At 38.0% G+C, this 44,650-nt stretch carries 38 protein-coding genes and 1 pseudogene; 21 read left to right on the plus strand and 18 right to left on the minus strand.

From position 1 onward, the window contains the following. Positions 1-229: hypothetical protein (locus MW688_RS22615; RefSeq protein ID WP_486738279.1), on the plus strand; the 229-nt coding region annotated here is incomplete at its 5' end. Positions 230-414: 185 nt separating this feature from the next. On the opposite strand, the gene accC is transcribed toward MW688_RS22615, so the two are convergent. The 3 genes from accC to MW688_RS22630 all read right to left on the minus strand — a co-directional run bounded on the left by accC (position 415) and on the right by MW688_RS22630 (position 4,040). Beyond that, positions 415-1,761: an acetyl-CoA carboxylase biotin carboxylase subunit gene (accC, locus tag MW688_RS22620; protein WP_486738280.1), complete on the minus strand. Its 1,347-nt coding sequence runs from the start codon at positions 1,759-1,761 to the stop codon at positions 415-417. Positions 1,762-2,118: 357 nt separating this feature from the next. Further along, complete coding sequence (gene psbV / locus MW688_RS22625; RefSeq protein ID WP_486738281.1) at positions 2,119-2,604, minus strand: photosystem II cytochrome c-550; 486 nt, start codon at positions 2,602-2,604, stop codon at positions 2,119-2,121. Positions 2,605-2,861: 257 nt separating this feature from the next. Beyond that, complete coding sequence (locus tag MW688_RS22630; protein ID WP_486738282.1) at positions 2,862-4,040, minus strand: hypothetical protein; 1,179 nt, start codon at positions 4,038-4,040, stop codon at positions 2,862-2,864. A 366-nt stretch (positions 4,041-4,406) separates the two neighbouring features. Between MW688_RS22630 and MW688_RS22635 the strand changes: the two genes are divergently transcribed. Continuing rightward, complete coding sequence (locus MW688_RS22635) at positions 4,407-4,532, plus strand: phosphatase PAP2 family protein (protein ID WP_486738314.1); 126 nt, start codon at positions 4,407-4,409, stop codon at positions 4,530-4,532. Positions 4,533-4,558: 26 nt separating this feature from the next. Here the strand turns inward: MW688_RS22635 and lepA are convergent, their stop codons facing one another. The 3 genes from lepA to MW688_RS22650 all read right to left on the minus strand — a co-directional run bounded on the left by lepA (position 4,559) and on the right by MW688_RS22650 (position 8,131). Next, the gene (lepA, locus tag MW688_RS22640) at positions 4,559-6,367 is read right to left on the minus strand and encodes a translation elongation factor 4 (RefSeq protein WP_486738283.1); all 1,809 of its coding nucleotides are present in this window, start codon (positions 6,365-6,367) and stop codon (positions 4,559-4,561) included. Between the two features lie 224 nt (positions 6,368-6,591). Next, a complete protein-coding gene (locus tag MW688_RS22645; protein WP_486738284.1) occupies positions 6,592-7,176 on the minus strand; it encodes a D-glycero-alpha-D-manno-heptose-1,7-bisphosphate 7-phosphatase in 585 nt (194 codons plus the stop codon). Further along, complete coding sequence (locus MW688_RS22650; protein ID WP_486738285.1) at positions 7,169-8,131, minus strand: glycosyltransferase family 9 protein; 963 nt, start codon at positions 8,129-8,131, stop codon at positions 7,169-7,171. Before MW688_RS22650 ends, MW688_RS22645 begins: the two co-directional genes overlap by 8 nt. A 327-nt stretch (positions 8,132-8,458) precedes the next feature. Between MW688_RS22650 and ispD the strand changes: the two genes are divergently transcribed. Beyond that, positions 8,459-9,139, plus strand: coding sequence for a 2-C-methyl-D-erythritol 4-phosphate cytidylyltransferase (gene ispD, locus MW688_RS22655; RefSeq protein ID WP_486738286.1), 681 nt, complete (start codon positions 8,459-8,461; stop codon positions 9,137-9,139). A gap of 12 nt (positions 9,140-9,151) precedes the next feature. Here ispD and MW688_RS22660 read toward each other — a convergent pair whose 3' ends face one another. Continuing rightward, the gene (locus tag MW688_RS22660; RefSeq protein ID WP_486738287.1) at positions 9,152-9,769 is read right to left on the minus strand and encodes a serine O-acetyltransferase; all 618 of its coding nucleotides are present in this window, start codon (positions 9,767-9,769) and stop codon (positions 9,152-9,154) included. A gap of 447 nt (positions 9,770-10,216) precedes the next feature. Further along, positions 10,217-11,893 (minus strand): calcium-binding protein, encoded by a 1,677-nt coding sequence (locus tag MW688_RS22665; protein ID WP_486738288.1) that lies wholly within the window; start codon positions 11,891-11,893, stop codon positions 10,217-10,219. An 808-nt stretch (positions 11,894-12,701) separates the two neighbouring features. Here MW688_RS22665 and MW688_RS22670 point away from each other — a divergent pair. The 3 genes and pseudogenes from MW688_RS22670 to MW688_RS22680 form a co-directional block, all read left to right on the plus strand. Beyond that, positions 12,702-13,274 (plus strand): annotated as a pseudogene (locus MW688_RS22670) (PstC family ABC transporter permease); the annotation flags it as partial. A 24-nt stretch (positions 13,275-13,298) separates the two neighbouring features. Beyond that, positions 13,299-13,445 carry a hypothetical protein gene (locus MW688_RS22675; RefSeq protein ID WP_486738289.1) on the plus strand — a complete coding sequence of 49 codons (147 nt, stop codon included), beginning with the start codon at positions 13,299-13,301 and terminating at the stop codon, positions 13,443-13,445. Positions 13,446-13,519: 74 nt separating this feature from the next. Further along, a complete protein-coding gene (locus tag MW688_RS22680; protein WP_486738290.1) occupies positions 13,520-14,473 on the plus strand; it encodes a glycosyltransferase family 2 protein in 954 nt (317 codons plus the stop codon). A 14-nt stretch (positions 14,474-14,487) separates the two neighbouring features. Here the strand turns inward: MW688_RS22680 and sds are convergent, their stop codons facing one another. The 3 genes from sds to MW688_RS22695 all read right to left on the minus strand — a co-directional run bounded on the left by sds (position 14,488) and on the right by MW688_RS22695 (position 17,428). Continuing rightward, positions 14,488-15,459, minus strand: a complete 972-nt coding sequence (sds, locus tag MW688_RS22685) for a solanesyl diphosphate synthase (RefSeq protein WP_486738291.1) — start codon at positions 15,457-15,459, stop codon at positions 14,488-14,490. 969 nt (positions 15,460-16,428) lie between these two features. Then, on the minus strand, positions 16,429-17,070 hold the full coding sequence (locus MW688_RS22690) for a phosphoribosyltransferase (RefSeq protein WP_486738292.1): 642 nt from the start codon (positions 17,068-17,070) through the stop codon (positions 16,429-16,431). After that, positions 17,051-17,428 (minus strand): YkgJ family cysteine cluster protein, encoded by a 378-nt coding sequence (locus MW688_RS22695; protein WP_486738293.1) that lies wholly within the window; start codon positions 17,426-17,428, stop codon positions 17,051-17,053. The genes MW688_RS22690 and MW688_RS22695 overlap by 20 nt, the downstream gene beginning before the upstream one ends. 51 nt (positions 17,429-17,479) lie before the next feature. On the opposite strand from MW688_RS22695, the gene MW688_RS22700 reads away from it, so the two are divergent. From MW688_RS22700 to MW688_RS22730, 7 genes are all read left to right on the plus strand, one after another. Continuing rightward, a complete protein-coding gene (locus tag MW688_RS22700; RefSeq protein ID WP_486738294.1) occupies positions 17,480-18,367 on the plus strand; it encodes an alpha/beta fold hydrolase in 888 nt (295 codons plus the stop codon). Between the two features lie 44 nt (positions 18,368-18,411). Then, entirely contained in the window at positions 18,412-19,935 is a 1,524-nt protein-coding gene (locus MW688_RS22705) for an NAD(P)H-hydrate dehydratase (protein ID WP_486738315.1), read from the plus strand. Positions 19,936-19,955: 20 nt separating this feature from the next. Continuing rightward, positions 19,956-20,570, plus strand: a complete 615-nt coding sequence (locus tag MW688_RS22710) for a 7-carboxy-7-deazaguanine synthase QueE (protein WP_486738316.1) — start codon at positions 19,956-19,958, stop codon at positions 20,568-20,570. Positions 20,571-20,583: 13 nt separating this feature from the next. Further along, positions 20,584-21,246, plus strand: coding sequence for a 7-cyano-7-deazaguanine synthase QueC (gene queC, locus MW688_RS22715; RefSeq protein WP_486738295.1), 663 nt, complete (start codon positions 20,584-20,586; stop codon positions 21,244-21,246). A gap of 863 nt (positions 21,247-22,109) precedes the next feature. Then, a complete protein-coding gene (locus tag MW688_RS22720; protein WP_486738296.1) occupies positions 22,110-22,259 on the plus strand; it encodes a hypothetical protein in 150 nt (49 codons plus the stop codon). 195 nt (positions 22,260-22,454) lie between these two features. Further along, positions 22,455-26,009 carry a pyruvate:ferredoxin (flavodoxin) oxidoreductase gene (gene nifJ / locus MW688_RS22725; RefSeq protein ID WP_486738297.1) on the plus strand — a complete coding sequence of 1,185 codons (3,555 nt, stop codon included), beginning with the start codon at positions 22,455-22,457 and terminating at the stop codon, positions 26,007-26,009. A gap of 1 nt (position 26,010) precedes the next feature. Next, a complete protein-coding gene (locus MW688_RS22730) occupies positions 26,011-27,018 on the plus strand; it encodes a dihydroorotate dehydrogenase-like protein (RefSeq protein WP_486738298.1) in 1,008 nt (335 codons plus the stop codon). 580 nt (positions 27,019-27,598) lie between these two features. Here MW688_RS22730 and MW688_RS22735 read toward each other — a convergent pair. Both MW688_RS22735 and MW688_RS22740 read right to left on the minus strand, forming a co-directional pair. Beyond that, entirely contained in the window at positions 27,599-28,567 is a 969-nt protein-coding gene (locus MW688_RS22735) for a cysteine synthase A (RefSeq protein WP_486738299.1), read from the minus strand. Between the two features lie 36 nt (positions 28,568-28,603). Next, positions 28,604-30,607 carry an ABC transporter ATP-binding protein/permease gene (locus tag MW688_RS22740; RefSeq protein WP_486738300.1) on the minus strand — a complete coding sequence of 668 codons (2,004 nt, stop codon included), beginning with the start codon at positions 30,605-30,607 and terminating at the stop codon, positions 28,604-28,606. 81 nt (positions 30,608-30,688) lie between these two features. Here MW688_RS22740 and ygfZ point away from each other — a divergent pair, with 81 nt between their 5' ends. After that, complete coding sequence (gene ygfZ, locus MW688_RS22745; RefSeq protein WP_486738301.1) at positions 30,689-31,645, plus strand: CAF17-like 4Fe-4S cluster assembly/insertion protein YgfZ; 957 nt, start codon at positions 30,689-30,691, stop codon at positions 31,643-31,645. On the opposite strand, the gene MW688_RS22750 is transcribed toward ygfZ, so the two are convergent. The 4 genes from MW688_RS22750 to MW688_RS22765 form a co-directional block, all read right to left on the minus strand. Beyond that, complete coding sequence (locus tag MW688_RS22750) at positions 31,636-32,373, minus strand: ATP synthase subunit B family protein (RefSeq protein ID WP_486738302.1); 738 nt, start codon at positions 32,371-32,373, stop codon at positions 31,636-31,638. The genes ygfZ and MW688_RS22750 overlap by 10 nt on opposite strands. A gap of 100 nt (positions 32,374-32,473) precedes the next feature. Next, positions 32,474-32,950, minus strand: coding sequence for a pantetheine-phosphate adenylyltransferase (gene coaD, locus MW688_RS22755; RefSeq protein ID WP_486738303.1), 477 nt, complete (start codon positions 32,948-32,950; stop codon positions 32,474-32,476). Positions 32,951-33,056: 106 nt separating this feature from the next. Beyond that, positions 33,057-33,971: an ROK family protein gene (locus MW688_RS22760; protein ID WP_486738304.1), complete on the minus strand. Its 915-nt coding sequence runs from the start codon at positions 33,969-33,971 to the stop codon at positions 33,057-33,059. Continuing rightward, on the minus strand, positions 33,943-34,293 hold the full coding sequence (locus tag MW688_RS22765; protein ID WP_486738305.1) for an ATP-binding cassette domain-containing protein: 351 nt from the start codon (positions 34,291-34,293) through the stop codon (positions 33,943-33,945). Before MW688_RS22765 ends, MW688_RS22760 begins: the two co-directional genes overlap by 29 nt. Positions 34,294-34,466: 173 nt before the next feature. Between MW688_RS22765 and MW688_RS22770 the strand changes: the two genes are divergently transcribed. The 6 genes from MW688_RS22770 (at position 34,467) to MW688_RS22795 (ending at position 43,242) form a co-directional block, all read left to right on the plus strand. Then, the gene (locus MW688_RS22770; protein WP_486738306.1) at positions 34,467-35,882 is read left to right on the plus strand and encodes an MFS transporter; all 1,416 of its coding nucleotides are present in this window, start codon (positions 34,467-34,469) and stop codon (positions 35,880-35,882) included. 921 nt (positions 35,883-36,803) lie between these two features. Then, complete coding sequence (locus tag MW688_RS22775) at positions 36,804-37,949, plus strand: type I restriction-modification system subunit M (RefSeq protein ID WP_486738307.1); 1,146 nt, start codon at positions 36,804-36,806, stop codon at positions 37,947-37,949. A 51-nt stretch (positions 37,950-38,000) separates the two neighbouring features. Next, positions 38,001-38,456 (plus strand): hypothetical protein, encoded by a 456-nt coding sequence (locus tag MW688_RS22780; protein ID WP_486738308.1) that lies wholly within the window; start codon positions 38,001-38,003, stop codon positions 38,454-38,456. Between the two features lie 9 nt (positions 38,457-38,465). Beyond that, a complete protein-coding gene (locus MW688_RS22785; RefSeq protein ID WP_486738309.1) occupies positions 38,466-39,149 on the plus strand; it encodes a restriction endonuclease subunit S in 684 nt (227 codons plus the stop codon). Continuing rightward, positions 39,146-42,094, plus strand: coding sequence for a type I restriction endonuclease subunit R (locus MW688_RS22790; RefSeq protein ID WP_486738310.1), 2,949 nt, complete (start codon positions 39,146-39,148; stop codon positions 42,092-42,094). The genes MW688_RS22785 and MW688_RS22790 overlap by 4 nt, the downstream gene beginning before the upstream one ends. A 284-nt stretch (positions 42,095-42,378) precedes the next feature. Continuing rightward, positions 42,379-43,242: a lipase family protein gene (locus MW688_RS22795; protein ID WP_486738311.1), complete on the plus strand. Its 864-nt coding sequence runs from the start codon at positions 42,379-42,381 to the stop codon at positions 43,240-43,242. A 72-nt stretch (positions 43,243-43,314) separates the two neighbouring features. Here MW688_RS22795 and MW688_RS22800 read toward each other — a convergent pair whose 3' ends face one another. After that, the gene (locus MW688_RS22800) at positions 43,315-43,791 is read right to left on the minus strand and encodes a tyrosine-type recombinase/integrase (protein WP_486738312.1); all 477 of its coding nucleotides are present in this window, start codon (positions 43,789-43,791) and stop codon (positions 43,315-43,317) included. Between the two features lie 64 nt (positions 43,792-43,855). On the opposite strand from MW688_RS22800, the gene MW688_RS22805 reads away from it, so the two are divergent. Beyond that, a complete protein-coding gene (locus tag MW688_RS22805; RefSeq protein WP_486738313.1) occupies positions 43,856-44,374 on the plus strand; it encodes a calcium-binding protein in 519 nt (172 codons plus the stop codon). Positions 44,375-44,650 lie beyond the last annotated feature (276 nt).

Here is a 44,650-nt window from a genome sequence, read left to right on the forward strand (position 1 = left end):
GAGGGGGAGAAGGGAGAGGGGGAGAAGGGAGAGGGGGAGAAGGGAGAGGGGGAGAAGGGAGAGGGGGAGAAGGGAGAGGGGGAGAAGGGAGAGGGGGAGAGGGGGAGAGGGGGAGAAGGGAGAGGGGGAGAAGGGAGAGGGGGAGAAGGGGAGAAGGGAGAGGGGGAGAAGGGAGAGGGGGAGAGGGGGAGAAGGGAGAGGGGGAGAGGGGGAGAAATATGGTTTTTAAGTATTTGCATCAATATCTCATAATATAACTGATTAAACGGACTTTATATTACTCATTACTCCTTACTTCAAAACTCATTACTTATTACTCATTACTCATTACTTATTACTCATTACTCATTACTCAACCACAACCAGTAACTTTGGGTAAAGATGCAAGATCTGAGGTAAGGCCATTAAAAAAACTCAGCTAGATAAATGTTCAGCAATAAAATTAGTATAAACATTTCCTGAGATAAAAGCGGGGGTTTGTAGTATTTTTTGATGGAAGCCGATGGTAGTAGGCACTCCAGTAATAGCACATTCTCTCAAAGCTCTTTGCATCCTGTTAATAGCAGCTTGGCGATTGGGTGCCCAAACTATCAATTTACCAATCAAAGAATCATAATAGGGGGAAATTTCGTAATCTGTATAGACGTGAGAATCCATCCGCACCCCTGGGCCTCCTGGAGGCAGATAAGCGCTAATTCTGCCAGGATTAGGACGAAAATCATGATCAGGGTCTTCGGCATTAATGCGGCATTCAATGGCGTGTCCACGAAGATTTACTTCCTTTTGAGTGAGGCTTAATTTTTCTCCTTGGGCAATACGAATTTGTTCAGCGATTAAGTCTATACCCGTAATCATTTCTGTTACAGGGTGTTCTACTTGGATACGAGTATTCATTTCCATAAAGTAGAAATTTCCTGACTTATCTACTAAAAATTCTACTGTCCCCGCGCCCACATAATTAATTGACTTAGCGGCCATTACTGCGGCATCTCCCATTTTCTGTCTTAATTGAGGGTTTAAAAAGGCACTAGGGGCCTCTTCTAGTAGTTTCTGGTGGCGTCTTTGGATTGAACAGTCTCTTTCTCCTAGATGAATTACATTACCATAGCTATCGGCTAATATTTGAAATTCTATATGTCGGGGACATTCAATAAATTTTTCTATATAAACACCAGAGTTACCAAAGGCTGCTTCAGCTTCCCCTTGGGCGGCTTGAAACATACGTACTAGGTCATTTTCGCTACGTACTAGACGCATACCTCTACCTCCACCCCCTGCTGTAGCTTTAATAATTACTGGATAGCCAATTTTCCGAGCAGTTTTTAGGGCTTGTTGTTCGTCTGCTAGTAATCCTTGGCTACCAGGAACTGTGGGTACTCCTGCTTTTGCCATGGTTTTTTTGGCAGTGGATTTGTCTCCCATTGCCCTAATCGCTTCTGGAGTAGGACCAATAAAAATTAGTTGATGATCTGCGCAAATTTCAGCAAAACGAGGGTTTTCTGCTAAAAATCCGTATCCTGGATGAATAGCCGTGGCATTTCTGGTTAAAGCTGCGGCAATAATATTGGGAATATTTAAATAACTTTTGCTAGAAATAGGTGGTCCAATACAAACACTTTCGGCGGCTAGTTGTACGTGAAGAGCATGGCAATCTATGGTGGAATGCACTGCTACAGTGGGAATTCCCATTTCTTCACAACTATGGATAATTCGCAGGGCGATTTCGCCGCGATTAGCAATTAAAATTTTATCAAACTGCATTTATTGTTTTAATCATCTAGATAACTGATTGTTGGGGCCGATTTTTTCAGTTTTAGCGATCGCCCACTTTTACTCCTGATTCATTAGCACAAAAGTACTAAAGCAAAATTTAAGTTTGGGAGTGCGAATGAAGTAGCTGATGAGATATCAGAAGAATCTTGAGAAAAAAACTTTAATTACACGAGTCGTTAAAATTATCACTCCTGTGAGCTCTTTTCTTCCCTGATCCACATCTAGCCTCTTCATTCGCATTATATTATGTTTACCTAACCACAATAACTTTATTTTAGCTATTGTCCTAGGCTAACTCACTTCCTTGATAACCATGTTCTTGGTTTGTCTAGCTCATGTCTAGGCTTAGTCGTATACTTTACCACGTCCCCAGCTTTCACGAACTCTAGGTTGAACCAAAATATATCCCGATACTGCCGCTAGATCATCTTCGTTGTAATTTCTCATCTCACTGTAGATATCACTTCTTTCAGTATTGGGGTGGAAAAGGGTAATTTCTTCTTCTCCATCATAGGTCATTGGGTACTTTAAGTAATCCACTAGAGCAACTATATTATCTCTAGGAGGATAAGCACCTTCTAAATCACTTGCCTTCAAGGTTACGTTTGGGTTAGTTTTGGTTCTTCCTCCCAAGTGGCATTGAGAACAAGAATCGTAAAATATTCTTTTTCCCTGTTCTAATTCTTGAAGACTGAGAACTACTTGTTCTCCTTCTGGATTTAGTTTCACTGTACGAATTTCTTCACTTAATTCTATTGCCTGGGCTGAGTTAGGCAATTGACATACGAAAAATACTACAGCAGCAATCACCCAAATAAGTCGCTTTTTCATATTCCTCCTCAAATAGCAGTTTTTTGATCTTCACAGATCTTCAGATTAATAGACCTGAATTATCAATAGCATAATTTGGGCTAAATTAGTTGAAAATAGTTTAATAACTTCATAAATGCCTGATTTTTACATTTATGCTTATTCTCATTCTCTTAACATTTATTTACATTTTTTGGCGTTCCCTAACAACTAGTTATCTCAATTGTGATTTTGATTAAAAATATCTGAACTCATATCAAAGCACCAGTACTTATGTACTAAATTAACCTCAGAAAAAGTTCATTTCTCTTTCGCCGAAGATTTTGCTTTGGTCTGAGTGAAGAAAGAAAACGTGTAGGCCGAAAAACTATAGTAATGATAGATAAGCTGTATAAAGTAATAAATATTTGTCCCCAAAAACACAGACGTATAATGAGGTTAATGATATCGATTTGTAGAGAAATGATAGTTTGTTTTTTCAAATCAGATAAAGAAGATGAAATTAATTTTTCTAGATAAAAATTATTTATCCCTTCAGCTATTTTTTCGATAAAACTACTAGATTTATGATTATTTGGGGATTTATTGTGACTGTCGGCTGTGTTTTCTGCTTCTAAAGACTCCTGAGGTTGATTTTGAGGAGAATAAGATTCTTGCTGTGATTGTTGAGCTACTAATAATTCAATTAGTTTTTTTTGCAATGTTTTAAGTTTTCTTCTTCCGGCTTTGAGAAAATTACTAAGTAATTGAATTAAGCCAATTAAGAATAAAGCGAAAATCATGATAATTATCACTATAACAATACGTATGCCGGGATAATCAGCATTAAAACTATGACCCCACAAAGCATTACTAAAACTAATCTCAATAGTTTTTTGCCAACTACTTGCTAATTCTTCTACAGATTTAACATTAGCTTTAGCATCTATTTCCGTGACAGTAACTATATCTTCTTGGGAAATACCTAACTTAGGTTGAGCTGGTAAAAAGACAACAGTTTGCTGATTTTTAGTCCCTACTTCTACTTGAGGAGTTAGAAGATGTAGTGGTTTATTAACGTTAAATATTGACCAAAATCTCCAATCCTTATATATTTTTAAAGCAGATAAAGATTGAGAGTCAATTATGGCTTTTAATTGTTCTTGAAAGTTTTTTTGTATTAATTTAGCTCTAGATTCTACTTCTATTCTACTTATATTTTGAGAATTTATCTCTGTTTCTCTAGCCACGATTAATTCTCCTGATGAGTTGCCATAACCAAATAAGTGGACTTCACTACACCAATGTCTGCCGCAAGGGAAACTTCGGTTTAAATCCCACCAGGGAGAGTTTTTCGTTTCTAAGTTAGAAGAAGTAGATGGTAGAGGAAATTGGGCCAGAGTGGTTTGATTAAACCCAATAATTAGGCTAAAAGTAATTAAACTTAGTAATATCCAACGAGGTAGTTTATTGTTCATCTTTTGTACACCGCAATTAATAATTCTTGTTGCTACAAAGGAGAAACGATTTTTTCTTGTTTGAGTTCTCCGTATTTTGTGTGGACAATGGGTTGAGCAATATCTATAATTCGATTATTCTGGGTAAGATCATTTCCCTTCATATTACTAGTAAAATAATATTACTTTACTAATCTTAACTAATATTAACGTGATTGACGAAGAGTTACAAACCTGACGGGGTGACTCAGACCAAAGCATCTTTACCTAATGTTACACGTGGATGAATAATGAGTAATGAGTAATGAGTTTTTTTAAGTATTTATACTTACTTTTTTGGCGATCGCCTGAGGGGCACAAATCCTTTTAACCACTAGAGAAAGTTTAATTGTAAGTTCTCGATTGGTATTAGGTGCTCACTGGCCCACTGATGTGATACTTGGAGTAGTGATAGGATTAATCTGGCTAACCACTGTCATTATCGCCTTAAAACAGGCAGAAGCAATTAAATAACTGCTTCTGCTTAACCTAATTAGAACTTAATTAGTTAGACGCAATACCGCCATGAAGGCTTCTTGAGGTACATCTACAGTACCAATTGATTTCATACGTTTTTTACCCTTAGCTTGTTTTTGGAGTAATTTTTTCTTACGACTAATATCACCACCGTAACACTTGGCTAAAACATCTTTACGGAGTGCCGGTATATGTTCACTAGCGATAATCCTTGAACCAATTGCCGCTTGAATAGGAATTTTAAATTGATGACGAGGAATTAACTCTTTGAGTTTTTCCGTCAAGGCGCGACCAACATTGTAAGCCTTATCTTGATGGACAATCATAGCTAAAGAGTCTACACTATCACCGTTAACCATGATATCTAGCTTAACTAAGGCGTTGGGGCGATAACCAATTAGTTGATACTCCATACTAGCATAACCACGAGAGCGGGATTTTAACTGGTCAAAAAAGTCAGTAATTACTTCTGCTAGGGGTAACTCGTAAATCAGATTAGTACGTGTAGGCGTAAAGTATCTCATATCTTTAAAGATACCCCGTCTAGTTTGACACAACTCCATCAGAGAACCCACATAGGTTTCTGCGGTAATAATCTCTAACTGAATATAGGGTTCTTCAATTTTTTCTCTTTTTTGAGGAGGAGGTAGTTGACTTGGGTTATCTATTTCTAATACCTCACCCTCTGAGGTGGTAACGCGATAAACAACTGATGGCGCTGTGGTAATTAAATCCAGGTCATACTCTCTCTCAAGCCTTTCTTGGACTATCTCCATGTGTAACAATCCCAGAAAGCCGCAACGGAAGCCAAAACCCATCGCTGAAGATGTTTCTGGTTCGTAATTTAAGGCCGCGTCATTGAGTTTTAGTTTTTCTAAAGCATCTCGAAAGTCTTCGTATTGGTCAGAATCTGTGGGGAAGAGACCACAAAAGACCATAGGTTTAGCTTCCGTATAACCTGGTAAAGGTTTTGCTGCTGGTTCTTTAACTAAGGTTATTGTATCTCCTACCCGGGCATCTTCTACCATTTTAATTGAAGCTGAGAAATAACCCACTTCCCCCGCGTGTAACTCTTCTACTGGGATTTGATGGGGTGATAGTACTCCAAGCTCATCAATTTGGTATTCTTTTTTAGAAGCCATTAGGCGTACAGTATCGCCTTTTTTCACCCTACCATCCATAACTCTAAAATAGACAATTACACCGCGATAGGGGTCATAGTAACTATCAAAAATTAGTGCCCTCAGGGGTTCTTCGATTGTATCTTTTGGAGGTGGTACTAGATGTACAATTGACTCTAGTATTTCTTTAACCCCAATACCTGCTTTAGCAGATGCTTTAATTATGTTACTACAATCGAGTCCTAATATTTCTTCTATTTCCTGAGTAACTCTTTCTGGTTCGGCGCTGGGTAAATCTATTTTATTTAAAACTGGAATTATTTCTAAATCATTTTCTAAGGCTAAATACACATTAGCCATAGTTTGGGCTTCTACTCCTTGGGAAGCATCTACTACTAGTAAAGCACCTTCACAGGCGGCCAGGGAGCGAGAAACCTCATAGGAGAAGTCTACGTGACCTGGTGTGTCGATAAGATTAAGTACATAGTCTTCTCCATTCGTATCTTTATAATTCATGCGTGCTGCTTGCAGCTTAATTGTTATTCCCCTTTCTCTTTCTAAATCCATATTGTCTAGAAATTGGGCCTTCATCTGGCGCTGCTCTACTGTTTCCGTAATTTGTAACATACGGTCAGCAAGAGTTGACTTGCCGTGGTCAATATGGGCAATAATAGAGAAGTTACGAATACGCGATACTGGGGTGTTAGTCATATTGATTTACAACGCACAACATTTCTTAATTTAGTCTAACACTATTGTTAAATTTAGGTGTGAATTTGCTCATAAAAAAAAGCGCTTAGATGTCTCAGGGGTCTCTAGACTCTAAGCGTTTTAACTCAAATAGCTCCTCGTATATCCTAATATCTAGGATCTTATTCCTCGGTGGAGTTAGAATCGTGGCAGTTTTATAAGTGTTACTACCTAGGGGTTCTAATTTAATGAATCTTTTCTAAAATCCAGGTAATGGCGGAGGCAACGTCTGTTGCTATATGATCAGGAGTAACGGGATGCTGATATTTATTTTCTATTACTCTTTCTCCATAACCAGTTTTCACAAGGATACTTTTAGCGCCAACATTGTGACCTAAATCTATATCGGTTGCTTTATCACCGATGACAAAGCTTTTTTTTAAATCTAAATCGTGATGCCAAGCGGCATTGACTAGCATCCCTGTGTTTGGCTTACGCCAACTACTCCAAGCGGCATATTCTTGATTAACCCCTCCACTATTCGGACTTAGATAGGGACAATAGTAATAGGCATCAAGTTTGGCTTCACCTTCTAACCACAAAAGCTGGCGCAAACGCTCGTTTAATGCTTCAACATGATTAATGCTGTAGTAATTACGAGCAGGGCCTGACTGATTAGAAATTAGACAACAAAAAATTTGTTTCTGATTGAGTTGATGTATAGCAGTGGCAGCACCTGGAATTAAGGTTAAATCGTCACAGGAATAGAGATAGCCTTTTTCAACATTGAGCACACCATCTCTATCAAAAAATACCCCAGGTCTAGACATTCCGAATCTGTCCTAGTATATTTTCGGGAACAATATCAGAGATTTCCTGTGTTGGTGATTCTACTGCCACAACATATTCATTGTCTGGTGGTATCAACTTACTTGCTTGAGTTGGACCAAACAAAGCTACTGTTTTAGTTTTCAAGGCTATAGCTATGTGCATAGGGGCACTATCTGTACATATTAGTAGACGTGCGCTTTTAATTATTGCTGCTAATTTCCCTACATCTGTTGGTTTTGTTACCTTGAGATTGCTACAGCTTTGCTGCATTTTCTGAACCCATTCACTATCTTCAGGTCCTTCTAATAATACTATTGGTGTATCTGGCTGTTTATTTTGGATATCTGTAACAATGATTTGCCATTTTGATACTGGATAAATTTTATCTATTCCTTTTTTCTGGGCTAGTTGACTGGAACCACCATGAATCACAATATAATTATCTGTTTGTATATCGAGTCGTTGTTTTTCGGCTTCTGCCCAATCAAAATCTTTGGGGGGTATATCTATACTTAATTCAGGACAGGGTTTATTAATACCCAATCCTTGGAGCAAGTCATGGTACATATAAGCCGCATACTGTTCTTGTTTCAAAGGCACAGAATGAGAGAGAAAACGAGAGTTGGGACTTTGATAACCAATTCTTTGAGGAATACCATTTAACCAGAGTAAAAAGCCTACGGTCCAACGTTGTCCCAAAGTTAAGGCTAAATCGTATTCGCGATCGCGTATAATCCCCAGAAGATTGAGATAATCAGCTAAGCTATTACGGTCTTTATAGTCAAATATTAAGACTTCATGAACATCTCGACAAAGACGATAGGCGCTTTTAGAACGAGGTTCAACAATTACATCAATTAAAGCTTGGGGATATTGGGTCTTGAGATCTTTGAGAGTGGGGAAAAACAGGATTTGGTCGCCAATCCCCCCTGGAATAAGATTAAGTATTCTCATCTTCGTATATTATCAACCTTATTGATTACTATGAGCTCAATTTTATAGCAATTTTTACCTCTGTGGAAAATGATAGACTAATATTTTACTGAGAGCAAAGCACGAGTACTCTTGTACTAATTTAGCTGTCATCTATCGCCCAGACGCGGTCAGAAAAATTCATCGCTTAGATCTCAATGATGAACGTCGTCATGATCATTTTATACAAAGATCCCGAAGATTGTGGCAAAAAGGAGGATGGCATCCTCCAAAAGAAGATCTTTCTCTCTAGTGCGATCGCACTAGAAAATGATAGAGTAATGATCAAAATATTTTCACAGGTAGAGTATGTATTTATTAATTCCTGCCGCAGGTTCAGGGCGACGTATGGGCAGCGATCGCAATAAACTACTATTACAACTTAAAGATAAACCAATTTTAGCTTGGACTCTCTTGGCCGCTCAATCTGCTTCTAGTATTGATTGGATTGGTATTATCGGTCAAGATTATGATTTTGGAGAATTTAAAAATATTCTTACTCAGTTTGGTATTACTAAACCAGTAGAGTTAATTTTGGGAGGAGATACGCGCCAGGCTTCTGTATATAATGGTCTACAAAATCTCCCTCCCGATGCTAAAAGAGTATTAATTCATGATGGAGCCCGTTGTCTAGTGACTCCAGAACTATTTAATAATTGTGCCTCAGCTTTATACACCTGCCAAGGTTTAATTGCCGCGATTCCTGTTAAAGATACCATCAAAGTTGTCAATCAACAAAAATTTATCGAGGCTACTCCTGATAGGCGTCAATTGTGGGCCGCACAAACTCCCCAAGGATTTGATGTAGAATTACTGAAAAAATGTCACCAACAAGGCTATGAGAAGGGGTGGGAAGTTACCGATGATGCTGCTTTGTTGGAAAGGTGTAAAATTCCCGTCAAAATTGTTCCTGGGGAAGAAACTAATCTCAAAGTTACTACCCCTGTAGACTTGGCGATCGCCAATTTCATTCTTTCTCAACGTTTATAAAATGTTTATAAATTACAATTTTTCCTGTACACTCACACCATCTCTTTTGATGATGTAAGCAGGCACTCCCACTACTACACAATTAGCTGGTACATCTTTGACTACTACCGCATTAGCACCTACTGTAACATTGTTTCCTATACTAATGTTTCCTAGTACTTTAGCTCCAGCGGTAATTCTCACATTGTCTCCTATTTGGGGACGCCCGGTTTTATCTTTATAACCAATAGTCACTTGTTGATTAATCCAACAATTAGCACCTAAATCCGCCATAACTATAGTACTAAAACCATGTTGAATAAATAAGCCAGGGCCAATTTTACAAGATAAATCTAGAAAAAAATAGGGACATGGTTGATAAACTATTTTGAGCAGATACATAAGTAATTTACTGCTCAAATTGCCTTGATTGAGACGATGATAGTATATATTTCTAAACTCTTTAGCCTCTGCCAACAAAGATAGCAATTGTACTGACAGAGAACGATTCGGCCATGATAAACATTCTACCCATCTCTTAACATCAGCAGTAATCAAATCTTGCTGATTAGTGAAGTAAAATAAAAGTAACAAAGGAGAATGTACTATGATTTTGAGAATAAATAGTAATTTTCTGAGGCTTTTTTTCAAAGGAACACTTTTTTATTTATTATACTTACGCCAATTATAGCAATGAGCGTTGTAGTGTTAACAATATTTATATTTACAGATCCCCCCTTCCCCCCTTAAATCAGATCTTCCACCTTTAGCAAAAGCTACTGGTTGGGGTTGAGTAATGAGTAAGGAGTAAGGAGTAATGAGTAAGAGAATTGATGTTAAACCTCTAGGAGACAAAGATTATAGAGAATTAACCATAAAGAACATTTTTCCTAAAAAATTAGTACATAAGTTCTGGTGGAAGATATGAGCTTAACAAAGGGGGGCTTTTCATGATAACTGTAAACATCTATTTGCGAGCTTGCTATATATAGCAGTCATAGGGACTGCTATACTTGAAAATTTATTAAGAAAAAAAAGTAGACATTCAAATAATTACTTTCGATGTCTACTTTTTCTTTCCAAGTTTAGTTATAAGTATTAGACGACGTCTCTACCATCTCTAAAGAAACTCACAGTGAAGTCAGAAGCTGAAATAACAGGGGCTCCGCTTAATGTAGCAAATTGACCACCATCACCAAATCCAGGATCGCTACCATTTTCATTGTAGAATAATGCTCCAGAAGAATAAACTATCAGTTCATTTTCAATGTCTGGTGTGCTAGAAGTAATAAATTCTGTGTTGATATTATTTTTAGTTATCAACGTAAAAGTCTTACTCAGCAAAGCAATTGTATCAATGCCGGGCTCAAAGTCAGTGATTGTATCATTTCCTATATCAGCTTGAACGAAGGGGGGGTTAATTCCTCTAGACCCTGATATTAAAAAGACATCATCGTCAGGGCCACCAACTAAGGTATCATTTCCTTGTTCACCAGCTAGTGTGTCACGGTTTTGGTTGGCTATAAGGAGGTCATCTTGTTCGCCTCCCAATAAAAGATCAGAGCCTGTTTGAGCGCGAATGGTATCAGAGCCACTGCCACCTGCTATGGTGTCATTCCCGTCTGCTCCCAATATTGAATCGTTACCTTGGGCACCTCTTAGATCATCATCTCCCAATCCACCTCTAATTGTATCATTACCTGATTCTCCATTAATGGTGTCATTGTCGTTTACACCGTCTAGGTTATCGTCTCCTATTCCTCCTAAAATTAAATCATTACCATTGTTCCCTTGTATGGTATCTTGACCAAACGATCCATTTAATGTATCGTTACCGCCATTTCCAACCAGACTATCGTTTCCATCTCTTCCGATAATCAAATTGTCGCTCGCATTACCTACGATTGTGTCATTAACAAAATCGCTACCTATTAGTGTGCCGCCAGGAAGTGTTTCCTCTTCTACTAGAATATCTGTATTTGCTAAACTAGTAACTCCAGTAAGAGTTACTAGTTCACCACCATCACCAAAACCTGGGTCGGTTAAATTCTCATTGTAGTACAAAATTGAGCTAGATGTATTTAAAACTATTGCTGTAGGAGCTGATTCAGCATCACCTAGATTACTTACCAGGGTGAAACTACTAGCATCTAATACTCCAGGGGTGTCATTGTCGGTAACATTTAATAAAACACTTTGGGAAATTACCAACTTATCTTGTTCAACAGAATCAAAATCAGTGATTGTATCGGCGTTGAAGTTGGGGTCTATAGTGTGAAAAGTATCAGTAGTGCCTGGGAAAAAAACCGCAATTTTATCGAACAGGAAAAAATTATCTGACCCACTGCCACCAGTAATTGTATCTACACCTCTACTAGGGAATAAATCATCGTTATCGGCGCCTCCATCTAAAACGTCATCTCCTCCTCCTCCAAAAAGGGTGTCATTTCCTTGGTCACCAAAAATAGTATCTGAATCGCTGCTTCCGTTTAGCTCATCATCGCCAAAACCCCCCTCTAGAGTGTCGTTGCCAAAACCGGCCAACAGTTGATCATTGTCATCTCCACCTAGTAATGAATCATTCCCGTCGTTACCGATGAGAGTATCTAATCCACTACCACCAGACAAAGTATCTGAACCGTCTTGTCCATAAAGTTTATCATTTCCGTCTAATCCAGAAAGTGAATCGTTATCTTGAAGACCATATATAATATCATCTTCAAGATTATTACCTGATATGGTATCAGGACCAAAGGTGCCGAATGTTACTGCCATGTTGTTTTATCCTTACTTGTGTAAAATTATTTAACCCATGTACAATAATAACAAATTCAGAAACCATATATAGCAATTCTCATACTGGTGAGGTACAGAGGTTATCCTTTTGAGGCTCCGAGAGGCTCCGAGAGTTAGGTACAACCTCATGAGTCCGAAAAATGCTATAAAAATTTTTAGCTAGGGAAAAATACACTTTTTAAGACTCTTTTAAACTCTAATCAAATTGACATAAAAGTAAATATTATTCAGGGGAAATGCTAAACACCAGATGTCTACCATCGGCATCAGGGCTGTTTCGTTCTTGACAAAGAAAATGGTGAGGAGGAGCACCGGAGCACGGGGGCACCGGAGCAGGGAGAGGGGATTTTTTACTAATAATAAATCTCGGATTTATTTTTCTTTTAAAAAACATAGTAAAAAGCCTACTGTTTAAACGTTACATTTTGAAATAAAAAAATGAATGAAACAGCCCTGCTATCGGCATCAGGGCTGTTTCGTTCTTGACAAAGAAAATGGTGAGGAGGAGCACCGGAGCACGGGAGCAGGGAGCAGGGAGAAGGGATTTTTTGCTAATAATAAATCACCTTTTTTCTAATAATAGCTAAAAAGAGCGTCAACTTTTGTGGTGTCTAGCTTCTAGCTTACGAAAAATTTTAGAACGAAACAGCCCTGGCCATCGGCATAGAGATGGTTGGCGATCGCCTCTGAAGTTTCCCTCAGTCAACAAATATATTTATGTTTTTTAGTACACATTATGCTAAAAAAAAGTTTTAAATACTTGTAAGTTAGAATTTCCATTCGTAGCACGTTAACTTTTTTAGTGGAATTATTGGCAGCTATTCCTAGCGTAGTTTATGGATTATGGGAGATTTATATTTTAATTCCTTTTCTCAAACCAATTGGCTCGTGGTTGCATAATAATTTGGGATGGATGCCTCTATTTTCCACTTCTTATTTAGGACCAGGAATGTTTCCTGCCGGGATTATTCTGGCAATTATGATTTTACCGATTATGACTACTATTGCTAGAGATTCCCTAGCTTATTTACCCGGGGAATTACGTTTAGGGTCATACGGTGTCGGTTCAACCCGTTGGCAAACAATTTTCAGTATTTTAGTTCCTGCCGCTTTTTCTGGAATTGTGGGAGGTATCATGCTGGCTTTAGGTCGTGCTTTGGGGGAAACAATGGCTGTAACCTTGGTGATTGGAAATAATAATGATTTAGATTTTTCCCTTTCTATTTTAGTCTACAACTTTGCCACTGTACCTTATCAAGCTCAGAATGAATTAGCTTGGGCTGCATCTCTAATTTTAGTGTTTTTAGTGGTTATAGCTCGTGTTGTCGCACGCTTTGCCCCTCGCAAAAGTATTTACTAACTTTTCTCTAGGAATCAATTTACTATGACTTATTCAACCAATAATTTCCAACCTGACAATCAAACAGAATCTCAAGATAGAGGCGAAACAATCCTCAACATCGAAAATCTCAGGGCTTTTATTTGTCTTTTTGCACCAAAGCTTCCCAGCTTTGGTGCTTTTTTAGGTTAATTTCCTGTAAACTCAGAAGAGAAAATGATGGTGAAATAAGACTATAATCTTTATTGGCAGTCTGTTGATTAATCATGTCTATAGAATCATTATTTTATCCTTTTATTTCGGTAATTATTCCTATTTATAATGGCGAGGCAGATATCCCTGGATTAATTGCTTCTCTTGTGGCCCAAATCTACCCCCCGCAAAAAGTAGAGTATCTTCTAGTTGATAATCGTAGTAGCGATCGCACCCCAGAACTATTACAAGCAGCTATTACTAATAATTATCCACAAATAAATCTTCGTTATCTTCAAGAAGATAAGATTCAAAGTGCCTATGCTGCTCGTAATACAGGGCTTCGGGTCTCTACAGGGGAAATTATTGCTTTCACTGATGCTGATTGCCGTCCTGATGCTAATTGGTTGGTAGAATTAGTTAAGCCTTTTACTGAAGAAAACATCGGGATTGTTGCCGGGGAAATTGCGGCTTTACCTGGTGAAACTTGGTTAGAAAAATATGCTGCTAATGTGGGTATGATGTCCCAAAAATGGTTAGTAGAACATGATTTTCTCCCCTATGGTCAAACGGCTAATTTAGCAATCAGAAAAATAGCATTTAGCCAAGTAGGTCTATTTCGTCCCTATTTAACTTCTGGTGGTGATGCTGATATTTGTTGGAGAATTCAACAACAAAGCGATTGGCAGCTTAAATTTGCTCCCAAGGCTTTAGTTTTTCATCGCCACCGTGGTAATCTTGTTGATTTCCAGAAGCAATGGCAACGTTATGGTCGTTCTAATCGTTATTTACATGAGCTATATGGTGTTTCATTAGGGCCAGAGTTTACTATTTCTCAAGGAATTTATCGGATCAGTAGATGGTTATTAAAAGAGTTGCCAATAACTACAATTAAATTACTCAAAGGGGAAAATGAGCCAATTGATTTGTTAAAAACACCAATCGGTTTAGTTGGTTTTCGGGCACGTTCTCTCGGACAAAAACAAGCCGAATTACCGGAAATAGCTAAACAAATTGATTGGTTATAATTTATTTTTTGTCCTTAACGTACACGAGTAATTACATAATCCGGTAATTCTCGTAATGATTGACATGATTCCGAGTTTTCTAAGCAATCTAAATGCTGCAAAGCTAAATTAGCTTGTTCTTTTGCTAAATTCTTCGCCCTCTCAATTCCTCCACTTTTTTTGACTAATTCTAAGGCCGTTTGAATATCCTCGGGTTCCTCAAATTCTCGCTCAATTAATACTAATAACTCTGGTTCTTCTTCCATCGCATACAGTACAGGCGCTGTTAAATTTCCTGAGGCTAAATCAGATCCGGCAGGTTTTCCTAGTACTTCTGTAGAAGTTGTAAAGTCGAGAATATCATCGACAATTTGAAATGCTAAACCCAGATGTCTACCATAGGCATAGAGATGGTTGGCAGTTGCCTCTGACGTTTCGCTCAATAAACAAGCAGATTTAGCACTATTAGCAATCAGAGATGCTGTTTTATAGTAGCTCTTGTTTATATATTCATCGAACGATAAACTTGTTTCAAATCGATTAATTCCTTGGAGAATTTCTCCCTCGGCAAAATCTCGAATTACTTCAGAAAGTAGTTTGACTACTTCTAAATTGTCTAAATTTGCTAGATACCAAGAAGATTGAGCAAAAAGAAAATCTCCTGCTAACACCGCAATTTTATTGCCGAACATATTGTTCACTGTCGGAACATTCCGCCGCAATTCTGACTCATCCACAATATCATCGTGAACTAGACTAGCCGTGTGAATCATCTCGGTTATTTCTGCTAGGCGTCTATGACGCGGTGTTATTTCTTTTTCTAGCATAGTTGCCCTAGCGACTAATAACACTATCGCAGGTCTTAATTTTTTACCACCTGCGCTAAACAGATGTTCTGCCGCCGCTTCTAAAATCGGATGCTGGCTACTGATTAGTTGTTTGAGGTTTTGTGTTAATAGGTTTAAGTCCTTATCAACTGGCGCAAATAGAGAAGTTACTGAAATCATTGATTAACCCAATCTGGGAAGATAGTTACGAAAGTTTACATATTCTTTAATTTATTTTAAGCTAACCTTCCCTGAGAAATGACAGAAATTTTTTCAATTTAGTAAATTATTAAATTTTTTCTTGCAAATCTTCAACTTTATGTTATCTTAATAGTAAGGGTTCTAAACATTAATAAAACATATACCAGTCCTCAGGAATACATCATCTCCTAGGTTCAACTGCTTTATTGCCTTTTTGTAGCCTAAGCTTTTAGTTAGAGACTGACTAAAGCGTAGAACTACAATTGATAGTTGGTTTTTGTAGTAAGAGAACTTCAATTTTGAGCTTCCCCTTGATTTAAAATCTAGAGGTTGCTGATAATTACCCTTAGCGGGAAAAAAAACAACTAGAGAGACCTAAACCCAAGAAAGTTAATTTCCGTTAATACTTAACCATATTTGGTTAAGGGAAAAACAGTTAAAAACAACACTTGGCTTCAAGAATTCCCCGCAATCCTGAGACAGCGGCTGTGTAGTTTTAGCTGACCCTTATAAAAAAATTAAACTCCTTACTAACGTCAACCTTACATAATTAACTTTGGGAAAGATGGCTGTTTTTATCATAGTTCTTGCATCAATCTATTTGTCTGCTGTTTACTTGTTGTTACTACTAGCTCAACGTTCAAGAAGAGTTCCTGTAGGAACTATCCGTGAAGTAAAATAGTTGAAGTAAAATAGTTAATAAAATCGCCGTTGAAAAACGTCGAAAAAACGTCGATTAGACCACAGTAAAATATAAGAGTCGGTGATGATAGCAATTGAAAAATGCAATCTCAGTAAATTGTTATACATTTATTGACTCATTCAATTCTGCGACCATTAATCATAATGGGAAGAATCAAAAACTGAATAGTTGCTTTATCTATTGTACCGTATTTATATTTTTTTAGCGTAGCCTATAAAAAATATTTCGGTACACTTTTCATCTTTTTAGCCAAGACTAAGTAGAGAGCGAACTTCCTCATCACTAACTTGAGTAAAATTTTCATAGTAACTACTAATAGACTGCAAATCCCAAGGTTTTAGTAAGTAAACTATTTGGGTAACTGGGTCAACAAGAAGTTGCTCATATACTCTAGATGTAACCACGGGGACTGCGACAACTATTGTTTGAGGGTTTTGTGCTTCTATAGCTTCAAGAGCAGCTAAAATAGTAGAACCTGTGGCGATACCATCATCTACCAAAATAACTGTTTGGTTATTAAGTGTATAAAGAGAGCGATCGCCTAGATAAAGCTGTTGACGTCTTTGGAGTTCAATAGTTTCTGAGTCAATAACAGATTGAAGAGCAACAGGAGTAACTCCACAAGAATTAATCACAGACTGATTAAGAATTTGAACACCCCCAGTAGCGATAGCTCCCATGGCCAATTCAGGCTGATTAGGCACCCCCAACTTACGAACTAAACAAATATCTAAAGGTAAATTGAGAGACTGAGATATCTCAAAAGCTACAGGAACACCACCACGAGGTAAAGCAACAACAACAGCCTCAGGAGAATTAGCATAATCAGTTAATTTGAGGGCAAGAAGTTTTCCGGCCGCTTGTCGATCAGGTAAAATAGAATTCATCGTAAGATTTAAAAACAACAGAATTAAGATAACGAGACATTACCGAACTATTTCTACCATAAATGCTTTCTATTTGTTCAAGACAACAGCTAATAGCAAAATCGGCGAAATCTTCCTCATCCACATCATATAAATCAGCAAAAACGTCCGGTTGAACTCGACAAAAACGAGGACGAGTATGGTAAATAAGGCATTGGCGTTGTTGATGGTCGAAATGAATACACCAACCATCATCACCAACTAAACTCAAATATTCCTGTAATTCTTGATTAGATAAATACTGATCTAAATCAGGACGTTCTGCTGGATTTAAATAACAACAAGCACCACAATGGTTGATACAATTCCACGTTACCATAAAAAAATAAACCTAAAATAAATACATTCTAAATTATCAAAGACAAAATCTATGACTAGTGAACTCATCTCCCTAAAAACCCTAGAAAAATTCACCTGGGAATGGAGAAATCATTCCATCACCTATACAGTAGCAGGAAGCGGTCAACCACTACTAATGATTCATGGCTTCGGTGCTTCTATTGGACATTGGCGTAAAAATATCTCAGTATTAGCCGCCCAAGGTTATCGTGTTTGGGCGATAGATTTACTAGGTTTTGGTCAATCAGACAAACCAAACATAGAATATAACTTAGAATTGTGGCAGCAACAGATTTATGAATTTTGCTGCGACAAAATTCAACAGCCTACAGTATTTGTTGGTAACTCGATTGGGGGACTATTAACCCTGATGCTAATGTCAGAAAATCCTGACATAACGAAAGGAGGAATAATAATTAATTGTGCGGGAGGATTAAATCATCGTCCTGAAGAATTGCGGTTTCCTTTGAATATGATTATGGGGACATTTACTAAATTAGTAACATCACCAGTAACAGGAAAATTTGTCTTTGAGAGGATTCGTCAGAAAAAACGGATTCGTAATACCCTATATCAAGTGTATCGCGATCGCGCTGCCGTTACCGATGAATTAATAGATATACTCTATCAACCATCCTGTGCAGAAGGAGCCCAAAAAGTATTTGCCTCAGTCTTAAAAGCTCCAGCAGGTCCAAAGCCGACAAACTTACTACCAAAAATCAATCAACCCTTACTAGTATTATGGGGAGAAGAAGACCCCTGGACACCAATCAAGGGGGCGAAAATATACCAGCAAAGGGCACAAACAGATGCCCATACAGAATTTTACACCATCCCAAAAGCAGGCCATTGTCCCCACGACGAAAAACCAGAAATAGTCAATCAGCAAATTGCTTGTTGGCTGGAAAAATTAAACTAAAGTTAAATTGATTGAAAATTTATCTAGGCTTTGAGGTATATGTGATGGTGGATAAGGAACAAATAGTAGTAACAGCAGCGCAAATGCGCCAAATAGAAGAGCGTATCTTCGAGGATGGTATGCCTATTGCCGCCTTGATGGAAAAAGCTGCTTTATTAAGTGCAAAAAAAATAACCAGCCTATATCCACTACCTAATTTTACCAAAGTCGGAATTCTCGTAGGACCAGGACACAATGGGGGAGATGCCTTGGTAATAGGGAGAGAATTGTCTTTAGCTGGTTATCAAGTCATCTTCTGTTGTCCCTTTAGTAAAGTTAAAGAACTAACCCAAAAACATCTAGAATACGCTAAAACAGCCCTCAAACTAACAGTAAAAGCAAAAGTAGAATCAATAGTAGATTGTGATTTACTAATAGATGGCTGCTTTGGCTTCGGCTTAACTCGTCCTATTAGTGGGGAATTAGCCTCTGAAATAGAAGAATTAAATCAAGCACAAAAACCAGTGGTTAGTATTGATTTACCCTCAGGAATACACACAGATACCGGAGAAATCCTAGGAATCGCCGTGAGGGCAACTCATACTCTGTGTTTAGGTTTATGGAAACAGGCTTGTTACCAAGATCTAGCCTTAGAATATTTAGGGGAAATAGAAAGAATTGATTTTGGCATTCCTGAAACCATAATTCAGGAAATATTAGGAGAAACACCTCCAGTAAGACTGATTACACCAGCCAATGCCCGAGAATTTTTACCGATACCCCGTCCCTTAGTTACCCATAAGTATAAACAGGGACATTTACTGCTTATTTGTGGATCTGCCCGTTACGCAGGGGGAGCAATTTTGACAGGATTGGGGGCTAGAGGAAGTGGAGTCGGTATGCTTTCAATAGCAGTGCCTGAATCATTGAAACCAATATTGGTAAGTCATTTACCAGAAGCTTTGATTATTGCTTGTCCTGAAACAAATAGCGGTGCTATAGCGTCAATCCCCACAGAATTAGAGCAATATCAAGCTATAGCCTGTGGGCCGGGGTTGACTACAGAGGCAGAATCTGTGGTAAAATCAGTAATTGAATTAAATATACCTCTTGTGCTCGATGCTGATGCTTTAAATATTCTCAATCAAGCAGAATTAATGCCCCAAATACAGCAGCGTCAGTTACCCACCATACTTACACCCCATCTCGGAGAATTTAAGCGCCTATTTCCTCAACTTTCTTCCCCGATGGCAGATAGGATATCCGCATCCGTTAAAGCAGCTCAAATTAGTAACAGTATTGTCTTGTTAAAAGGTACTAGAACTGTAATAGCTACTCCTAAGGGTAAAGTTTGGATTATACCAAAGAGTACACCTGCTCTAGCTAGAGGAGGTAGCGGCGATGTTTTAACAGGCTTAATTGGAGGCTTAATCGCTCCAAGCAACGATAATCACCATTATGGAGCAAGGGTAGCTGTAGCAGCTTGGTGGCACTCTCAAGCGGGTATAATTGCGGCTCAAGAAAGGACAGAGTTAGGTGTAGATGCCTTCACTCTCACTCAATATTTAGTAAGGCTAAGTTACAATTGAAAAAAATTAATACCATGGCAATGACAACGGAAAACCTTTTAAAAACTTATCCTATTGTGGAAACTTTTCATTCTCTCCAAGGCGAAGGTTATTGGAGTGGCACTAATGCCTTTTTTATTAGGTTAGCAGGTTGTGATGTTCATTGTCCTTGGTGCGATCAAAAAGAATCCTGGAGTCAAGCCAATCATCCTCAATTATCCTGTCAGACTCTCCTGAAACAAATAGTTGAAGCTAAACCATCAATTGTTATAGTTACCGGAGGAGAACCTCTAGTACATAATCTGGAGGATTTAACTACAGAATTGGCCAAGGCAAATTACCCCATTCATCTAGAAACTTCCGGCGCCCATCCTCTGAGTGGAAATTTTGACTGGATTACTTTTTCTCCTAAACGCTATCTGCCCCCAGAAGAGAGTATTTATCCTAAAGTTAATGAATTGAAGGTAGTAATCGCTGAGACAGAAGATTTAAAATGGGCAGAAAGCCAAGGGGCAAAAATCCCCTTGAAAGCGATTAAATATTTACAACCAGAATGGAATAGTAAAAAAAGTTATAAAACTATCTATAATTATGTGTTGAAACATCCAGAATGGCGCATCAGTTTACAAACTCACAAGTTTATGGGAATTAAATAATAACTATATAATTATGAGAAAGGCAGTTGTTTTACTTTCAGGAGGTTTAGATTCTGCAACTACAGCAGGAATCGCTCTTCAAGATGGTTATCAGTTAATTGCTTTGTCTTTTCGCTACGGACAACGCCATCACCGCGAGTTACTAGCAGCTAAAAAGGTTGCTGAAGTTTTATCTATATCTGAACATTATACAGTTGATATTAATTTAGCCCAATGGGGTGGCTCGGCTTTGACAGATACTAGTATTGATTTACCTAATACAGGACTACAACCAGATATCATTCCGGTGAGTTACGTGCCCGGGAGAAATACAGTATTTATCGCCATCGCTCTTTCTTTAGCAGAAGCTAAGAATGCTGAAGCTATTTATCTTGGTATCAATGCTGTAGATTATTCTAATTATCCTGACTGTCGCCCAGAATACCTTCAAGCTTATCAAAATCTGGCTAATCTTTCTTCAAAAGTGGGGGTAGAGGGGAAAGCACCACGTTTAGTTGCTCCCCTAGTTAGAGATACTAAAGTAGAAATAGTTAAAAAAGCCATGTCTCTAGGAATACCTATCTCTGAAACCTGGTCTTGTTATCAAGGTGGTGAGATTCCCTGTGGTGTTTGTGATTCCTGTAGGATACGCGATCGCGCTTTACAAGAAGCTGGTTATATTGACGGGGTTGAGTAGCCTCAACCCAACCTACGGGCGATCTCAGGCTTGTAGTAGGGCTTTAGCCCTAATTTGATTGCAGTAGATAGAAAAGTTTTGTGCCTGGGGCGCACCGCTTGCGCGGATCTCGCACTCTTATCGCTCAAACTTCAGACCAAAGCATCTTTACCTAATGTTACTGGTTGAAGTTGAGTAATGAGTTTTGAAGTAATAAGTTTTGAAGTAAGAAGTCTTGAAGTGAAAGAAGTTTTGAAGCAGCATTAGTAGCATTAGTAGGGTGTGTTAGGGCGCAGCCCGTAACGCACCATAACTCAGATCTTGCATCTTTATCAAAAGTTACTGGTGGTGGTTGAGTAATGAGTCTTGAAGTAATGAGTAATGAGTTAAAGAGTTAATGCTCAAAGCTTAAAAATTGGTTGACCTTTGCCAGATCTTAGGCGAAAGAGAAATCAACTTTTTCTGAGGTTAATTTAGTACATAAGTTCTGGTGCAAGATATGAGGTACGGGTGAAAAAATAAGCTTTAGTGAGGAGGTAGGCTTTGAGGTTAAAGGTCGTGCAACCCAACATATAATAGTTGGAGACCACGGAGTTAAATTGTTGGGTTTCGTGACCTCAACCCAACCTACTGACTCATTACTCATTACTCATTACTCATTACTCAACCACCACCAGTAACATTAGGTAAAGATGCAAGATCTGAGATAATGATTGTTGAAGTCTTGAAGTAATAAGTAATGAGTTAAAGAATTAATGCGATCGCGCTTAAAAATTGGTATACCGAGTGCAAGATATGAGTAAAATAGCCTGTTTTGAAAAAAGACCTTCACTGTAACTAGTGATGCTATACTATTGACTGACAAGAGCGAGTAATTGCTAGATTTGTTAAGGTTAAATGTTGCACAACAAGCTGAATTAGCCAGACAACAGGCGGAACAAAAAATCAGAGATGCTATACCTCGTCTACAAGCCCTAGGATTGAGCAGAGAAGAAATAGGTATAACTTTAAATATTTCTGCCTCTAGAAATTAATCAATATCTAGAGGCTGAAAGTTAATCAAAACCCTTGGGGATATTTAGTATGAGATAAAAAACACAAAAATAATTAAATAAATCTTAAAATCCTTAAAATGTAATGTTTATGGCGTTAATTTGAGATTAAATCCAGTCAAATATAAATAGAACAAAACATAATTAACTAGCCTAAAGACTGGAAAATTGATAACTATGAAAACTAAAAACTTTACCACTTTAGACGGTAACGAAGCCGTAGCTAGAGTGGCCTATAAACTCAATGAAGTAATCGCTATCTATCCTATCACCCCTTCTTCACCCATGGGAGAATGGTCAGATAGTTGGACCTCAGAAGGAAGACTAAACTTGTGGGGCACTATCCCCTCAGTAGTAGAAATGCAAGCAGAAGGAGGAGCGGCAGGAGCGTTACACGGCTCTTTACAAACAGGCTCTCTAAGCACAACTTTTACAGCTTCTCAAGGTCTATTATTAATGATTCCCAACCTCTACAAAATAGCTGGGGAGTTAAATTCATGCGTGATACATGTAGCAGCAAGATCTTTAGCAGCCCAAGGCTTATCTATTTTTGGAGATCATAGCGACGTCATGTCAGTAAGGTCTACAGGATGTGCTCTACTTTGTTCAGCATCGGTACAAGAAGCCCATGATTTTGCTGTGGTAGCCCAAATAGCTAGTTTAGAATCGAGAATACCCTTTATACACTTTTTCGATGGTTTTCGGACCTCCCACGAAGTGCAAAAAATAGAACTTCTTCAAGACGAAGAACTTGAGAAGATGGTAAACTATGATCAGATCCTGGCTCATCGTAGTCGTGCCCTAACTCCAGATCGCCCAGTATTAAGAGGAACAGCTCAAAATCCAGATGTATATTTTCAAGGAAGAGAAACTGTTAATGCTTTTTACGATGCTTGTCCTGAGATAGTAGAAAAAGCATTTAAGCAGTTAGGAGAAATAACAGGCAGAGAGTATCAGCTTTATGAATATTACGGTGCCTTGGATGCAGAAAGAGTAATTATCTTAATGGGATCTGGTTGTGAAACAGTACAAGAAACAGTAGAATATCTCAACCAACAAGGAGAAAAAGTAGGAGTAGTAAAAGTAAGATTATACCGTCCCCTAGAACAAGAACGTTTAGCTGCGGCCCTACCGAAGACGGTAAAAGCGATCGCTGTTTTAGACCGTACTAAAGAGCCTGGTGCTGGGGGAGAACCTCTCTACCTAGATGTAGTCAACGCCTACATGGAAACAGGATTTAATGACACTAAGGTCAAAGTAGTTGGTGGACGTTATGGTCTATCGTCTAAAGAGTTTAACCCAGCAATGGTAAAAGGAGTCTTTGATAATCTTGCTCAAGAAAAGCCCAAAAATCACTTCACCATTGGGATTAATGACGATGTTACCCACACATCTTTATCTTATGACCCAGACTTCGATATTGAACCAGAACAAGTTGTCAGAGCGATGTTCTACGGCTTAGGTTCAGATGGTACAGTAGGGGCAAATAAAAACTCTATAAAGATTATTGGAGGAGAAACAGATAACTACGCTCAAGGTTATTTTGTCTACGATTCTAAAAAGTCCGGTGCCGTTACTGTATCTCATTTACGCTTTGGTCCAGAAATCATTCGGTCTGCTTACCTAATTAATCAAGCTAATTTTATTGGTTGTCATCAGTGGACTTTTTTAGAAAAGTTAGATGTACTTAAATATATGGCTAATGAAGGAGTATTTCTTTTAAATAGTCCCTATAGTCATACAGAGGTTTGGGAAAAACTACCTCTAGAAATTCAAGAGCAAATTGTTCGCAAAAATCTGAAATTTTATGTGATAGATGCGGCAAAAGTGGCCCGAGACAGTGGCATGGGAGGCAGAATTAATACTGTCATGCAAACCTGTTTCTTTGCTTTAGCAGGAGTCTTACCTCAAGAGGAAGCAATCAAGGCGATTAAAAAGGCCATTGAAAAAACCTACGGTAAAAAAGGTCAAACTATTGTTAATATGAATCTCAAAGCCGTAGACCAAACTCTAGATAACCTTTATAAGGTAGAAATAGGTCAAGCTAATTCTACTATTCATCGTCTGCCTCCCGTATCTCCAGAAGCACCGGAATTTGTCAGAGAAATAGAAGGGAAAATTTTAGTAGGAGAAGGAGATAACCTCCCAGTAAGTGCATTACCCTGTGATGGCACCTTTCCTACAGGTACCACCCAATGGGAAAAACGTAATGTAGGGGAATTTATTCCCGTTTGGGACCCTGATGTCTGTGTACAATGTGGTAAGTGTATTATTGTTTGTCCTCATGCAGTAATACGAGGTAAAGTTTACGCTCCCGGGGAGTTAGAAAATGCACCTTCTACCTTTAAAGCAACAGCAGCAAAAGATAAAGTGTGGTCAGAACAACAATTTACTATTCAAGTAGCCCCAGAAGACTGTACAGGTTGCGGTATTTGTGTAGATGTTTGTCCTGCGAAAAATAAATCTCAACCCTCTCGCCGGGCAATTAATATGGCACCTCAGTTGCCTCTACGAGAAACAGAAAAAGAAAATTGGGAATTTTTCCTAAATTTACCAAATCCTGACCCGCGTCAGCTAAATTTAGAAAAGGTGAGACAACAACAACTACAACAGCCTTTATTTGAGTTTTCAGGTGCTTGTGCAGGTTGTGGAGAAACACCCTATCTCAAACTAGCTAGTCAATTATTTGGCGATCGCATGGTTATTGCTAATGCGACTGGTTGTTCTTCTATTTACGGAGGCAACTTACCGACTACTCCTTGGACTACGAATACTGAGGGGAGAGGTCCTAGTTGGTCTAATAGTTTGTTTGAAGATAATGCAGAGTTTGGCTTTGGTTTCCGTATCTCCATAGATAAACAAACAGAAATGGCTCAAGAATTACTTCAACAATTAGCAGGAGAAATTGGGGATAATTTAGTTACTGAGATTATCTCTGGAAGTCAAAAAACAGAAGCAGATATTTGGGAACAAAGAGAAAGAGTCGCTTCAGTGAAAGCTAAATTAGCTGATTTAGACTCTCCAAAGGCGAAACAACTCCTCTCAGTAGTTGACTATCTGGTTAAAAAAAGCGTCTGGATTGTTGGGGGTGATGGTTGGGCCTATGATATCGGTTATGGTGGTTTAGACCATGTGCTTGCTAGTGGTCGTAATGTCAATGTTCTAGTTATGGATACAGAGGTTTACTCCAATACCGGGGGACAATCCTCGAAAGCTACTCCACGGGCTGCCGTAGCTAAATTTGCCGCCGGAGGTAAACCTGCCGCTAAAAAAGATCTAGGTCTTATGGCCATGGTCTATGGTAATATATATGTGGCGAGTGTAGCGATGGGAGCCAAGGATGAACATACCCTGAAATCATTTATTGAAGCAGAAGCCTACGATGGTCCATCTCTGATTATCGCCTATAGTCACTGTATTGCCCATGGAATTAATATGCAGACGGCGATGAATCATCAAAAAGCCTTAGTAGATAGTGGACGGTGGTTACTGTATCGTTATAACCCAGATTTAGTAGAAATGGGACAAAATCCTCTACATCTGGATATGCGTTCTCCTAAACAACCTGTAGCTGATTCCATGTACCAAGAAAACCGCTTTAAAATGTTGACTAAAACTCGACCGGAAGCGGCCAAAGAATTACTTAAACAAGCCCAAGCAGATGTAGATGAACGTTGGCGCATGTATCAATATTTAGCTGCCAGGGCACTTAAAAATGATTCAGGAGAATAAGATGGATTTAACTACTAATTATCTCGGTTTAAAATTGCGCTCTCCCCTCGTTCCCGGCGCTTCAGCTCCTTTGAGTGAAAATCTCGACAATATTAAACGTATGGAGGATGCAGGAGCTTCAGCCGTAGTTTTACATAGTATCTTTGAGGAACAATTAGAGTTAGAGCAACATGAGTTACACCATCATTTAACTTATGGTACTGATAGTTTTGCTGAAGCCCTCAGTTACTTCCCGGAACCTGATATGTTTCATGTAGGAGCAGAAACCTATCTAGACCATATTCAAAAAGCAAAAGCAATGGTAGATATTCCGATTATCGCCAGTCTCAATGGTTCTAGTTTAGGGGGTTGGACTCACTATGCTCAACAAATTCAACAGGCAGGGGCTGACGCTTTAGAACTGAATATCTACAGCATACCCACAGATATGGATTTAGATGGGAGAGAAATCGAAAATAACTATTTAGAGATTCTTAAGGCTGTGAAATCAGAGGTTAGTATTCCTATAGCTCTTAAATTAAGTCCTTTTTGGAGTAATATGGCTAATATGGCCAAACGCTTTGACCAGGCTGGAGCTGATGCCTTAGTTTTATTTAACCGCTTCTATCAACCTGATATCGATTTAGAACGTTTAGAAGTGTATCCTCATGTACTGTTGAGCACACCTCAAGCTATGCGTCTACCTATGCGCTGGATTGCTATTTTATATGGTCGCATTGGAGCAGATTTAGCCGCTACTAGTGGGATTCAAAAGGGTCATGATGTGATTAAGATGGTTATGTCTGGAGCTAAAATAACTCAACTTTGTTCTACTCTCTTACGCCATGGAATTGAGCACATTCAAGATATCGAAAGGGATATAATTCATTGGATGGAAGAAAACGAATACGAATCTATTCAACAAATGCAAGGCAGTATGAGTCAAATTAATTGTCCTGATGAGAGTGCCTTTGAAAGGGTGCAATATCTTAAGAGTGTGGCAATTACACAGCCTTATACACTTCATTAACAACTGTTATTCATCCCCCGGATTTGAAATCCGGGGGTTAGTAGTTGGACTTTAGTCCATGGGAGAGAAGGTTACTCGGCGATCGCCTCACATCTTGCATCTATTAAAATTCATTTAGCGCACCGCGAAGCGGATCTCTTCGAGATCGCTCTAGGGGAAAAACTTTTCCATCTACTGACATTTGTTTAAAAGTAAAAAGAGAATGATAAATTAATCTTTTAAGCGCGATCGCATTAATTCTTTAACTCATTACTTCAAAACTTCAAAACTCATTACTCAACAACAACCAGTAATATCATGTCCGTTTAATTAGTTATGATAAAGTTCTACCTTCATACCTTCTTCCTTCCCTCGGAGCCTTCTGCCTCGGTGCCTCGGTGCCTCGGTGCCTCGGAGCCTCACCTCATTTTTATCGTAAGTATTCACCCGAACTTGATATAACAGGGTGACAACAAAGTTGAAATGACGACAGGTGTATTGATTGAGATTTGAAAAGTTTATCGGGCTAAAGCCCTACTACAAACTTACCTACCTTCACTTCAACCTGGTTGTCACCCTGTCAGATACAGCAGAATCTAGACTACAGTAAATTTTTAGATTTCAACCATTCTTGATTATATAGTCGAGATTGATAACGGGCCCCTCCATCGCACAAAACAGTAACTATTGTATGACCTGGTCCCATTTCCTTGGCCAAGGCTACGGCAGCACCTACATTAATACCAACTGAACCGCCCATAAATAAACCATCTTCATACAACAGTTGATAAATTACTCTAACCGCCTCTTTATCGTCTATCTGAATCGCGTCATCGATGGGGACCCCCTCCATGTTGGCGGTGATACGACTATTACCAATTCCTTCTGTAATTGAATTCCCTTCGGGTTTAATTTCTCCAGTCTTCACATAACTATATAACCCGCTCCCCATGGGATCTGCAACTACACACTTAACAGCAGGGTTTTTCTCCTTCAAAAATAGAGAAACCCCGGCAAAAGTTCCCCCAGTTCCCGTGGCTGCCACCCAGGCGTCTACTTTTCCTTGAGTTTGTTCCCAAATCTCGGGTCCCGTCGTTTGATAATGGGCATTACGATTAGCTAAATTATCAAATTGATTCGCCCATATTGCATTATCCATTTCTGCCGCCGTTCTCCCAGAAAGTTTTACATAGTTATTAGGATTTTTATAGGGAACCGCCGGAACTGCTCTTACTTCGGCACCTAGTAGGCGCAGCATATCCATTTTTTCTTGGGATTGAGTTTCAGGAATAATAATTAAACATTTATACCCCTTAGCATTACAAATATGCGCTAAACCAATACCTGTGTTACCAGCAGTTCCTTCAACAACTGTACCCCCAGGTTTAAGTAATCCTTTTGCTTCGGCATCTTCAATAATATATAAAGCGGCGCGGTCTTTTACCGAACCACCAGGGTTAAGAAATTCAGCTTTTCCCAATATTTCACAACCAGTCGCTTCACTGAAGCTATGTAAACGAATTAGGGGAGTATTCCCTACCGTACCCACAAAACCATCTTTGATATCCATAATCTCCATTTTTTAAGACAAACTAAATCTTATATTTTAACTCTCATTTTCTCTAACCTCGGCTAAGTATTCTTCTAAAGAGAATAACTTCCAGCGCGATTCACTGAGTATTTGTAAGACGCGAGAGTGATAATGTAGCATACTAGGACGATGACCAACACTAACAATAGTGGTTTCTTCCTGTTTTAATGACTGATAGAGTCTTTTTTCATTTTGTACATCTAAGGCGGAGGTAGCTTCATCGAGAATCGCAAACTCAGGTTTAGTTAACAGTAATCGCGCAAAAGCGAGGCGTTGTTGTTCTCCTAGGGATAAAACCTCAGACCAACTCAATTCTATGTCTAAACCACCTACTTTTTCGGCTAAATCCGGTAGATTAACTCTTTTTAGTACTTCATATAGTTCTTGGTCCCTTACTTGCTTATCTGTGTGAGGATATAGTAACTGCTGTCGTAAAGTTCCTAGAATCATATAGGGTTTTTGGGGAAGAAATAACATAGATTCCCAAGTAGGTCGAATAATATGTCCTGTACCTTGATTCCACAGTCCAGCGATCGCCCTTAACAATGAACTTTTTCCTGAACCACTTGCTCCTACTATAGCTAAACTTTCCCCTGAGGGTATTTCCAATGATAAATCTTCTACTAGTTTTTGCTGATGATTAGGGGTTAATAGGGTCAAATCTTCTAAGGCTATGTGAGAATCTATCGTCATATCTATAGTAGTTGGACCTTCGTTTTCTCTTTGTTGTCTCTCTTCTTGTGCTGTTAACGTCTCATCAAAAGCTGCAATCCGATTGACTCCAGCAGCAAAGGCGGTTATCTGGTCAAATTGCTGAATAATAATAGATAAGGCGCCGAAAATTTGGAAAAAAGCTAGTGATGCTTGACCGATTGCCCCAAAATCTATGTCTCCTCTCAAATAAATTGGCGCCACAATTAAATAAGGAAGTATGACTACAAAATAACTATGTGAAGTAGTAAAAAAATCTAAATTACGCTGCCATCCAATCAATATATGAAAATTACGAATAGCTGCGGCAAATCTTTGACCGACACTTTGCCTTTCTTGTGTTTCTCCACCATAAAAAGCGATTGACTCAGCATTATCTCGTAAATGAACTAAACCGTAGCGAAAGTTTGCTTCTTGCTGAAGCTGATTATAATTTAGTCCAATTAATCTCCGTCCAATCAATACTGTTATCAATGTACCCGCCATAGCATAGAAGATTAACACTAAAGATAGAGTACTAGAAATAGCCCACAAAACTCCCACAAAGGAAAATAGGGTAATTACTGAGTCTAATATAGTTAGTAAAAAACTGAGACTAATTCCGGTAAAAGAGCGAATATCTTCGGAGATACGTTGGTCTGGATTATCGATAATCTTCTCTTCATTGATTTTATAATAGGCGCGATTTTGTAAATATCTTTCGAGAAAATCGTTAGTTAACCACTCTCGCCAATAAACTCCCAATAATTTTCGACAATAACTATAAATTACTACTATAGGGGTACCAACCACAAAAACTGCCGCAAATACCCCCAAAAATATCCAAAATGTAGATTCTTCCTTAGCCACTAAAGAAGTTTCAATAAACCTTCTCACAAAAGATAGCATTACATTTAAGCCAGTAACCATCAAAGACAATAGCAACAAAACTGCCAACAATCCCCACTGTTTGGTACGATCTTTTAAGTTTTGGAATTGCCAAGCAAAAGTGGCTACGGGAATACCTAAAGCAAGTAATAAAGCAATGAGATAAATAGGGGAAGAGAAAACGCCGTCAATGGTAGTAATCAAACCATCAGCGACCTTTTCGGTAAATTCTGGTATTAATTGCCTGCCGAGGAAAATAACCGCCGCTGTGGCGACAAACAAAGCGGCAAAGAGAAATATCATCAGCATCACCAACACAAAGAAGAAAATTGCTGCTTTTCTTTTACTAGGATACCAATAGGGAAGGGCTACTTCTATAAAACGTCGCCATAGACGGGAGTCTATTTTGTTGAGTTCAGAAGTTGTAGTTGTTGCTTGCATTTAATTTATCTAGCTAGTTGAGGAAATTGTTAAGAATGGTTTAACTTAAATTTAATGATAACTCAAGAAAAACTTACAATTATGAGTACAGCATTAAACATTGAAACTGTCCGCAACCAAGTAGTGATTTTTGATCGCTCTTCTTGGGGTTTATTGGAGTTAACGGGGAGCGATCGCGCTCGTTTTCTCCATAACCAAAGCACTAATGAAATTATGGATTTACAACCTAGTCAAAGTCGGGAGACAGTATTTGTCAACTCTACTGGACGTACTCTTGATTTAGTCACCGTTTATACTACAATTGAAGCCTTATGGTTACTAGTGTCACCAGATAGTCGTCAGTTTTTATACGAGTGGATGGATCGCTACATCTTTCCTATGGATGCAGTAGATTTAAAAGACATCTCAGATAATTATGCTATTTTTACCCTGATTGGTGCTAAAAGTGCTTCAGTTTTATCGGATTTAGGGTTAAATACTTTTCTAGAATCTAATCAACATACTTGGCTTGATTTTGAAGACACCCCTATACTAGTAGCAAATGGTTGTGATTTAGATTTACCCGGATTTACCCTAATTATTCCCATTAACCATAGTCAAACAATCTGGACTAAGTTAGTTAATACTGGAATTCCTGTTCTCGATAAGTCCCAATGGTCACAACTACGTATTCTCCAAGGTAGACCAGAAAAAGGTTATGAATTGACTGAAGACTATAACCCCTTAGAAGCGGGTTTATGGAGAGCTATATCTTTTAATAAAGGTTGTTACATCGGACAAGAAACTATTGCCCGCCTAAATACTTATCGAGGCGTTAAACAAAGATTATGGGGTATTATTTTAGACAGTCCTGTCGAACCTGGTACTGTGATAACTCTTGAAGACAAGAAAGTAGGAATAGTTACAAGTGTTACTAATAATTTTGCTTTAGGATATATTCGTACTCAAGCTGGTGGAGAAGGTTTAAAAGTCAAAGTAGAGCATACTACTGGAACTGTAGTGGGGGTACCTTTTTTAAGCCATGATTACTATTTATGAGGTTTTTGAGGAGGATTTTCTAGAGGCATACGGATGCTTTCTACATCAACTAAAGCATTTCTCAAAGTTTGTTCCACGCGATTTAAAACAGCATCGGCATAGTCGTCAGCCCATTTTTGAATCTTTTCGGACTCTTGTATGTTGATTTGACGAATATGATCTAATTCTTTTTGAGCATTAGTACGTATTTGTTCTACTTCATTTAGGGTATTTAGCTGCAAAGCTTCACAATCTTGAGATACTTTTTGTCTCAGTTCACGTGCTTCCATCTCCGCCTGTTGAATGATTCCCAATTCATCAAGGATTTGGTTAGCACGTCTTTTCGCTGATTCGATAATATTCATTGCTTGATTTTCAGCGTCAGCGATAATTATTTGTTTACCTTCAATAATAGCGATCGCCAGTTGAAATTGCTCAGGAATTGTTCTCCGTATATGATCAATTTTTTTTACTAATCTTTCTTCATTAACTATAGTATAACCAGTTAGAGGAATATGAAAACTATCAAAGATGATTTCTTCTAGTTGATTTATTTCTTCTTGTAAATCAACATCACTTACAGCAATTTCTTGATTATCGCTATTATTTACCACAAAATTATGCTTGCCAGAGTTGTTTACCGGGAGAGTATGTGCGGCATGACCGTTTACTTCATTGAGAATAGGTTTTTTTTCTCTTTTTTGATTCTGATCATTATTATCTAAGTATGAATCTTGATTCATCATCATTTTTATAATAAAGGTTATTTAATTCAAGTTATATAATAAAATTTAGTTGTTTTTTATAGTTTATAAATTTTTTAGCCTTACGGTAGTGCTTGATTTTGATTTAGGTTTGGTAATAACTATATAAGTCTTGGGCAATATTATCAGTAACTAGATGGTCAACTGGTCCCCCGAATTTAGCAATTTCTTTAACTACACTACTACTCAAAAAACTATATTCTTTAGCTGTAGCTAAAAAAACTGTTTCAACATCTGACCATAGAGTTTTATTAGTATGTGCCATTTGTAGTTCTTTCTCAAAATCTGAGAGAACTCGTAAACCTCTCAATAAAACTTCTGCTTGATGGCTTTTAGCATATTCTACCGTCAAACCAGAAAACTTATCAACTGTGACATTACTGAGATGTTTTATACATTCAGTAATTTGTTGAACTCTTGTTTCTAGGGAAAATATGCAGGTTTTACTTGGATTAGAAATTACCGCGACAATAACTTGATCAAATAACTTACTCCCGCGTTCAATAATATCTAAATGACCTAGGGTGATTGGATCAAAACTCCCCGGATATATAGCAATCACTCTCTCTTCCCTGCTAATATTTGCATCTCGTGTATATTAATTACACAGTTCAACTTAATATCTAATCGTCAACAATGTCAACATAGTCAATAATTGTCATGAAAATTTACATTTCCTTGACTGTAGAACCAGAATCTAGGAGTTTCCAGGCTAATTTAGCGGCCCCCACTATTCCTGCTTGGTTACCTAGTTTAGCTGGCAGTAATTGCAGACCTGAACGAGAAGTTGGTAAAACTCTCCGTTCGATTTCTGCTTGGGTAGCCTTGAGGAATAAATCACAACTAGCACTAATCCCACCTCCAATAATTATGGCTTCGGGAGTCAGTACATAAATTAAACTAGCTAGACCTGCACCTAAGAGAGTACCATATTCTTGCCAAAAAGTCAAAGAAGAGCTATCTCCCGCCCTAGCTAAATTAGCTAAAACAGTTGGGTCTTTCCCAGTCAGGCGGCGAATTGCGGGGACAGAAACATACTGTTCTAGAGACCCATTATTCCCACTATTACAAGGAGGACCAGCAAAATTAAGAGTAATTAAGCCTAATTCTCCCGCAGTACCATAGGGACCCCGGTATAACTGGTGGTTGAGAATAATCGCACCCCCAACACCAGTACCAAGGGTAAGTAAAATAAAGTTAGCAAAATTTTGACCAGCACCTAGCCAAGCTTCCCCTAAACCAGCACAATCAGCATCATTAGCAATAGTAGTAGGAAGATTGGTTTTAGCTTCCAAAAGGTCAGCAAGGGGAATATTCTGCCAATTTTGCAGATTAATACCAATTTTAGCGATTCTTCCGGCAGAATCAGTAGGTCCAGGGGTTCCCAAACCGATCCCGACGCAATTACTATCCTGTTTAAATTGATTCACTTGAGAGGAGATCGCCTCAATCACGGCTTGGGGGTCAGAAGATTGAGGGGTGGGGATCACTTTTTGTTGGAGACATTCACCCTGATAGGTAAAACAGCCAAATTTAATAGCTATGCCTCCTAAGTCAATACCAATTACTTGCTTGGTGGTCATGTTGCAGTTGATGTAAGTGAAAAAATAGGCCCTGTTGAGCTAATAGTTGTTGATAGTTACCAATTTCTCTAATTTTACCCCCCTCAAGAACCACAATGCGATCAGCTTGGCGGATAGTAGAGAGACGATGGGCAACGACAAAAGTTGTTCTTCTCTGCATGAGACGATTTAACGCCTTTTGAATTAATTTTTCGGCGGCAGAATCTAGAGAAGCAGTAGCTTCATCAAGGATTAACACACGGGGATCACGAACCAAAGCCCGGGCGATCGCCACTCTTTGTCTTTGTCCTCCTGAGAGTTTGACGCCATTTTCTCCAATCACAGTATTTAATATTTAAATCTTGTTTATAAAGATTAATTAAGGTTTTAAGCGGTTTTTCTCCTTGATATTGAGAGAGAATAGTTTCAGATGTGTTGATGTGATCACCTATGATCTGTTTGGATGTCATAAATACAATTTCGCAAGTCTAAGTTTTTTGCTCAATCTTTAACATAATGAATGATAAATCGTTAGTTCACTCCCAGAAAAATAATCATAATCTCAGTTTAACTACTAAGTTAGCCTATGGTGTTGGAGAATTAGCAGGCAGTTTACCAGGCAATATACTGGTTTTTTTCTTTTTGATTTTTCTCACCGATGCTGTAGGTTTAAGTCCCACTCTCGCTGGTACTGTGGTGATGATCGCTAAAATTTGGGATGGTATTAATGATCCTTTGGTGGGTTGGTTGAGCGATCGCACTCGTTCCCCCCTAGGTAGACGTTATCCTTGGATTTTAGGAGGTGCTTTACCTTTAGGTCTATTTTTTACTCTACATTGGGTCATACCACCAATTAATAATCAGTTACTACTTTTTAGTTATTACACTTTAATTTCTATTGGATTTTATGCAGCATTTACCTCTGTACTCCTTCCTTTTGGTACTTTGGTAGCAGAAATCACCGAAAGTTATGATCAACGTACTAGTTTAATTAGCTTTAAATCAATTTTTTCTATTGGTGGCAGTATTTTTGCTTTAACTTTAGCCCAGATAGTTTTCCAATCGGTAGAAAATGAGCAACAACAGTATCTAATTTTAGGGGCAACTTGTAGCCTTATTGCCATTATTGCTATTTTTGTTTCTTGCTGGGGTACTTACAAAAGTTATTTTGCTGCACAAAAACGACGTTCTACTCCCAAAACGACCCGACCTATCCCCATTTTGCAACAATTCCGAGTGGCTTTTAGTAATCGTCCTTTTGTTTATGTGATTGGTATCTATTTATTTTCTTGGTTGAGTTTACAGATAACTGCCGCTATCTTACCCTATTTTGTGGTTTATTGGATGGGTTTAGAACGAGACAAAGTTACTCAAATGGCTTTGTGTGTTCAGGGTACAGCTTTACTTACAATATTTTTGTGGAGTTTAGCTAGTAGAAGACTGAGTAAAAAAACTATTTACTGTTTGGGTATTCCTTTTACTATAGCTGCTGAATTAGGTTTCTTGTTTCTACAACCAAATCAAGAAAATTTGATGTATGTATTGGGAATAATGGCGGGGATAGGGTTAGCTACAACCTATTTAGTACCCTGGTCCATGTTACCGGATGTGATTGACTTAGATGAGTTAAATACTGGAGAAAGACGGGAGGGGATTTTTTACGGTTTCCTGGTGCAAATTCAAAAAGTGGGAGTGGCGATCGCGATATTTTTGGTGGGGAGAGTTTTAGACTGGTCAGGTTGGATTAAACCGATAGCAGGGGAGATTGGGGTGAGGCAGCCTGATTCTGTGTTATGGGCTATTCGCTTGATTATGGGGCCTTTACCAGCAATAATTTTAACTGGGGGTTTGGTGTTAGCTGTCTTTTATCCTATCAGTAGAGAAGTGCATAATCAAATTTTACGTCAGCTAAACCAAAGAAGAAAAAACTGAGCTAGAGTTTGTGAAGAATTTGAGCTAAATAGTAATCAAGTACTAGTTTACGTTTTTAAGGCTAAGAACTGCTTTTTGTAAGTATTTCCCAGGAGTTATTCCGACTTTTCTAGGCTTCGCAATTTTTCGGGATGCAGTTTGTAGGGTGCGTTAACCTGCGTGTAACGCACCATAAGTTTATAATCCTACCAAATATCCTTTAAGTTATATCATTTCAAAAGCCTTAAAAAGGCTATATAGCCTTAAGCATTATGATTAAGATATCAAAATAAAGCTCTTTTCCCCCCTTTTTCAAGGGGGGCTAGGGGGGATCTAAATATCCCGACTAGATCCCCCCAAACCCCCCTTATTAAGGGGGGCTTTTCATTATAACTGTAAACATCTATTTGCGAGTAGTTTATGAAGCTACCAAATATCCTTTAAGTTATATCATTTCAAAAGCCTTAAAAAGGCTATATAGCCTTAAGCATTATGATTAAGATATCAAAATAAAGCTCTTTTCCCCCCTTTTTCAAGGGGGGCTAGGGGGGATCTAAATATCCCGACTAGATCCCCCCAAACCCCCCTTATTAAGGGGGGCTTTTCATTATAACTGTAAACATCTATTTGCGAGTAGTTTGTAGAATGCGTTAACCTGCGTGTAACGCACCATAAGTTTATAATCCTACCAAATATCCTTTAAGTTATATCATTTCAAAGGACTCATGAGGTTGTATCTGCCTCCGTGCCTCGGTGCCTCCGTGCCTCGGTGCCTCCTGCCTTCTGCCTCAAAAGGATAACCTTTCTCACCAGTATGAGAATTGCTATATATACAGAGGGAATCAGGAGATTTTGATATTATAGCCTTTGCAACTGATACAATTAAGTATCTAACCCCAACTAATTGTATTAATTAATAAATCTTCAAGGAGACCGATAGGCGTGAATTTTGGTGAAAAGGTAAGTTTTATCTGGGCTGTAGCGGACTTAATTCGGGACACCTTCAAGCGCGGTAAGTATCAGGATGTTATCTTGCCATTCACTGTATTACGTCGCCTAGATTGTGTTTTAGCAGAAACAAAAGAATCAGTACTTGAAACTTATCAAAAATACAAAGATAAGCTAGATAACCTCACCCCCCAACTGTGTAAAAAATCAGGATTTGCCTTTTACAACACCTCTCCCTACAACTTCTCCAGCCTAGTAGGTGACCCCCCAAACCTCAAAGCTAATCTTTTACTCTACATCAACAGCTTTAGCAGCAATATGCTGGAGGTATTAGAAAAGTTTGACTTCCCCAACACCATAGAAAAATTAGACCAGTCAGGCTTATTATTTTTAGTGATGGAAAAGTTTGAGGGGATAGACCTTCATCCAGATATAGTATCTAACCTAGAAATGGGCTATATATTTGAAGAACTGATTAGAAAATTCAATGAAGCCTTAGACGAGAATCCAGGAGAACACTTTACCCCCAGGGAAGTTATCCAGTTAATGGTAAATTTACTGTTTGTGCAAGATAAACCGCAATTGTCACAAGAGTATATAACTAAAACCATATATGACCCTTGTAGCGGCTCAGGTGGCATGTTAACTATCGCCAAAGAACGGATTTTAGAACTAAACCCCAAGGCTAATATTTTTTTATTTGGACAAGAGGTAAACCCTGAAACCTTCGCTGTTTGTAAATCAGACCTTTACATGAAAAGTGCAGATGGCAGGGATGCAGAAAATATACTATTTGGCAGTACTTTATCTGATGATAAACATTTTGATAAAACCTTTGATTATTTACTAGCCAATCCACCTTATGGGAAAGACTGGAAAAGAGATGAAGAAGCTGATAAAAATGGCAATCCAGAACCAGATACTAATTTAAGAGATACAGAAAATGTGCCTTTAAAAGAGGATGTTAATGAGTATTTTGCAAGGGAAGTAAAACCCCATGTAGCTGATGCTTGGATAAGTGAAAGTGTTAGAGATGATAAGGATGGGGAACTAGGGAAGGTTGGCTATGAGATTAATTTTAACCGTTATTTTTATAAGTATGTACCTACCGCCAAGACCGTTAGAAGAAATAGAGGCTGATATTAAGGAAATAGAAGGAGAAATACTCTACATGTTACAGGAGGTTATCTAATGATTTGGATTCAAAAAACAGAAAATATTGCTTTAATTATTTCAATTGTTTCTTTGATTTTCACAATTATTTTTGCTTTGAAGGGAGCAAATTTGCAAAAACAAAATGCCAAAATAGAAAAAGCTAGAGAAGATGAAAGGTTAAGAAAAAATTCTCAAGCAAATTTAGAAATTAAATATTATAAATCAACTAATAAACAAGTAATAAGTTTAGAAATTAAAAATACGGGATTATCCGAAGCTAAAAATCTTGAAATTTATATTGATGGAGATAGTTATAAAAATAAAATTTTAAATCCTATAGAAATAAATACTTTAGAACCTAATTCTCTAATAGAATTTATACTCCCTCCTGCTACTTTTGAATCAGATACTTATATTAATATTGAGGTATTTTGGAATGATGATTCAAATGAACAAGGGAAAAACAAACAAATACTTCCTCGATTAGCATAAGGATAAGAAATGACCAAAAAAACTTACAATTTTTGCAAAGATTCGAGGATTCAATGGTTAGGGAAAATTCCTGCCCATTGGGAGGTTAGTAAATTAAAGTATGGATATGAAACTTATTTAGGTAAAATGCTACAACCTCAGCCAATCTCTTCTCTTGATACTTTAGAACCATACTTAAGAGCAGCTAATATTTCTTGGGAAGGAGTTGATATATCTGATATACAAAATATGTGGTTTTCACCTAATGAAAAAGAAACATATAAATTAAAAAATAACGATTTATTAATTAGTGAAGGCGGAGATGTCGGACGTGCAACCTTTTGGAAAGGAGAGTTACCTAATTGTTATATTCAAAATGCTGTTCATAGAATAAGAAGTAAAACTAATTACAGTAACAAAATATTATATTATTGGTTGTTTTTTCTTAAAAATATTGGCTATATAGATTTAATCTGTAGCAAAGCAACCATAGCACACTTTACATCCGAAAAAGTTAAAGAAACCCCTATCTTATCTATCCCTTTTCAGGAAGTTGAATTTATAATTAATTTTCTCGACAAAGAAACCACAAAAATAGACACCCTCATCGCCAAAACCAAACAAAGCAGAGAAAAACTCAAAGAATACCGCACCGCCATAATATCAGCAGCAGTAACAGGAAAAATAGACATTAGAGAGGAAATTACCCCATGATAGATACTTCTGAGAAAAACTTTGAAACCACCATAGAACAAAGCCTCAAAAACAACGGCTACAACTCCTTAACCAAGGAATCATATAACCCTGAACTTTGCCTAATCCCCGAAGAAGTATTTAACTTCATTCAAGCCACACAACCAGAAGAATGGCAAAAATTCAAAACCCAATACCAAGACGATGCTAAAGAAAAACTCCTAAAACGCCTAGCCGAAACCATCAAAAAAAGAGGCACATTAGAAATACTCAGAACAGAATTAAAAGTAAACGGCTGCCGATTTAAACTAGCCTACTTCCAACCAGAAACCAACCTAAACCCAGAAACCCAAAAACTCTATCAAGCCAACTTCTTCACCGTTATTAGACAACTTCATTACAGGGAAAAAACCCAAAAATCCCTAGACATTGCCCTATTCCTCAACGGACTCCCAATCTTTACAGTAGAACTAAAAAACCCCCTCAACGGGCAAAATGTAGAAAATGCCGTTAAACAATATAGACAAGATAGAGACCCCAAAGAAACACTATTTAACCTTGGAGTTTGTTTAGCACATTTTGCCGTAGACCCAGATAACGTCTTTATGACCACCCATTTAAAAGGAAAACAAACAAAATTCCTCCCCTTCAATCAAGGACAAAATAACGGCGCTGGTAATCCAGCATCAGCCTTAGGATTTAGTAGTGCATATCTTTGGGAGAAAGTATGGCAAAAAGAATCAGTACTAGACTTAATCCAAAACTTTATTACTCAAATTGAAGTAGAAGACGATAAAGGCCAGAAAACCGGAGCAAAAAGCCTAATATTCCCAAGATATCACCAATTAGACACAGTTAGAAGACTAACTACAGACGCTAAAACCAGAGGAGTCGGCCACTCCTACTTAATTCAACATAGTGCAGGTAGTGGAAAAAGTAACTCAATCGCCTGGCTATCTCATCGACTATCAAGCCTTCATGATGCTAATAATAACCGTGTATTTGACTCAATCGTAGTTATAACCGATAGAAAAGTATTAGACCAACAACTACAACGCACTATTCGCCAATTTGAACAAACCAAAGGAGTAGTAGAAAATATAGACAAAACCTCAAGACAACTAAAAGAAGCCCTAGAAGGGGGTAAAAATATCATTGTCACAACCCTACAAAAATTCCCTGTGATTGTGGATGAAATTAGCAACCTCAAAGGGCAAAACTTCGCAGTAATTATAGATGAAGCCCACTCCTCCCAAAGTGGAGAAAGCACCAAAAAATTAAAATCAGTACTAGCCACCAACAGTTTAGAATCAGCCGCCGCCGCCGAAGAAAATGAAGCCACAGAAGATTTAGAAGACAAAATAGTATCAGAAGCCAAAAAAAGAGGAAAAATACCCAACTTAAGCTATTTTGCCTTCACAGCTACTCCCAAAAACCAAACCCTAGAACTTTTTGGCACACAAAAACCAGACGGCAGTTTTGTTCCATTTAGCCTTTACTCCATGCGTCAAGCAATTGAAGAAGGCTTTATTCTAGATGTCTTACAAAACTATACAACCTATAAAACCTATTTTAATCTCTTAAAAACCATTGAAACAGACCCCCACTATGACCGCTCTCAAGCTTCAAGATTACTACGTAACTTTGTAGAACTTCATGACCACGCCATTAACCAAAAAGTAGCGATTATTGTGGAGCATTTCCATACTAATATAGCTCCTCAAATTGGAGGAAAAGCCAAGGCGATGATAGTCACTAAATCCAGACTTCATGCAGTGCGCTATAAATTAGCCCTAGATAAATATATCAAAGAGAATAACTACCGCTATCAAACCCTAGTAGCATTTACAGGCACAGTAAATGACGGCAATGAATTTACAGAAACTAACATGAATACTGCCTCTGCTGGCACTTACATTTCTAACATAGCCAAAACCTTTGAACAACAGGAGTACCGCCTTTTAGTTGTGGCCAATAAATTTCAAACAGGATTCGATGAACCGCTACTTTGTGCCATGTATGTTGATAAGAAGTTAAGGGGAGTAAATGCAGTACAAACCTTATCGAGACTAAACCGCACACACCCTGAAAAAACCTCAACAATGGTGCTAGACTTTGTCAATGAAGTTTCAGACATTCAAAAAGCCTTTCAAGCTTACTATGACCGCACCGAATTAACAGAAGCAACAGACCCCAATCAGCTATATGATATAGAAGCAAAACTAGGAGACTATTACTTCTATGAAAAGAAAGATGTAGAAAAATTTGCCCAAATTTACTTTAATCCAAAATCAACACAAGATAAGATATTTACAGTATTAAAACCAGTAGAAGAGAAAGTAAAACAAGCAGCCAAAGAACAGAAAAAAAACTTTCGTAAACTATTAAACGAGTATATCAAGCTTTATGGATTTGTTTCCCAGTTACTACCAATTCCAGACCAAGAATTGGAAAAATTCTATCAATTTGCCCGTCACTTAATTAGAAAAATTCCCCTAAGTAAAGATAAACTCCCCTTAGAAATTCAACAAAGTATAGAACTAGAACAATATCAAATACAGCAAACATATCAAGGCAAAATTGAACTAGAAAGAGGAAAAAAAGCATTATCACCCATTAAAATTTCAGAAGAAGAGATAACCCAACCCCAAGAAATAGAAGCCTTATCACAAATCATTGAAGAAGTAAACGAACGTTTTGGCACAGAATTCAGTGAAAAAGATAGAGTTTTCATTGAACAATTAGAAAAAGATTTAGACCAAAACAAATCATTACAAGCCAGCTTTAAAGTTAATAGTAATACTCCCGAAAAAGCCAAAATGACCTTTGATGTAGTAGTAAAGGATTTAATGGAAGAAACCATAGAAAGTAACTTTGATTTTTACCAACAATATAATAAAGAACCAGAATTTAAAGACTTATTACTTAATTTGTTGTTCCAGAGATATAGTGAAAGAGCAAAATAAGGCGATGAAGAAGTAGATTGAGTAGCTATTATTTCACAATAAATATAGCGTTTCAAAGGACTCATGAGGTACATAAAATACCTGTTTCCTGCCTCGGTGCCTCCTGCCTCCTGCCTCAAAAGGATAACCTTTCTCACCAGTATGAGAATTGCTATATAAAACTATCAATCAAAAAGAGGAATATGACATTTCAGAAAGTGACACTTTCAGCATAGTATTAAGGTATTGAGTGCTACATAATAATAAAGTCAAGTTAAAACTTACTGTTAAGTATTGTAAAAATAATGGGCAAAATTCTAAAAATACCCTACGAAAAATTTAACCTGGACCCTAACGCACAAGAATATAGTCCACAAAACTCTCTATCAATGGCTTTAGCTTGTAATTTAAGCTATGAAAAAGAGGTAGAAACCGGATCTACCAATGAAAAAAAAATTGATGAATGGGTGAAAAAATGGGGTTTTAACCATATTGTTCATCTTCATGCTAGTAAAGGATTAAAAATTGATACCCAGGGTTTTGTTGCTAGTAAAGAAGGCTTAAGTTTAATTGTATTTCGCGGTAGTGAAAGTGTTCAGGATTGGATGGCTAATTTAACAATAGTCAGAGATGCTGGACCTTTTGAAAATACTAGTATTCATGAGGGATTTCAGGATGCTTTGTTTCCAGTAATCATGGATCTTACTGAAGAAATTACTAGACTTGAAAAAGATGGTAACAAACAAAAAATTTGGATTACTGGGCACAGTTTAGGTGGGGCTTTAGCAACAATTTTAACAGCTATGTATCTTGAAAGAAATCGCCCCCTAGAATGCTTATATACTTTTGGTAGTCCCCGAGTTGGTAATGAGTCTTTTCGGACTGAGTTTAATCACCGTTTTTCTAAGGCTTATCGAGTGGTGAATGGAAATGATCTTGTTCCTCATCTACCTCCTGAACCTATATTTAGTCATGTAGGAAACCCGATTATTTTTGATCCTGAAGGTCGGCATGATGGAGAACTTAGTTTTTGGAATCTAATTAAGCGAGAAGTTATGAATAGATTGCTTCAAGATTTTGGTGATGGTAAATTATCAGGAGTAGAGCGCCATTTACTTGATGACGATGATGGTTATATTCAACGATTACTTGATGATTTACCTTCATAAACTGAAATAAGTTTTGTCAGAGAACAAGCGATCGCCTTTTGGGGAATCAGAGAGATAGATCGCCCCTAAAAATCAACCATCAGATGATGGGGGAGTTTGAGAATGAGGGGAGCGATCGCTCTGGGGGGTTTGAGAATGAGGGGGGGAGGGGAGATCGCCATTGGGAGAAAAAAGAGGAGGTTCGTGAAACATAGATTTTACGAAGCTCTCGTTCTCTATTTCAGTCGTACCAAGCATTGAGAGGGAGTTAACGGCGCCTATCACTTGGGATTCTTCCACCTCTAAATACTTATATAATTCGTCTAGGGTACGATGTCCTGATATTTCCTGAATGATTCTTAGGGGGATTCCAGCGCTACTCATTTGAGTTAGTGCAGTACGTCGGAAGCTGTGGGTACTTACTCCCTCTATACCTACACGGTCACAGGCTTTTCTTAGTATCCATCCGGCTGAGTCTTTGTGTAGATGTTTTCTGCCTTGTTGTTTTTGACCTGGGAATAAGTAACCAGTATATGGGGGGGTGGGATATTTTTCTAACCAGTATCTCACTCAATTCATTAATTACTGGTATCTCTCTGGTGGCTAGTTTGCCCTTAGTGTTGTTTTTCATACGTTGAAGATTACAGGAACTGGAAATAATGAATTATTTGGTGGTAGAGGTAATGATACACTCACTATTAATACTACCGATTTTTATGGTCGTTCTATTGAAAAGGGTGATAATTATTTAGATGGTGAAGAGGGAGATGATTTGCTCAATGGTGGAAATGGTAATGATACACTTATAGGTGGAGAGGGAGATGATTTGCTTAATGGTGGAAATGGTAATGATACACTTATAGGTGGAGAGGGAGATGATTTGCTTAATGGTGGAAGAGGTGCTGACAAGTTTGTTTTAAATTCGTTAAAGGGAATGGATACTATTGAAGATTTCAGTTGGAATCAAGGAGATAAAGTTCATATCGACAAAATAGCACTAGGGGCTACAGATATTTCTCAATTTTCTACCAAATTTGAATCTAGCAATTTATCTACAAGTTTATTTTTCAATCAACAAAAAATTGCTACTGTAGAAAATACTCCTTACAGCTATAGCTTTGGCATTGGTTTTAATGATGTAGTATTAGTATAGAGATGTTTTCGTTCTGTTGCAAAAAATATAAGTCGCACTCGTAATATGTAAAAGTATAGAATTGTTACTGCTTTTATTTAACCTGGAGAGCGAAAAAAAATGGGGGAGATGGAAAAACAGCTAAATAATTCATAGCCTTCGTTGTGACGATGGCGATTAAAATCATCTCTCCTGAAATTTTTCACTCTCCATATTGGCGATCGCTAGTTCTATGATTTCTGGGTCAACTTCTGCGGGCTGAAGCCGCGCAGCTTGGACGACCCAACGTCTGACTAA

It is taken from the genome of Johannesbaptistia floridana (genome assembly GCF_057440575.1).

Coding starts and splice junctions, on each gene's coding strand:
- accC (WP_486738280.1), bottom strand. CDS start 1,761: ATGCAGTTTGATAAAATTTTAATTGCTAATCGCGGCGAAATCGCCCTG.
- psbV (WP_486738281.1), bottom strand. CDS start 2,604: ATGAAAAAGCGACTTATTTGGGTGATTGCTGCTGTAGTATTTTTCGTA.
- MW688_RS22630 (WP_486738282.1), bottom strand. CDS start 4,040: ATGAACAATAAACTACCTCGTTGGATATTACTAAGTTTAATTACTTTT.
- lepA (WP_486738283.1), bottom strand. CDS start 6,367: ATGACTAACACCCCAGTATCGCGTATTCGTAACTTCTCTATTATTGCC.
- MW688_RS22645 (WP_486738284.1), bottom strand. CDS start 7,176: ATGTCTAGACCTGGGGTATTTTTTGATAGAGATGGTGTGCTCAATGTT.
- MW688_RS22650 (WP_486738285.1), bottom strand. CDS start 8,131: ATGAGAATACTTAATCTTATTCCAGGGGGGATTGGCGACCAAATCCTG.
- ispD (WP_486738286.1), top strand. CDS start 8,459: ATGTATTTATTAATTCCTGCCGCAGGTTCAGGGCGACGTATGGGCAGC.
- MW688_RS22665 (WP_486738288.1), bottom strand. CDS start 11,893: ATGGCAGTAACATTCGGCACCTTTGGTCCTGATACCATATCAGGTAAT.
- MW688_RS22675 (WP_486738289.1), top strand. CDS start 13,299: ATGACTTATTCAACCAATAATTTCCAACCTGACAATCAAACAGAATCT.
- MW688_RS22680 (WP_486738290.1), top strand. CDS start 13,520: ATGTCTATAGAATCATTATTTTATCCTTTTATTTCGGTAATTATTCCT.
- sds (WP_486738291.1), bottom strand. CDS start 15,459: ATGATTTCAGTAACTTCTCTATTTGCGCCAGTTGATAAGGACTTAAAC.
- MW688_RS22690 (WP_486738292.1), bottom strand. CDS start 17,070: ATGAATTCTATTTTACCTGATCGACAAGCGGCCGGAAAACTTCTTGCC.
- MW688_RS22695 (WP_486738293.1), bottom strand. CDS start 17,428: ATGGTAACGTGGAATTGTATCAACCATTGTGGTGCTTGTTGTTATTTA.
- MW688_RS22700 (WP_486738294.1), top strand. CDS start 17,480: ATGACTAGTGAACTCATCTCCCTAAAAACCCTAGAAAAATTCACCTGG.
- MW688_RS22705 (WP_486738315.1), top strand. CDS start 18,412: ATGGTGGATAAGGAACAAATAGTAGTAACAGCAGCGCAAATGCGCCAA.
- MW688_RS22710 (WP_486738316.1), top strand. CDS start 19,956: ATGACAACGGAAAACCTTTTAAAAACTTATCCTATTGTGGAAACTTTT.
- queC (WP_486738295.1), top strand. CDS start 20,584: ATGAGAAAGGCAGTTGTTTTACTTTCAGGAGGTTTAGATTCTGCAACT.
- nifJ (WP_486738297.1), top strand. CDS start 22,455: ATGAAAACTAAAAACTTTACCACTTTAGACGGTAACGAAGCCGTAGCT.
- MW688_RS22730 (WP_486738298.1), top strand. CDS start 26,011: ATGGATTTAACTACTAATTATCTCGGTTTAAAATTGCGCTCTCCCCTC.
- MW688_RS22735 (WP_486738299.1), bottom strand. CDS start 28,567: ATGGATATCAAAGATGGTTTTGTGGGTACGGTAGGGAATACTCCCCTA.
- MW688_RS22740 (WP_486738300.1), bottom strand. CDS start 30,607: ATGCAAGCAACAACTACAACTTCTGAACTCAACAAAATAGACTCCCGT.
- ygfZ (WP_486738301.1), top strand. CDS start 30,689: ATGAGTACAGCATTAAACATTGAAACTGTCCGCAACCAAGTAGTGATT.
- MW688_RS22750 (WP_486738302.1), bottom strand. CDS start 32,373: ATGATGATGAATCAAGATTCATACTTAGATAATAATGATCAGAATCAA.
- MW688_RS22760 (WP_486738304.1), bottom strand. CDS start 33,971: ATGACCACCAAGCAAGTAATTGGTATTGACTTAGGAGGCATAGCTATT.
- MW688_RS22770 (WP_486738306.1), top strand. CDS start 34,467: ATGAATGATAAATCGTTAGTTCACTCCCAGAAAAATAATCATAATCTC.
- MW688_RS22780 (WP_486738308.1), top strand. CDS start 38,001: ATGATTTGGATTCAAAAAACAGAAAATATTGCTTTAATTATTTCAATT.
- MW688_RS22785 (WP_486738309.1), top strand. CDS start 38,466: ATGACCAAAAAAACTTACAATTTTTGCAAAGATTCGAGGATTCAATGG.
- MW688_RS22790 (WP_486738310.1), top strand. CDS start 39,146: ATGATAGATACTTCTGAGAAAAACTTTGAAACCACCATAGAACAAAGC.
- MW688_RS22795 (WP_486738311.1), top strand. CDS start 42,379: ATGGGCAAAATTCTAAAAATACCCTACGAAAAATTTAACCTGGACCCT.